Annotated in this window: 53 protein-coding genes and 3 pseudogenes (2 of these 56 only partly in view); 43 read left to right on the forward strand and 13 right to left on the reverse strand. The window is 71.7% G+C overall.

Annotated features, from left to right (window positions below; translation table 11 throughout):
• Window positions 1-1106: the 5' portion of a D-arabinono-1,4-lactone oxidase gene (locus tag ACH4RC_RS00610; protein ID WP_398193282.1), read on the reverse strand. 226 nt of this gene lie to the left of the window's left edge; the window shows 1106 of its 1332 coding nt (coding positions 1-1106); it begins with the start codon at window positions 1104-1106; its stop codon lies off the left edge, out of view.
• Window positions 1054-2310, reverse strand: a complete 1257-nt coding sequence (locus ACH4RC_RS00615) for an MFS transporter (RefSeq protein WP_398193284.1) — start codon at window positions 2308-2310, stop codon at window positions 1054-1056. Before ACH4RC_RS00615 ends, ACH4RC_RS00610 begins: the two co-directional genes overlap by 53 nt.
• A 162-nt stretch (window positions 2311-2472) precedes the next feature.
• Between ACH4RC_RS00615 and ACH4RC_RS00620 the strand changes: the two genes are divergently transcribed.
• Entirely contained in the window at window positions 2473-3612 is a 1140-nt protein-coding gene (locus ACH4RC_RS00620; protein WP_398193285.1) for a ferrochelatase, read from the forward strand.
• A gap of 63 nt (window positions 3613-3675) precedes the next feature.
• Window positions 3676-4473, forward strand: coding sequence for an inositol monophosphatase family protein (locus tag ACH4RC_RS00625; RefSeq protein WP_398195603.1), 798 nt, complete (start codon window positions 3676-3678; stop codon window positions 4471-4473).
• 105 nt (window positions 4474-4578) lie between these two features.
• Here the strand turns inward: ACH4RC_RS00625 and ACH4RC_RS00630 are convergent, their stop codons facing one another.
• On the reverse strand, window positions 4579-4752 hold the full coding sequence (locus ACH4RC_RS00630; RefSeq protein WP_356491039.1) for a hypothetical protein: 174 nt from the start codon (window positions 4750-4752) through the stop codon (window positions 4579-4581).
• 325 nt (window positions 4753-5077) lie between these two features.
• On the opposite strand from ACH4RC_RS00630, the gene ACH4RC_RS00635 reads away from it, so the two are divergent.
• The 4 genes from ACH4RC_RS00635 to ACH4RC_RS00650 all read left to right on the forward strand — a co-directional run bounded on the left by ACH4RC_RS00635 (window position 5078) and on the right by ACH4RC_RS00650 (window position 8713).
• Window positions 5078-5731, forward strand: coding sequence for a response regulator transcription factor (locus ACH4RC_RS00635; protein WP_398193288.1), 654 nt, complete (start codon window positions 5078-5080; stop codon window positions 5729-5731).
• 7 nt (window positions 5732-5738) lie between these two features.
• Window positions 5739-6974, forward strand: a complete 1236-nt coding sequence (locus tag ACH4RC_RS00640) for a sensor histidine kinase (RefSeq protein ID WP_398193291.1) — start codon at window positions 5739-5741, stop codon at window positions 6972-6974.
• Between the two features lie 427 nt (window positions 6975-7401).
• Complete coding sequence (locus tag ACH4RC_RS00645) at window positions 7402-7698, forward strand: DUF4193 domain-containing protein (RefSeq protein WP_018535993.1); 297 nt, start codon at window positions 7402-7404, stop codon at window positions 7696-7698.
• A gap of 13 nt (window positions 7699-7711) precedes the next feature.
• Window positions 7712-8713 (forward strand): hypothetical protein, encoded by a 1002-nt coding sequence (locus ACH4RC_RS00650; RefSeq protein WP_398193294.1) that lies wholly within the window; start codon window positions 7712-7714, stop codon window positions 8711-8713.
• Between the two features lie 22 nt (window positions 8714-8735).
• On the opposite strand, the gene ACH4RC_RS00655 is transcribed toward ACH4RC_RS00650, so the two are convergent.
• On the reverse strand, window positions 8736-9182 hold the full coding sequence (locus tag ACH4RC_RS00655; RefSeq protein ID WP_398193295.1) for a DUF3093 domain-containing protein: 447 nt from the start codon (window positions 9180-9182) through the stop codon (window positions 8736-8738).
• A 58-nt stretch (window positions 9183-9240) separates the two neighbouring features.
• On the opposite strand from ACH4RC_RS00655, the gene ACH4RC_RS00660 reads away from it, so the two are divergent.
• From ACH4RC_RS00660 to ACH4RC_RS00700, 9 genes are all read left to right on the forward strand, one after another.
• Window positions 9241-9825 (forward strand): PaaI family thioesterase, encoded by a 585-nt coding sequence (locus ACH4RC_RS00660; protein ID WP_398193298.1) that lies wholly within the window; start codon window positions 9241-9243, stop codon window positions 9823-9825.
• Entirely contained in the window at window positions 9822-10340 is a 519-nt protein-coding gene (gene dut / locus ACH4RC_RS00665) for a dUTP diphosphatase (protein ID WP_398193301.1), read from the forward strand. Before ACH4RC_RS00660 ends, dut begins: the two co-directional genes overlap by 4 nt.
• A 1-nt stretch (window position 10341) precedes the next feature.
• On the forward strand, window positions 10342-11115 hold the full coding sequence (locus ACH4RC_RS00670) for a DUF3710 domain-containing protein (RefSeq protein ID WP_398193303.1): 774 nt from the start codon (window positions 10342-10344) through the stop codon (window positions 11113-11115).
• Between the two features lie 230 nt (window positions 11116-11345).
• Complete coding sequence (locus ACH4RC_RS00675; RefSeq protein ID WP_398193306.1) at window positions 11346-12563, forward strand: alginate lyase family protein; 1218 nt, start codon at window positions 11346-11348, stop codon at window positions 12561-12563.
• Window positions 12564-12671: 108 nt separating this feature from the next.
• A complete protein-coding gene (locus ACH4RC_RS00680) occupies window positions 12672-13397 on the forward strand; it encodes an ABC transporter ATP-binding protein (RefSeq protein ID WP_398193308.1) in 726 nt (241 codons plus the stop codon).
• 129 nt (window positions 13398-13526) lie between these two features.
• On the forward strand, window positions 13527-16226 hold the full coding sequence (locus ACH4RC_RS00685) for an ATP-binding protein (protein ID WP_398193310.1): 2700 nt from the start codon (window positions 13527-13529) through the stop codon (window positions 16224-16226).
• Complete coding sequence (locus tag ACH4RC_RS00690; RefSeq protein WP_398193313.1) at window positions 16223-16906, forward strand: response regulator; 684 nt, start codon at window positions 16223-16225, stop codon at window positions 16904-16906. Before ACH4RC_RS00685 ends, ACH4RC_RS00690 begins: the two co-directional genes overlap by 4 nt.
• A gap of 83 nt (window positions 16907-16989) precedes the next feature.
• On the forward strand, window positions 16990-17400 hold the full coding sequence (locus ACH4RC_RS00695) for an OB-fold nucleic acid binding domain-containing protein (RefSeq protein ID WP_361076334.1): 411 nt from the start codon (window positions 16990-16992) through the stop codon (window positions 17398-17400).
• A 3-nt stretch (window positions 17401-17403) separates the two neighbouring features.
• Complete coding sequence (locus tag ACH4RC_RS00700; RefSeq protein WP_398193315.1) at window positions 17404-18180, forward strand: DUF3159 domain-containing protein; 777 nt, start codon at window positions 17404-17406, stop codon at window positions 18178-18180.
• A 116-nt stretch (window positions 18181-18296) separates the two neighbouring features.
• Here ACH4RC_RS00700 and ACH4RC_RS00705 read toward each other — a convergent pair whose 3' ends face one another.
• On the reverse strand, window positions 18297-18968 hold the full coding sequence (locus ACH4RC_RS00705) for a TrkA family potassium uptake protein (protein WP_164558793.1): 672 nt from the start codon (window positions 18966-18968) through the stop codon (window positions 18297-18299).
• Window positions 18968-19636 carry a potassium channel family protein gene (locus tag ACH4RC_RS00710; protein WP_394429519.1) on the reverse strand — a complete coding sequence of 223 codons (669 nt, stop codon included), beginning with the start codon at window positions 19634-19636 and terminating at the stop codon, window positions 18968-18970. Before ACH4RC_RS00710 ends, ACH4RC_RS00705 begins: the two co-directional genes overlap by 1 nt.
• A 294-nt stretch (window positions 19637-19930) precedes the next feature.
• Between ACH4RC_RS00710 and ACH4RC_RS00715 the strand changes: the two genes are divergently transcribed.
• Complete coding sequence (locus ACH4RC_RS00715) at window positions 19931-21976, forward strand: APC family permease (RefSeq protein ID WP_398193318.1); 2046 nt, start codon at window positions 19931-19933, stop codon at window positions 21974-21976.
• Window positions 21977-22104: 128 nt separating this feature from the next.
• Window positions 22105-23433, forward strand: a complete 1329-nt coding sequence (locus tag ACH4RC_RS00720; RefSeq protein WP_398193321.1) for a class I SAM-dependent RNA methyltransferase — start codon at window positions 22105-22107, stop codon at window positions 23431-23433.
• Between the two features lie 179 nt (window positions 23434-23612).
• Here ACH4RC_RS00720 and ACH4RC_RS00725 read toward each other — a convergent pair whose 3' ends face one another.
• A complete protein-coding gene (locus ACH4RC_RS00725; protein ID WP_398193323.1) occupies window positions 23613-24362 on the reverse strand; it encodes a TetR/AcrR family transcriptional regulator in 750 nt (249 codons plus the stop codon).
• A gap of 105 nt (window positions 24363-24467) precedes the next feature.
• Between ACH4RC_RS00725 and ACH4RC_RS00730 the strand changes: the two genes are divergently transcribed.
• The 4 genes from ACH4RC_RS00730 to ACH4RC_RS00745 all read left to right on the forward strand — a co-directional run bounded on the left by ACH4RC_RS00730 (window position 24468) and on the right by ACH4RC_RS00745 (window position 28285).
• Window positions 24468-25367 (forward strand): NmrA/HSCARG family protein, encoded by a 900-nt coding sequence (locus ACH4RC_RS00730; RefSeq protein WP_398193326.1) that lies wholly within the window; start codon window positions 24468-24470, stop codon window positions 25365-25367.
• Window positions 25368-25623: 256 nt separating this feature from the next.
• The gene (locus ACH4RC_RS00735) at window positions 25624-26826 is read left to right on the forward strand and encodes an NAD(P)/FAD-dependent oxidoreductase (protein WP_398193329.1); all 1203 of its coding nucleotides are present in this window, start codon (window positions 25624-25626) and stop codon (window positions 26824-26826) included.
• A gap of 33 nt (window positions 26827-26859) precedes the next feature.
• A complete protein-coding gene (locus tag ACH4RC_RS00740) occupies window positions 26860-27759 on the forward strand; it encodes an RNA polymerase sigma-70 factor (RefSeq protein WP_398193330.1) in 900 nt (299 codons plus the stop codon).
• 187 nt (window positions 27760-27946) lie between these two features.
• On the forward strand, window positions 27947-28285 hold the full coding sequence (locus tag ACH4RC_RS00745; protein ID WP_398193332.1) for a hypothetical protein: 339 nt from the start codon (window positions 27947-27949) through the stop codon (window positions 28283-28285).
• A gap of 73 nt (window positions 28286-28358) precedes the next feature.
• Here ACH4RC_RS00745 and ACH4RC_RS00750 read toward each other — a convergent pair.
• From ACH4RC_RS00750 to ACH4RC_RS00760, 3 genes and pseudogenes are all read right to left on the reverse strand, one after another.
• A pseudogene (locus tag ACH4RC_RS00750) lies at window positions 28359-29112 on the reverse strand (transposase family protein).
• Between the two features lie 106 nt (window positions 29113-29218).
• Window positions 29219-29800, reverse strand: a complete 582-nt coding sequence (locus ACH4RC_RS00755; RefSeq protein WP_398193334.1) for a hypothetical protein — start codon at window positions 29798-29800, stop codon at window positions 29219-29221.
• A 320-nt stretch (window positions 29801-30120) separates the two neighbouring features.
• Window positions 30121-30378: a hypothetical protein gene (locus ACH4RC_RS00760; protein WP_398193335.1), complete on the reverse strand. Its 258-nt coding sequence runs from the start codon at window positions 30376-30378 to the stop codon at window positions 30121-30123.
• Here ACH4RC_RS00760 and ACH4RC_RS00765 point away from each other — a divergent pair.
• The 15 genes and pseudogenes from ACH4RC_RS00765 to ACH4RC_RS00835 all read left to right on the forward strand — a co-directional run.
• Window positions 30350-30706, forward strand: a pseudogene (locus tag ACH4RC_RS00765) (DUF5753 domain-containing protein); the annotation flags it as partial. The gene ACH4RC_RS00760 and the pseudogene ACH4RC_RS00765 sit on opposite strands and share 29 nt — an antisense overlap.
• Before the next feature lie 21 nt (window positions 30707-30727).
• Window positions 30728-30904, forward strand: a pseudogene (locus ACH4RC_RS00770) (DUF397 domain-containing protein); the annotation flags it as partial.
• 162 nt (window positions 30905-31066) lie between these two features.
• Window positions 31067-31495: a hypothetical protein gene (locus ACH4RC_RS00775; protein ID WP_398195606.1), complete on the forward strand. Its 429-nt coding sequence runs from the start codon at window positions 31067-31069 to the stop codon at window positions 31493-31495.
• Window positions 31496-31516: 21 nt separating this feature from the next.
• On the forward strand, window positions 31517-33862 hold the full coding sequence (locus tag ACH4RC_RS00780; RefSeq protein ID WP_398193338.1) for a hypothetical protein: 2346 nt from the start codon (window positions 31517-31519) through the stop codon (window positions 33860-33862).
• A 41-nt stretch (window positions 33863-33903) separates the two neighbouring features.
• A complete protein-coding gene (locus tag ACH4RC_RS00785; RefSeq protein WP_398193341.1) occupies window positions 33904-34587 on the forward strand; it encodes a hypothetical protein in 684 nt (227 codons plus the stop codon).
• Window positions 34588-34709: 122 nt separating this feature from the next.
• Window positions 34710-35681, forward strand: a complete 972-nt coding sequence (locus tag ACH4RC_RS00790; RefSeq protein ID WP_398193343.1) for an NAD-dependent epimerase/dehydratase family protein — start codon at window positions 34710-34712, stop codon at window positions 35679-35681.
• 118 nt (window positions 35682-35799) lie between these two features.
• Window positions 35800-37461, forward strand: coding sequence for a carbamoyltransferase (locus ACH4RC_RS00795; RefSeq protein ID WP_398193345.1), 1662 nt, complete (start codon window positions 35800-35802; stop codon window positions 37459-37461).
• Window positions 37461-38549 carry a glycosyltransferase family 2 protein gene (locus ACH4RC_RS00800; RefSeq protein ID WP_398193348.1) on the forward strand — a complete coding sequence of 363 codons (1089 nt, stop codon included), beginning with the start codon at window positions 37461-37463 and terminating at the stop codon, window positions 38547-38549. Before ACH4RC_RS00795 ends, ACH4RC_RS00800 begins: the two co-directional genes overlap by 1 nt.
• Window positions 38546-39208: an HAD-IIIA family hydrolase gene (locus tag ACH4RC_RS00805; RefSeq protein ID WP_398193350.1), complete on the forward strand. Its 663-nt coding sequence runs from the start codon at window positions 38546-38548 to the stop codon at window positions 39206-39208. The genes ACH4RC_RS00800 and ACH4RC_RS00805 overlap by 4 nt, the downstream gene beginning before the upstream one ends.
• Window positions 39205-40251 carry a glycosyltransferase family 9 protein gene (locus ACH4RC_RS00810; RefSeq protein ID WP_398193352.1) on the forward strand — a complete coding sequence of 349 codons (1047 nt, stop codon included), beginning with the start codon at window positions 39205-39207 and terminating at the stop codon, window positions 40249-40251. The genes ACH4RC_RS00805 and ACH4RC_RS00810 overlap by 4 nt, the downstream gene beginning before the upstream one ends.
• Window positions 40248-41213 carry a glycosyltransferase gene (locus ACH4RC_RS00815; protein ID WP_398193354.1) on the forward strand — a complete coding sequence of 322 codons (966 nt, stop codon included), beginning with the start codon at window positions 40248-40250 and terminating at the stop codon, window positions 41211-41213. The genes ACH4RC_RS00810 and ACH4RC_RS00815 overlap by 4 nt, the downstream gene beginning before the upstream one ends.
• A gap of 37 nt (window positions 41214-41250) precedes the next feature.
• Window positions 41251-42540 (forward strand): glycosyltransferase, encoded by a 1290-nt coding sequence (locus ACH4RC_RS00820; RefSeq protein WP_398193356.1) that lies wholly within the window; start codon window positions 41251-41253, stop codon window positions 42538-42540.
• 209 nt (window positions 42541-42749) lie between these two features.
• Entirely contained in the window at window positions 42750-43400 is a 651-nt protein-coding gene (locus ACH4RC_RS00825) for an SIS domain-containing protein (RefSeq protein WP_398193358.1), read from the forward strand.
• Window positions 43397-44791 (forward strand): D-glycero-beta-D-manno-heptose 1-phosphate adenylyltransferase, encoded by a 1395-nt coding sequence (gene rfaE2, locus ACH4RC_RS00830; protein WP_398193361.1) that lies wholly within the window; start codon window positions 43397-43399, stop codon window positions 44789-44791. The genes ACH4RC_RS00825 and rfaE2 overlap by 4 nt, the downstream gene beginning before the upstream one ends.
• Window positions 44788-46023 carry a glycosyltransferase family 9 protein gene (locus ACH4RC_RS00835; protein ID WP_398193364.1) on the forward strand — a complete coding sequence of 412 codons (1236 nt, stop codon included), beginning with the start codon at window positions 44788-44790 and terminating at the stop codon, window positions 46021-46023. The genes rfaE2 and ACH4RC_RS00835 overlap by 4 nt, the downstream gene beginning before the upstream one ends.
• A gap of 16 nt (window positions 46024-46039) precedes the next feature.
• Here the strand turns inward: ACH4RC_RS00835 and ACH4RC_RS00840 are convergent, their stop codons facing one another.
• The gene (locus ACH4RC_RS00840) at window positions 46040-47305 is read right to left on the reverse strand and encodes an MFS transporter (protein WP_398193366.1); all 1266 of its coding nucleotides are present in this window, start codon (window positions 47303-47305) and stop codon (window positions 46040-46042) included.
• A gap of 527 nt (window positions 47306-47832) precedes the next feature.
• Between ACH4RC_RS00840 and ACH4RC_RS00845 the strand changes: the two genes are divergently transcribed.
• The 7 genes from ACH4RC_RS00845 to ACH4RC_RS00875 all read left to right on the forward strand — a co-directional run bounded on the left by ACH4RC_RS00845 (window position 47833) and on the right by ACH4RC_RS00875 (window position 55206).
• Window positions 47833-48579 (forward strand): SDR family oxidoreductase, encoded by a 747-nt coding sequence (locus tag ACH4RC_RS00845; protein WP_398193369.1) that lies wholly within the window; start codon window positions 47833-47835, stop codon window positions 48577-48579.
• An 81-nt stretch (window positions 48580-48660) separates the two neighbouring features.
• Window positions 48661-49848 carry an NAD-dependent epimerase/dehydratase family protein gene (locus ACH4RC_RS00850; RefSeq protein ID WP_398193372.1) on the forward strand — a complete coding sequence of 396 codons (1188 nt, stop codon included), beginning with the start codon at window positions 48661-48663 and terminating at the stop codon, window positions 49846-49848.
• Entirely contained in the window at window positions 49845-50795 is a 951-nt protein-coding gene (locus ACH4RC_RS00855; RefSeq protein WP_398193375.1) for a glycosyltransferase family 9 protein, read from the forward strand. The genes ACH4RC_RS00850 and ACH4RC_RS00855 overlap by 4 nt, the downstream gene beginning before the upstream one ends.
• On the forward strand, window positions 50792-51691 hold the full coding sequence (locus tag ACH4RC_RS00860; protein ID WP_398193377.1) for a glycosyltransferase family 2 protein: 900 nt from the start codon (window positions 50792-50794) through the stop codon (window positions 51689-51691). Before ACH4RC_RS00855 ends, ACH4RC_RS00860 begins: the two co-directional genes overlap by 4 nt.
• Window positions 51688-52599 carry a glycosyltransferase family 2 protein gene (locus tag ACH4RC_RS00865; protein WP_398193379.1) on the forward strand — a complete coding sequence of 304 codons (912 nt, stop codon included), beginning with the start codon at window positions 51688-51690 and terminating at the stop codon, window positions 52597-52599. The genes ACH4RC_RS00860 and ACH4RC_RS00865 overlap by 4 nt, the downstream gene beginning before the upstream one ends.
• A 95-nt stretch (window positions 52600-52694) precedes the next feature.
• Entirely contained in the window at window positions 52695-54353 is a 1659-nt protein-coding gene (locus ACH4RC_RS00870; RefSeq protein WP_398193380.1) for a catalase, read from the forward strand.
• A gap of 142 nt (window positions 54354-54495) precedes the next feature.
• Complete coding sequence (locus tag ACH4RC_RS00875; protein WP_398193383.1) at window positions 54496-55206, forward strand: phosphatase PAP2 family protein; 711 nt, start codon at window positions 54496-54498, stop codon at window positions 55204-55206.
• Between the two features lie 12 nt (window positions 55207-55218).
• On the opposite strand, the gene ACH4RC_RS00880 is transcribed toward ACH4RC_RS00875, so the two are convergent.
• Window positions 55219-56538, reverse strand: a complete 1320-nt coding sequence (locus ACH4RC_RS00880) for a glutamate-1-semialdehyde 2,1-aminomutase (RefSeq protein ID WP_398193385.1) — start codon at window positions 56536-56538, stop codon at window positions 55219-55221.
• Window positions 56539-56545: 7 nt separating this feature from the next.
• On the reverse strand, window positions 56546-56831 hold the end of the coding sequence (gene rfbC, locus ACH4RC_RS00885; protein ID WP_398193388.1) for a dTDP-4-dehydrorhamnose 3,5-epimerase. The gene runs 287 nt beyond the window's last position; only the last 286 of its 573 coding nucleotides appear in the window; its start codon lies beyond the right edge, outside the window; it ends in the stop codon at window positions 56546-56548.

Consider the following 56831-nt stretch of genomic DNA (forward strand, 5'->3'; position numbering starts at 1 on the left):
GCGATGTAGGCGCTCTCGCGGCCGGACGCCGTGGACAGCGCGATGTCGTCGGCGGGGGCGGTGCGGACCTCCACCGGGAAGCTGACGCGCAGGGTCGAGCGGTCCACCATGGACTTCAGCTCGCGCAGCGTCTCCACGAGCGCCTCGCGCGGAACGGCGTACTCCATCTCCACGAAGCGCACGCGGCGCGGAGATGTGAAGACCTTGTAGGGAATGTCGGTGTAGGTCCGCGCGGAGAGCGCCTTGCTGGAGATCTTGGCGATCGTCGGAATCGTGGCGGGCACCGCGCGGCCGAGCGAGTTGACCACCTGGAAGAGGCTGTTGGAGAGCAGCTCGTCCTCGATGAAGCCGTTGATCCGCGAGACGGGGGCCTCGGGCCCGGCGCTGCGGTTGTTGCGCTTGGTGTTGCAGTTGCCGGTGTGCGGGAACCAGTAGAACTCGAAGTGCTCGTTCTCGGCGTGCAGCTCGTCGAAGTCGGCCATGACCCGGTCGAAGGGCATCGGCTCCTCCCGCGCGGTGAGCAGGAAGACCGGCTCCACGGCGAAGGTGATGGCCGTGATGATCCCGAGCGCGCCGAGGCCGATCCGGGCGGCCGCGAAGACCTCCGGGTTCTCCTTCTCGGAGCAGGTGAGCAGCTCCCCGCCCGCCGTCAGCAGTTCGAGCCCTTTGATCTGCGCGGCGATCGACGCGGAGTCGCGGCCCGTGCCGTGGGTGCCGGTGCTGGTGGCGCCGGAGACGGTCTGCTCCATGATGTCGCCCATGTTGGTGAGCGACAGGCCTTCGCGGGCGAGTGCCAGGTTGAGCCGCTTGAGCGGAGTGCCCGCCTCGACCGTGACCGTCATGTTGGCGCGGTCAATGGTGCGGATACCGGTCAACAGTTGAGGGCGTATCAACACCCCGTCGGTGGCCGCGGTCGCCGTGAAGGAGTGACCCGTCCCGACGGCCTTCACCTTTAGACCGTCCCGCGCCGCCCGGCGCACCGCGGCGGACAGTTCCTCCACGGACGCGGGCGTCACCTCCCGTACGGGACGCGCGGTGACGTTCCCCGCCCAGTTACGCCACGCTCCGCCGCTCTTCGAGCCGCTGCTCGTCTGCGCCGTGCTCATCGGTAGTTCCTCCCCGCCGCGGAACCGGCTGCTTCAGCCGGCGGTAGCCGAGGAACGCGACCAGGACCGCGACGGCGCCGGCGATCCCCGGAACCCCGTACCCGGCCTTCGCACCGGCGGCGTCGATCACCCAGCCGCCCGCGGAGGAGCCGAGCGCGACACCGACCGCGAGCCCGGTGCTCACCCATGTCATGCCCTCGGTCAGTTTCGCGCGTGGTACGTGCTGCTCGACGAGGGCCATCGTCGTGATCATCGTCGGCGCGATGGACAGGCCCGCAACGAAGAGCGCCACGGCCAGAAACGCCAGGTTCCCGACCAGTTGGAGGGGGATCATACTCACGGCCATCGCCAAGACTCCCAGCAACCACCTGCGCGCGGGCGCCCCCTCGAAGTGCAGCAGACCGAACACGGCGCCCGCGACACAGGACCCGGCGGCGTACACGGCGAGCACCACGCTGGCCAGGGACTTGTGTCCCTGGTCCTCGGCGAACGCCACCGTCACCACGTTGACAGCGCCGAAGATCGCGCCCGTCGCCATGAACGTGGCCACCAGGACCTGCAGCCCACGCGCGCGGAGCGCCGATCCGCCGCCATGCTGCTCGCGGGGGTGCGGCGTGGGCTCGGTGGCGCGCTGCGCGGTCAGCCAGAAGACGCCCACGGCGAGGAAACAGCCCGCGAGGAGCGGCCCGGCTTCGGGGAACCAGGCCGTGGACAGGCCGATCGAGATGATCGGCCCGAAGATGAAGCAGACTTCGTCGATCACGGACTCGAAGGAGTACGCCGTATGCAGCCGGCGCGGGGTGTTCCCGTACAGGACCGCCCACCGCGCGCGGATCATCGAGCCGACGCTCGGGACGCAGCCGATGAACGCGGCCCACAGGAACAGCGTCCAGTCCGCAGCCTCGTACTTCGCGCACAGCAGCATTCCGGCGACCGCGGCGAGCGAGACCAGCGTGGCCGGGCGGAGCACGGGCCGCTGGCCGTACCGGTCGACCAGGCGCGAGATCTGCGGCCCGATCACTGCGGCGGACAGCGCCACCGTCGCGGACAGGGCGCCCGCGAGGCCGTAGCGCCCGGTCAGCTGCGAGACCATGGTCACGATGCCGATGCCCATCATCGACAGGGGCATCCGGCCCAGGAACCCGGCCAACGAGAAGCTCTTGGTGCCGGGCAGGGCGAATATGGCGCGGTACGGGCTGGGCAACGGAACTCCGGCGGAACGTGACAGGGCAGGACTGGGGCAGGACTGGGCAGGGGCGGGCGTAAGGGGTAAGTCGCTTATGTGGCCGATACAGCTTACGCGTGTCAGGGACCGGACGGCATGGCAGTTTTCCGCCTGTCAGTGGCGGGTGGCAGGATCGAAGACATGCCAGACGCGCTCGCTGCCAGCCTTGATGCCCGCCCCTACGACGCTTTGCTGCTGCTCTCGTTCGGAGGCCCCGAGGGCCCGGACGACGTGGTCCCGTTCCTGGAGAACGTGACGCGTGGCCGAGGCATCCCCAAGGAGCGGCTCAAGGAAGTGGGCCAGCATTACTTCCTGTTCGGCGGGGTCAGCCCGATCAACGACCAGAACCGGGCGCTGCTCGACGCCCTGCGCAAGGACTTCGCCGAGCACGGCCTGGACCTGCCGGTCTACTGGGGCAACAGGAACTGGGCGCCGTACCTGACCGACACCCTGCGCGAGATGGTCACCGACGGCCACCGCCGCATCCTGACTCTCGCGACCAGCGCGTACGCGTCGTACTCGGGGTGCCGCCAGTACCGCGAGAACCTTGCGGAGTCGCTCGCCGCCCTGGAGGCCGAGGGCCTGGAGCTGCCGAAGATCGACAAGCTGCGGCACTACTTCAACCACCCCGGCTTCGTGCGCCCCATGGTCGACGGCGTCCTGAAGTCCCTCGCCGACCTGCCCGACGAGGTCCGCGACGGCGCCCACATCGCGTTCAGCACGCACTCCATCCCGACCGCCGCCGCCGACACCTCCGGGCCGGTCGAGGAGCACGGCGAGGGCGGCGCGTACGTCGAGCAGCACCTGGACGTCGCGCGGCTGATCGCCGACGCCGTGCGCGAGGAGACCGGCGTCGACCACCCCTGGCAGCTCGTCTACCAGTCGCGCTCCGGCGCCCCGCACATCCCGTGGCTCGAGCCCGACATCTGCGACCACCTGGAGGAGCGGCACGGCGCGGGCGTACCGGCCGTCGTCATGGCCCCCATCGGGTTCGTCTCGGACCACATGGAGGTCCTGTACGACCTCGACACCGAGGCCACCGCCAAGGCCGGGGAGCTGGGCCTGCCGGTGCGCCGCTCCGCGACCGTCGGCGCCGACCCGCGCTTCGCCGCCGCCGTACGGGAGCTGATCCTGGAGCGTGCCGCGGCGGAGAGCGGGAAAAACGTCACGCCGTGCGCCCTGGGCGCGCTCGGCGCCAGCCACGATCTGTGCCCCGTGGGCTGCTGCCCGGCCCGCGCCCCCAAGCCCGCCGCCGCGGGCGCCGACAGCCCGTACGCGTAAGGAACCGACGTGACCGACCCCAAGGCCGACGTGACCGACGACCCCAAGGCCGACCCGACCGGCTTGACCGGCCTCAAGGCCGAACTGCTCGACGTCGCCCTGGAGGCGGCCGCCCGCGCCGGGGCCTTCCTGCGGGACGGGCGCCCCGCCGACCTCGGCGTCGCCGCCACCAAGACCAGCGCCGTCGACGTGGTCACCGAGATGGACATCGCCTCCGAGAAGCTGATCACGGACTACCTGGCCGGGCGCCGCCCCGAGGACGGCGTCCTCGGTGAGGAGGGCGCCTCCAAGGAGGGCACCAGCGGCGTCCAGTGGGTGATCGACCCCATCGACGGCACCGTCAACTACCTGTACGGGCGCCCCGACTGGTCCGTCTCCATCGCGGCCCGCAAGGACGGCGAGACCCTGGTCGGCGTCGTCGCGGCGCCCATGCGCCGCGAGACCTACCGCGCCGTCCTGGGGGAGGGGACCTTCGTGAACGACCTGGCCGCCCACGCGCGCGTGGCGCCGCCTTTCGCGCAGGCCCTGGTCGGCACCGGATTCGGCTACCTGGAGACGCGCAGGGCCCATCAGGCCGACGTCGTACGGGAGTTGGTCCCCCGGGTCCGCGACATCAGACGGGGCGGATCGGCCGCGATCGACCTGTGCGACGTGGCCCTGGGCCGCCTGGACGCGTACTACGAGCGCGGCCTCAACCCCTGGGACTACGCGGCGGGCGACCTCATCGCGCGCGAGGCGGGCCTCCTGACCGGCGGCCGCCCCGGCGAGCCCGTCTCACCCGAGCTGACGGTCGCCGCTCCGCCCGGCCTCTTCGAGCAGCTCCAGAGCCTCCTCGAGGAGCTCGGCGCCTGGCACGACTGACACGACCGGCCGCCGACACGACGAAGGGCCCCGGCGCCCGCCTGGATCGATATCAGGCGCCGGGGCCCTTTCCTGTGTCCGTGCGTGAACGTGGAGAAACGGTGGTCAGGCGCTCGCGGCGTGGATCTCCACGCCGTGCTCCGCGGCGAGGCGGTGCAGGTCGTCCAGCTCGCCCTGCTCGACCTCGGCAAGGAAGTCGTCGCCGGTCTCGCGCGCCAGCGTGAGGTCGGACTCGGCCGCCTTTATGCGCTGCAGAAGTCCTGCGGTGAATGCGTCCATGGTTGCGCCCCCTCGTCCTGGGTCGTGGGTCGGTGGCACGGGGGTGTGCCCTGTGGAAGGGGCGATCACGTCCCCAGCCGCCCCGCGGCTGGCAGCTCGTGGCACGCCACATACAAAGCGTGATCGCGGGTGTAAACCCGTCCTCCCCCACGACCCTTCCGGGGAAACCTCGGTGCGCCAGAAAAACCGGCCCCGCTGCTGCGCCTGGTCGCCTTACAGCCGGTTTATGGCCGAAAGGGGCAGGATGGAGGCTCACACCCCAGGAAACAGATCCGCCCGCGCGTGCCCGAACCCGCTCGCGGGCGGCCAGAGGAAGGACAGCGACGTGCGCGTACTCGTCGTCGAGGACGAGCAACTGCTCGCCGATGCGGTGGCCACCGGACTGCGCCGGGAGGCCATGGCCGTCGACGTCGTGTACGACGGTGCGGCCGCCCTTGAGCGCATCGGCGTCAACGACTACGACGTGGTCGTCCTCGACCGCGACCTCCCGCTCGTGCACGGCGACGACGTCGCCCGCAAACTCGTCGAGCTGGGCATGCCCACCCGCATCCTGATGCTCACCGCCTCCGGCGACGTCAGCGACCGCGTGGAGGGCCTGGAGCTGGGCGCCGACGACTACCTGCCCAAGCCCTTCGCCTTCACCGAGCTGACGGCCCGCGTCCGGGCCCTCGGACGCCGTACGAGCGTGCCGCTGCCGCCCGTCCTGGAGCGCGCCGGGATCAAGCTCGACCCGAACCGGCGCGAGGTGTTCCGCGACGGCAAGGAGATCCAGCTGGCCCCCAAGGAGTTCGCCGTCCTGGAAGTACTGCTGCGCAGCGAGGGCGCCGTCGTCTCCGCCGAGCAGCTCCTGGAGAAGGCCTGGGACGAGAACACCGACCCGTTCACCAATGTCGTGCGCGTCACCGTCATGACGCTGCGCCGCAAGCTCGGCGAGCCCGCGGTGATCGTCACGGTGCCCGGCTCCGGCTACCGGATCTGATCCCTCCATGGCCGCCGCACCAGCGCCACCCAGCGCGCCACCGAAACCCACCTGGAAGCCCGGCGCGAAGGTCGAGCCGCCCTTCCCCTGGCTCCGCCCCACGATCCGCATACGGCTCACGCTGCTGTACGGCGGGATGTTCCTCATCGCGGGCATCCTGCTGCTCTCGATCATCTACATGCTCGCGGCGCAGGCGCTCAACGTGGGCAGCGAGCTGCCGTTCAAGATCATCAACCACAACCTCGTCAGCTCCGTCTGCACCTTCCCGTCCGACCCGACGGACAACCAGCTCAACGACGCCCTGAACGACTGCGTCAACCAGCAGCGCCAGCACGCGCTGGACGTCCTGCTGAGCCGCTCCCTGATGGCGCTGCTCGGCCTCGCGATCATCGCGTTCGCCTTCGGGTACGCGATGGCCGGCCGCGTCCTGTCCCCGCTCGGCCGCATCACGCGCACCGCGCGCCGCGTGGCCGGCTCGGACCTGACCCGCCGCATCGAGCTGGACGGCCCGGACGACGAGCTCAAGGAGCTCTCGGACACCTTCGACGAGATGCTCGACCGCCTGGAGCGCGCGTTCACGGCGCAGCAGCGCTTCGTCGGCAACGCCTCGCACGAGCTGCGCACCCCGCTCGCCATCAACCGCACCCTCCTTGAGGTCCACCTCTCGGACCCGGGCGCCCCGGTCGAGCTCCAGCAGCTCGGCAAGACGCTGCTCGCCACGAACGAGCGCAGCGAACAGCTCGTCGAGGGCCTGCTGCTGCTCGCCCGCAGCGACAACCAGATCGTCGAGCGCAAGCCCGTGGACCTCGCCGAGGTCGCCACCCAGGCGATCGATCAGGCCAGGTCCGAGGCGGACGACAAGGGCGTGGAGATCCGCGGCGAGCGCAAGGAGGCGGTCGTCCAGGGCAACGGCGTCCTGCTCGAGCGCATCGCGATGAACCTGGTGCAGAACGCCATCCGGTACAACGTGGCGGAGGACGGCTGGGTCGAGGTCCACACCGATGCCCAGCACGGTCAGGCCGTCCTGCTCGTCACCAATACGGGTCCGGTCGTTCCCGCGTACGAGATCGACAACCTCTTCGAGCCGTTCCGGCGGCTGCGTACCGAGCGCACGGGCAGCGACAAGGGCGTGGGCCTCGGACTGTCCATCGCCCGCTCGGTCGCCCGCGCCCACGGTGGCCGGATCAGCGCGGTTCCCCGCGAGGGAGGTGGCCTCGTGATGCGCGTCACGCTGCCGATCTAGGCCGGTTCGACGTGCGACGGACCGATGGATCTGACATGCTTCCGCCGACGCGCGGCAGGGGTTCGCTTATAGCGGAATTTTCGGGAGTTGCGCCCAGAGGGGTCGTGTGTGATCGATCACAAGGGCGTTATTCCCGCCCTCCACGCTCCGTGATCGCGAAAGCCGCCTGAAAGCCGGAAAATCCGAGTTTTCGGGCAGCTTGATCACGGGAAGTACACGGGGTGGCGCCCGTGCGGAGCTAAATCGGACGGTGTACGGTCCGGTTCGCCACCCAAGCCGATCACTACAAAGCGGTCCGGTTGGGTGTCGATTGAGTAACAGACCTTGATGTGAGGCAAAATCTCCGCCTCAGGTCGGGCACAAGTCCGGCCTCTCATGCGTTACGTGCGCTGAGACACCGCATACACCCAGAGGGGGAGAGCGCGACATGGCAACGGATTACGACACCCCACGCAAGACCGATGACGACCTCAACGAGGACAGCATCGAAGAACTGAAGTCCCGGCGTAACGACAAGTCGGCGTCCAATGTGGACGTGGACGAGTTCGAGGCGGCCGAGGGCCTGGAACTCCCGGGCGCCGACCTCTCGAACGAGGAGCTGGCCGTCCGGGTCCTGCCCAAGCAGCAGGACGAGTTCACCTGCATGAGCTGCTTCCTGGTGCACCACCGCAGCCAGCTCGCGCGGGAGAAGAACGGCCAGCCGATCTGCCGCGACTGCGACTGAGGTGGGGTCGGGCATGAGTGGCTCGACCCCGCCCCGGAAACGCCGCGTCCGGATCAGGCGCTGGAACGCGGCACAAGGCCCGTCGGAGGCCGTGCGTGACGACGACGAGCGAGGCTCTTCCACCGGTGACGACGGTGCGGGCGCCTCGCTCGAAGTGGCTCACGCGCGCGATGCGACGGGTGAGCCGGCGGCGGCCGGCGTCGTGGACCAGCACGACGCCGACGCGGCCGACACCGCCGGACCGGAAGTACGGCTGGCCCGACGCCGGGCGAGCGCCGTGCGCGACGGCGTCCGCAAGACCGGCAGCGTGGCGAGAACAGGAATGGTCAAAGGCGGCAGCGCCGCCAGGACCGGAATGGTCAAGGGCGGCACGGCCGCCAGAGCCGGTCTCGGTTACCTCGCCGACCGGATCATCGACATCGCGCCGCGGGTGCCCGTACGGGACCTCGCGACCCTGCGCAGACACTTCCCCGGCCTCGGGCCCGAGGACCTCGCCGACAAACTGGTCGCCGGAGCGGCGGCCGCCACGTCCACGGTGGGCGCCGGAGTCGGCGCGGCCGCGATGCTGCCCGTACCGCCCGCGATGCCGGCCGAACTGGCCGCGGAGATCACGGGCGTCGCCGCGATCGAGCTGAAGCTGATCGCCGAACTGCACGAGGTCTACGGCGTCCGGCCCAAGGGCGGACTGACGGACCGCAGCGGCGTCTACCTCTCGTCCTGGTCGCAGGAGCGCGGTATCGACATCGCCAAACCCACGACGTTCGACAACGCGCTCGGCGGCCAGATGAAGCGCGAGCTGCGTCAGCAGATCATGAAGCGGATGCTGCGCGATCTGCCGATGCTCATGCCGTTCCTGGTCGGCGCCGTGGTCGGCGGGGCCATGAACCGCCGGGACACCAAGCGCCTCGCGGAGCGGGTGCGCAGGGACCTGCGGCGCTTCCAGGTGCCCTGGGAGGCCCTGCCGGAGCTGCCGCCGCTCGTGACGCCCAAGGACGCCCTGGAGATCGAGGACTGAGCGCCCCCGCGCAGCCTCGGCCTCAGGCGCCCAGAGCCTTTGCCAGGGCTGCAGGCTCGCGCGTCGACAGGTAGACGTACGGCGTCGGGTCCGTCGGATCCGTGATCTCCGCGCGCACCGCCGTGGGGACATAGCTGCGCAGCACCATGAACGCGCGCGGGTCCGCCTTGTACGTCCGCCAGGCGCGGGCCTCCTCGGCGTCCAGGATCTCCACCGCGCCGAGCGCCGACAGCGGGATCTTCGCGTCGCCCGCGACCAGCGAACCGGCCACGACACGGATGCGGACCGAGCCGTACTGGCTGGTGAGGACCGCGGCCACGAGCAGGCCGCCGACGAAGCCGCCGAGCAGCGGGAGCGTGCCGAACGGCAGCAGGGTGAGACCGCAGGCGACACCCACCAGGAAGCTCACCAGCCACCACGAACGGGGTGCGGTGAGGCGTTCTTCATAAGGCGTCGTCGAGAGCTCCATGGAGCCAAGCTTGGCACGATGCGTCAGCACCCAGGGCGCGCGGGTAAGGTCTGCGCCTGTGAGTGGTACTTCAGCAGCTCTGACGCCCCCCGCCGACGCCATAGCGCCAGGGCGGCACCCCGACGCTCCCGCCCCGGGAGAGCTCCTCGGCGCGCACTACGGACACTGTTTCGGCTGCGGCGGCGAACAGCCGCACGGACTGCACCTGGAGGCGCGCGCCGGGGACGGCGTGAGCGTCACCGCCGAGTTCACCGTGCGCGCCGCACACCAGGGCGCCCCCGGCCTCGCGCACGGCGGCATCCTCGCCGCCGCGCTCGACGAGACGCTGGGCTCGCTGAACTGGCTGCTGCGCGTCATCGCCGTGACGGGCCGCCTGGAGACGGACTTCGTGCGTCCCGTGCCCGTGGACACCGTGCTGTTCCTGTCCGCCGAGGTCACCGCGGTCGCCGGGCGCAAGATCTACTCGACCGCCGTCGGCCGGATCGGCGGCCCCGACGGGCCCGTCGCGGTCCGTGCCGACGCCCTCTTCATCGAGGTCAAGGTCGACCACTTCATCGACAACGGCCGCCCGGAGGAGATCCAGGCGGCCATGAGCGACCCGGACCAGGTCCGGCGCGCCCGCGCCTTCGAGGTGAACCCGTGACCCAGCCGTTGGACGTGCTCATCCGGCGCGTCGATGCCGACGTACCGCTGCCCGCGTACGAGCACCCGGGCGACGCGGGCGCGGATCTGCGGACCACCGAGGCGTGCGACCTCGCCCCCGGCGAGCGCGTGGTCCTGCCCACCGGGGTGTCTGTCGCGCTGCCCGAGGGGTACGCGGCCTTCGTGCACCCACGGTCCGGCCTCGCAGCCCGCTGCGGTGTCGCTCTGGTGAATGCCCCAGGGACGGTGGATGCCGGGTACCGTGGGGAGATCAAGGTGATCGTGGTGAATCTCGACCCGCGCGAGAGTGTGCGGTTCGAGCGTTTCGACCGGATTGCCCAACTGGTCGTCCAGCAGGTCGAGAGGGTGCGCTTCCACGAGGTGGCCCAGCTTCCCGACTCCGCTCGGGCCGAGGGGGGCTTCGGGTCCACGGGCGGACACGCCTCCGTGGGCACGGACGGTCAAAAGGGTGGGAATCGATACGCTTCGGTCGTATCCGACCGGGAAGGACAGTGACGTGTTCGGACGTCGCAAGAAGAACAGCTCCGCTGAAGACGCAGTGGACGCGGCGGGCGAGGCCGAGCAGGTCGACGGTGTCGACAGTGCCGACACGGACGCCGAGGGGGAGCCGCAGCGCGTCCGGCTCGAGCCCGAGCCACGCCCCGACGGCCCCTGGGACTCGACCGAGGTCCGCGAGCCCGGCGAGGGCCGGGTCGACCTGGGCGGGCTCTTCGTCCCCGGTGTGGAGGGCATGGAGCTGCGCGTGGAGGTCGCGGGCGACGCGATCGTCGCCGCGACCGTCGTCCTCCAGGACAGCGCGGTGCAGCTGCAGGCCTTCGCCGCCCCCAAGAAAGAGGGCATCTGGGGCGAGGTCCGCGAGGAGATCGCCTCCGGCATCACGCAGCAGGGCGGCGTGATCGACGAGGTCGAGGGTCCGCTCGGCTGGGAGCTGCGGGCCCAGGTGCCGGTGCAGCTGCCGGACGGCACGGGCGGCTTCCAGGTGGTCCGGTTCATCGGTGTGGACGGCCCGCGCTGGTTCCTGCGCGGTGTGATCTCGGGTCAGGGCGCCGTGCAGCCGCAGGCGGCCGGCCTCCTCGAGCAGATCTTCCGGGACACGGTCGTGGTTCGCGGTGACGGTCCGATGGCGCCGCGCGACCCGATCGTCCTGAAGCTCCCCGAGGACGCGCAGATGGTCGCCGAGGGCACCCCCCAGGATGCCGCCGAGGGCTCGCGCTTCTCGGGCGGCATGGGGCAGCTGGCTCGCGGCCCGGAGATCACCGAGGTCCGCTGACAGGTTCCGACTGGCTTCACGCAAAACGGCCGGGGCCGCGCATCCGACAGGGTGCGCGGCCCCGGCCGTTCTCGTGCGCTCGCACGCCACACCGCGTTTCTTTTCTCACCCCTTGACGGAAGTCTGGTCCGTACCTAGGGTCACCGGCCAACGCCGTGGTTCATATCGGCGCCCAACGTTCACATACGAGAACGTCGGCATCGTCCATACGAGAACGGATGGCCCCCACCATGCAGGCTCGTCACACGCGTCACCGCGGAACGCGCCCCGCCCTGCTTGCCACGCTCGTCACCGCCGTCACCGCCCTTGTGGCCGGTGTCGTCACCGGTCCCGGCGCCGACCGCGCCGACGCCGCCCCCGCCACGTTCGCCCACCCCGGAGTCACCGTCTCCAAGGGGCAGCTCGACTTCGCCAAGGCCAAGGTCGACGCCGGGGCACAGCCCTGGAAGAGCGCCTTCGACCAGATGATGGCGAGCAGGTACGCCGATCTGAACCGCACGCCCAAGCCGCGCGCCACCGTCGAGTGCGGCTCGTACTCCAACCCCAACTACGGCTGCACCGACGAGCGCGAGGACGCGATAGCCGCCTATACCGACGCGCTCGCCTGGTACTTCACGCGCGACGAGCGGTACGCGAAGAAGTCGATCGCGCTCATGGACGCCTGGTCCGGGTCGATCAAGGAGCACACCAACAGCAACGCGCCCCTGCAGACCGGCTGGGCCGGTTCCTCCTGGCCCAAGGCCGCGGAGATCATCAAATACACGTACACCGGCGGCTGGGCCAACGAGGGCCGCTTCCGGACCATGCTGCGCGACGTGTACCTGCCCAAGGTCATCAACGGCTCCAACTCCAACGGGAACTGGGAGCTGTCGATGATGGAGGCCGCCGTCGGCATTTCCGTCTTCCTGGAGGACAAGGCGTCGTACGACAAGGCGATGGCGAAGTTCCGGACGCGCACAGCGGCCTACGTCTACCTGGAGTCGGACGGCGCGCTGCCCAAGACCGTGCCGAGCCAGAACCTGGATACCAAAGCGAAGATCGTCAACTATTGGCAAGGTCAGTCAACCTTCATGACCGGGTTGACGCAGGAGACCTGCCGCGACTTCACCCACACCGGATACGGCATCTCCGCCATCTCGCACATCGCCGAGACCAGCCGCATCCAGGGCCAGGACCTGTACGGCACCGACGTGGGCGAGCGGCTGCGGCAGGCGCTCGGCTTCCAGGCCAAGTACGAACTCGGCACGGCGGTCCCGAGTTCGCTGTGCGGCGGCAGCGTCAACCGCGGCCTCGGCCCCGTCACCGAGGTCGGCTACAACGCCCTGCACACCCGCCTCGGCACGGCCATGACCAACACCCAGAAGCTGACCGAGCAGCAGCGGCCGGCCGGCTCCGACAACCTGTTCGTCGCCTGGGAGACCCTGACCCACGCCGAGAACCCGAGCTAGTCCAGAGCCGGCCGGCCTTTCGCGACCGGCTCCGGCCATTGCCCGGCCGGGCGCCGCGTGACCATACTGGCGCCCGGCCGGGAACGTACGTACGGGGGAGCAAGGCGCATGACCGAGAGCACCGAGGCCGGGACCGCCGTCCTCGACCAGGACGGCCGCGGGCCGATGGTCGTCGTACGGGACCTGCACCGCTCCTACGGGAGCGGTGCCGCCGCGGTGCACGCCCTGCGCGGCGTCTCCTTCGAGGTGCCGCGCGGCGAACTCGTCGCCCTCAAGGGCCGCTCCGGGTCCGGCAAGACCACGCTGCTCAACCTCGTGGGCGGCCTCGACGAGCCCGACGGCGGGCGCATCGAGGTCGACGGGCGCAGCCTCGCCGACCTCGGCGAGAGCGGGCTTCTGGAACTGCGCAGGGACCGGATCGGCTTCATCTTCCAGTCCTTCGGGCTCATCCCGATCCTCACCGCCGCCGAGAACGTCGGCGTGCCCATGCGGCTGCGCAAGGCACCGGTGCGCGAGCGCGAGGAGCGCGTCGAGCTGCTGCTCGGCCTCGTCGGCCTCGCGGACCACGCCAAGCAGCGGCCCGGTGAACTCTCCGGCGGCCAGCAGCAGCGCGTCGCCATCGCGCGCGCCCTCGCCAACAAGCCGGCCCTGCTCGTCGCCGACGAACCGACCGGGCAGCTCGACGCAGAGACCGGCCTCGCCGTCATGGAGCTGCTGCGCGCCGTCGTGCGCAGCGAGCACGTCACCGCGCTCGTCGCCACCCACGACACGGCCCTGCTCGACCTCGCCGACCGCGTCCTGGAGCTGAGCGACGGCGAGATCGTCGAGCACTGAAACCGGAGCCGTGCGGCCCGCGCGGCATCAGGGTTGTGTCAAAGACACCCGCTCACCAGGCATCCGTTCCGTTCTGCCGCCGCGCTGACCGTAAGGTCGTGCCGTAGCCAGCAGGAAGACGAAGAGGCCATGGGACGCGGCAAGCTCCGGATCTACCTCGGTTCCGCACCGGGCGTCGGCAAGACGTACGCGATGCTGGCCGAGGCGCACCGCCGTATCGAGCGCGGCACCGACTGCGTGGTGGCGTTCGTCGAGCACCACCGGCGGCCACGGACCGAGGTCATGCTGCACGGCCTCGAACAGGTGGCGCTCAAGGAGATCGAGTACCGCGGCGGCGTCTTCCAGGAGATGGACGTCGACGCGGTCCTCACCCGAGCCCCGGCCGTCGCCCTCGTCGACGAACTGGCGCACACCAATGTGCCGGGCTCGCGCAACGCCAAGCGCTGGCAGGACGTACGTGTACTGCTTGACGCGGGTATTGACGTCGTCTCGACAGTCAACATCCAGCACCTCGAATCACTGGGTGACGTGGTCGAGGCGATCACCGGCGTACGCCAGCGCGAGACCGTCCCCGACGAGATCGTGCGCCGCGCCGACCAGATCGAGCTGGTCGACATGTCGCCGCAGGCGCTGCGCCGCCGCATGGCCCACGGCAACATCTACAAACCCGACAAGGTCGACGCGGCCCTCTCCAACTACTTCCGCCCCGGCAACCTCACCGCCTTGCGCGAGCTCGCCCTGCTGTGGGTCGCCGACCGCGCCGACGAGTACCTCCAGCAGTACCGCGGCGAGCACGACATCCGCTCCACCTGGCAAGCGCGCGAACGCATCGTCGTCGGCCTGACCGGCGGCCCCGAGGGCCGTACGCTGATCAGGCGCGCGGCGCGGCTCGCGGAGAAGGGCGCCGGCGGCGAGGTCCTCGCCGTCTACATCGCCCGCAGCGACGGCCTCACCGCCGCCTCGCCCAAGGAACTGGCCGTCCAGCGCACCCTGGTCGAGGACCTCGGCGGAACCTTCCACCACGTCATCGGCGACGACATCCCCGCGGCGCTCCTGGCGTTCGCCCGCGGCGTCAACGCCACCCAGATCGTCCTCGGCTCCTCCCGCCGCAAGGCCTGGCAGTACATCTTCGGCCCCGGCGTCGGCGCGACCGTCGCCCGCGAGTCCGGGCCCGACCTCGACGTCCACATCGTCACGCACGAGGAGGCCGCCAAGGGGCGCGGCCTGCCCGTCGCGCGCGGCGCCCGCCTGGGCCGCTCCCGCATTATCGGCGGCTGGCTCATCGGCGTCGGCGGCCCGGCGCTGCTCGCCCTGGCGCTCACCCACGTCGACTCCGACCTGGGCCTCGCCAACGACATGCTGCTGTTCCTGTCTTTCACGGTGGCGGCGGCACTGATCGGCGGACTCCTGCCGGCCCTGGCCTCGGCGGCGTTCGGTTCGCTGCTGCTCAACTACTTCTTCACGCCGCCCCTGCATCTGTTCACGGTCGCCGACCCCAAGAACATCGTCGCCATCGTGATCTTCTTCAGTGTCGCCGTCTCGGTCGCCTCGGTCGTCGACCTGGCCGCCCGCCGCACCCACCAGGCCGCCAGGCTGCGCGCCGAGTCCGAGATCCTCTCCTTCCTCGCGGGCAGCGTCCTGCGCGGCGACACCAGCCTGGAGGCGCTGCTCGAACGCGTACGGGAGACGTTCGCCATGGAGTCCGTCGCCCTCCTGGAACGGGAGAGCGACACCGCGCCGTGGACCTGCGCGGGCAGCGCGGGACCGCGCCCCGACGGCCGCCCCGAGGACGCCGACGTGGACGTGCCCGTGGGCGACCACATGGCGCTCGCCCTGTCCGGGCGCGTCCTGCCCGCGGAGGACCGCCGGGTCCTGGCCGCGTTCGCCGCGCAGGCCGCCGTCGTCGTGGACCGGCGCAGGCTCCAGTCAGAGGCCGAGCAGGCCCGCACCCTCGCCGAGGGCAACCGCATCCGCACCGCCCTGCTCGCCGCCGTCAGCCACGACCTGCGTACCCCGCTCGCCGGGATCAAGGCCGCCGTCTCCTCCCTGCGCTCCGAGGACGTCGACTGGTCGCCCGAGGACCAGGCGGAGCTGCTCGAAGGGATCGAGGCGGGCGCCGACCGCCTGGACCACCTCGTCGGCAACCTGCTCGACATGTCCCGCCTCCAGACCGGCACGGTCGCCCCGCTCATGCGCGAGATCGACCTGGACGAGGTGGTGCCGATGGCGCTGGTCGGCGTACCGGACCCGGAGCGCAGTGTTGATCTGGACATCCCGGAGTCCCTGCCCATGGTCAATGTGGACAAGGGGTTGCTGGAGCGGGCCGTCGCCAACATCGTCGAGAACGCCGTCAAGTACAGTCCACCCGATCAACCCGTCCTCGTCTCCGCGAGCACCCTCGGCGAACGGCTCGAACTGCGCGTGGTCGACCGCGGCCCCGGCGTCCCGGACGAGGCCAAGGAGCGCATCTTCGCCCCGTTCCAGCGCTACGGGGACGCCCCGCGCGGCGCGGGCGTCGGGCTCGGGCTCGCCGTGGCACGCGGCTTCGCCGAAGCCATGGGCGGCACGCTCGGCGCGGAGGACACTCCAGGGGGCGGCCTCACCATGGTGCTCACCTTGCGGGCCGCGGGCCGCGCATCCGAATCACAGGATCAGACGTTGACCCGTACAGCAGCACAAGCAGCACAAGCAGCACAAGCAGCACAAGCAGCATCAGCAGCGCCAGCAGCAGACGCAGCGCCGGCGGCATCAGCGGCAGAAGCCGCACCGGCGACACCAGCCGCACCGGCAGCCGACAGCGAAGGACCGCAGAGAGGCAGGCACGCATGACCCGGGTGCTCGTGGTCGACGACGAACCGCAGATCGTTCGCGCCCTCGTCATCAACCTGAAAGCGCGCAAGTACGAGGTGGACGCCGCGTCCGACGGCGCGGGCGCCCTCCAGCTCGCCGCCGCCCGCCACCCCGACGTGGTCGTCCTCGACCTCGGCCTGCCCGACATGGACGGCGTAGAGGTCATCAAGGGGCTGCGCGGCTGGACCCGCGTACCGATCCTGGTGCTCTCCGCACGCCACTCCTCCGACGAGAAGGTCGAGGCGCTCGACGCGGGCGCCGACGACTACGTCACGAAGCCGTTCGGCATGGACGAGCTGCTCGCCAGGTTGCGGGCCGCGGTGCGACGCGCCGAGCCCACCGGCGGCCCGGAGGACGGCGGCATCGTCGAGACGGAGGACTTCACCGTCGACATGGCCGCCAAGAAGGTCCACCGGGACGGCCGTGACGTGCGGCTCACGCCCACCGAGTGGCACCTGCTCGAAGTGCTCGTCCGCAACACCGGCCGTCTGGTCAGCCAGAAGCAACTGCTCCAGGAGGTCTGGGGGCCGTCCTACGGCACGGAGACCAACTACCTGCGGGTGTACATGGCGCAGCTGCGCCGCAAGCTGGAGACCGACCCCTCGCATCCGCGGCACTTCATCACGGAGCCCGGGATGGGGTACCGGTTCGAGAAGTAGGCACCACCCCGTACGTAGGGAGCTCGAAAACCGGGTACACCAGCGAGTACGACCGTGTCAGCGGCCCCGGGTACGCTTCCTGTATGAGTGCTGTTCCTCGTTCCGACAGGGCGTCCGAGAAGCCGGCGGGCCGTTTCCGGCGCATGCTCGACCGACTGTCCACCTCCCAGGAGGATCTGGAGTCGGAGGAGCTGCGCGAGGACTCGGAGACCACGGGCTGCACGCGCATCGGCGACTGCCACGACCGTCAAGTCGTGTCGGTAACTGGTACGTTGCGCACGGTGACCTTGCGGCCACGCGCCGGAGTTCCGGCCCTGGAAGCGGAGTTGTTCGACGGCTCGGCCGCGCTCGACGTGGTCTGGCTCGGGCGACGCTCGATCGTGGGCATCGAACCCGGCCGCAAGCTGATCGCTTCGGGACGGATCTCGATGAGCCGGGGCCGTAGGGTGCTGTTCAACCCGAAGTACGAACTCAGACCGCTCGGACGGGAGTAGCCGGTGACGTCCCTCGACAAGCCGACCGACCGCGAACAAGAAGCCGACCACGGCTCCACCGCCTCCAAGGCGGTGACCGAAGCCGCGCTTTTCGAGGCCTTCGGCGGCGTGCGGGGCATGGTGGAGACGGTCGTTCCCGGCCTCCTCTTCGTGACCATCTTCACGATCAACAAGGACCTGCACATGTCGGCCATCGCGGCTCTCGCGGTGTCCCTTGTCCTGGTCGCGGTCCGCCTCGTCATGAAGGACACCGTCAAGCACGCCTTCAGCGGCGTCTTCGGTGTCGCCTTCGGCGTCGTCTTCGCGATGATGACCGGCAACGCCAAGGACTTCTACCTGCCCGGCATGCTCTACACGCTGGGGCTCGCGCTCGCCTACATCATCACCACGCTGTGCGGAGTCCCTTTGATCGGGCTCATCCTCGGGCCGGTGTTCAAGGAGAACCTGTCCTGGCGTACGCGCAACCCCGGGCGCAAGAAGGCGTACGGGAAGGCCAGTTGGGCCTGGGGGCTCATTCTGCTCGCCAAGTGCGCGGTGCTCTTCCCGTTGTACTGGTGGGGGGACACGACGCAGTTCGGCTGGGTGCTCATCGCGCTGAAGATTCCGCCGTTCCTGCTGGCGGTGTGGCTGACGTGGGTGTTCCTGGCGAAGGCGCCCGCGCCGATCGATGTGTTTGCGGAGATGGAGGCGGCGGAGGCTGCCGAGAAAGCGGAGGCTGCCGAGAAGGCTGAGGCGGCCCGCGCTGAGGGCGGGGCCCCGCGGCATCGCCGTGAAGCCTGAGGCCGTCCGGCGGGTACGGGTGGTTCGTGGCTGGGCGCGCAGTTCCCCGCGTCTCTGAAAGGCAAAAGGATGGCCCGGCGAGCGAAAAGCTCGCCGGGCCATCCTTTTGCCTTTCTTTACGCGTCCTCGCGGCGGACCGACAGGAGGTCCTCCAGCTGTTCCTCGCGGGCCTGGGCCGCTACGAAGAGGAGCTCGTCGCCCGCCTCCAGGGAGTCCTCCTGGCTGGGGGCCAGGACGCGGGTGCCGCGGATGATCGTGACCAGGGACGTGTCCTGGGGCCACTGCACGTCGCCCACGCGCGTGCCGGCCAGGGCCGACTCCGGCGGGAGCGTCAGTTCGACCAGGTTCGCGTCGCCGTGGCTGAAGCGGAGCAGGCGGACCAGGTCGCCGACGCTCACCGCCTCCTCGACCAGGGCCGACATGAGGCGCGGGGTGGAGACGGCGACGTCGACGCCCCACGACTCGTTGAAGAGCCACTCGTTCTTCGGGTTGTTGACGCGGGCGACGACCCGCGGGACCCCGTACTCGGTCTTCGCGAGCAGCGAGACGACGAGGTTGACCTTGTCGTCGCCGGTGGCCGCGATGACCACGTTGCAGCGCTGGAGCGCCGCCTCGTCCAGGGACGTGATCTCGCAGGCGTCGGCCAGCAGCCACTCCGCCTGCGGGACGCGCTCGACCGAGATGGCCGTCGGCGCCTTGTCGACGAGGAGGACCTCGTGACCGTTCTCCAGGAGCTCGCCCGCGATCGAACGGCCGACCGCTCCGGCTCCGGCAATGGCGACCCTCATCAGTGACCGCCTTCCTCGGGGCCTTCGGCGAAGGCCGCCTCGACCTTCTCGACCTCGTCCGTGCGCATCATCACGTGCACGAGGTCGCCCTCCTGCAGCACCGTCTGCGACGTCGGCAGGATCGCCTCGCCGAGGCGGGTGAGAAACGCCACGCGCACGCCCGTCTCCTCCTGGAGGCGGCTGATCTTGTGCCCGACCCAGGAGTCGGAGGCGTGCACCTCGGCGAGCTGCACACCGCCGGTCGGGTCGCGCCACAGCGGCTCCGCGCCGGACGGCAGCAGGCGACGCAGCATCTGGTCGGCGGTCCAGCGGACCGTGGCGACCGTGGGGATGCCCAGGCGCTGGTAGACCTCGGCGCGGCGGGGGTCGTAGATCCGCGCCGCCACGTTCTCGATGCCGAACATCTCGCGGGCCACGCGGGCGGCGATGATGTTCGAGTTGTCACCGCTGGAGACGGCGGCGAAGGCGCCCGCCTCCTCGATGCCCGCCTCGCGCAGGGTGTCCTGGTCGAAGCCGACCCCGGTGACGCGGCGCCCGCCGAACCCGGAGCCCAGACGGCGGAAGGCCGTCGGGTCCTGATCGACGACGGCGACCGTGTGGCCCTGCTGTTCCAGGGTCTGGGCGAGCTGGGACCCCACTCGGCCACAGCCCATGATCACGATATGCACGGACCTACCCCGCACTCCTCATAGGCCTACTGACCTGCGTAAAAACCCTGCTCATGACTCTCTCTCGCGGCTCGGTCCGACCGGTGCGGCTCGATCTCGGGCACGACGCCGGTTTTATTCCCCGCCGCGCGCTCGGGACCACCGTAGCGGCAATGCGCGCGAAGTCCTCCTTCGCGTCGGGGGCTAGATCGTCGGGCCTTTCCGGGCCGGTGGCGTGGCCGACGGGAGGGGGCGTGGTGCCGATTCGGGGTGGTGGGTGGGCGGCCCCCCTTTCGAACGCTTACGATCCTCTGCGTGTCCAAACTGACCGACGTGCCCAAACGGATCTTGATCGGGCGCGCACTGCGCAGTGATCGGCTCGGAGAAACGCTCCTGCCGAAGCGCATCGCTCTCCCCGTCTTCGCTTCCGACCCGCTGTCCTCCGTGGCGTACGCGCCGGGCGAGGTCCTGCTGGTCCTCTCCATCGCGGGCGTGTCGGCCTATCACTTCAGCCCCTGGATCGCCGTCGCGGTCGTCGTGCTGATGTTCACGGTCGTCGCCTCCTACCGGCAGAACGTGCACGCCTACCCGAGCGGCGGCGGCGACTACGAGGTGGCCAACACCAACCTCGGCCCGAAAGCCGGGCTCACAGTCGCCAGCGCCCTGCTCGTCGACTACGTCCTCACCGTGGCCGTCTCCATCGCCTCCGGCATCGAGAACCTCGGCTCGGCGGTCCCCTTCGTGGTCGAGCACAAGGTGCTGTGCGCCTGCGCCGTGATCGTCCTGCTGACCGTGATGAACCTGCGCGGCGTCAAGGAGTCCGGGAAGCTCTTCGCGATCCCGACGTACGTCTTCGTCGCCGGCGTCTTCATCATGATCGCCTGGGGCGCCTTCCGCGGCATCGTCCTCGACGACTCCATGCGGGCGCCCACCGCCGACTACCACATCAAGGCCGAGCACCAGGGGCTCGCGGGCTTCGCGCTCGTCTTCCTGCTCCTGCGCGCCTTCTCCTCCGGCTGTGCGGCGCTCACCGGCGTCGAGGCGATCTCCAACGGCGTACCGGCGTTCCGCAAGCCCAAGTCGAAGAACGCCGCGTCTACGCTCGCCCTCATGGGCGCGCTCGCCGTCACCATGTTCTGCGGCATCATCGGGCTCGCCATGGCCACCAAGGTCCGGATGGCCGAGAACCCGGCGACCGACCTGATCCACAACGGCATCGCGGTCGGCTCCGACTACGTGCAGAACCCGGTGATCTCGCAGGTCGCCGAGGCCGTCTTCGGCAAGGGCAGCTTCCTGTTCGTCATCCTGGCGGCGGCCACGGCCCTGGTCCTCTTCCTCGCCGCCAACACGGCGTACAACGGTTTCCCGCTGCTCGGCTCGATCCTCGCGCAGGACCGCTACCTGCCGCGCCAGCTGCACACCCGCGGCGACCGCCTCGCGTTCTCCAACGGCATCGTGCTGCTCGCGGGCGCGGCCATGCTGCTCGTCGTCATCTACGGCGCCGACTCGACCCGCCTGATCCAGCTCTACATCGTCGGCGTGTTCGTCTCCTTCACGCTCAGCCAGACGGGCATGGTCCGGCACTGGAACCGCCACCTGCGAAGCGAGCGCGACGCCGAAAAGCGCCGCCACATGATCCGCTCCCGCGCGATCAACGCGTTCGGCGCCTTCTTCACCGGCCTCGTCCTCGTCGTCGTCCTGGTCACGAAGTTCACGCACGGAGCCTGGGTCGCGCTGCTCGGCATGTGCATCTTCTACGCGACGATGACCGCGATCCGTAAGCACTACGACCGGGTCGCCGAGGAGATCGCCGCGCCGGAGACGCCCTCCGACGACAGTGTCCGCCCGTCCCGGGTGCACTCCATCGTGCTCGTGTCGAAGATCCACCGCCCGACGCTGCGCGCGCTCGCGTACGCCAAGTTGATGCGTACGGACACCCTTGAGGCATTGAGCGTCAATGTTGATCCGGCCGAGACGAAGGCATTGAGGGACGAGTGGGAGCGTCGAGGTCTTGACGTGCCGCTCAAGGTGCTCGACTCGCCCTACCGCGAGATCACCCGGCCGATCATCGAGTACGTGAAGAGCCTGCGCCGGGAGTCGCCCCGCGACGCCGTCAGCGTGATCATCCCCGAGTACGTGGTCGGCCACTGGTACGAGCACCTGCTCCACAACCAGAGCGCGCTCCGCCTCAAGGGGCGCCTGCTGTTCACTCCGGGGATCATGGTGACGTCCGTCCCCTACCAACTGGAGTCCTCCGAGGCGGCCAAGAAGCGGGCCCGCAGGCGCTCCGAGTGGAACGCGCCGGGCGCGGTGCGCCGTGGGCCGGTGGAGAAGCGGCCCAAGGAGCCGAGCGGCAAGTAGCGGCGCGCCTCGACCGGGCCGTGGTCGGCTCATGGTGAGCGGCCGGGTGACAGCCACGTAGACTGGACGGCTGTTGTCCGGCCGCTTTCATGTGGTCACGTTCCCCCTTACGTACTGGAGCCCCCGCCATGCAGGCAGAACCGAAGCAGTCCCTGGTGGGGGAGGAGTACGAGGTCGAGATCGGGCCCGTCGCGCACGGCGGGCACTGCATCGCCCGCACGGCCGAGGGCCAGGTCCTCTTCGTCCGGCACACGCTGCCCGGCGAGCGGGTCGTGGCCCGGGTGACCTCCGGCGAGGAGGGCGACCGCTTCCTGCGCGCCGACGCCGTACAGGTGCTCGAGGCGTCCAAGGACCGCATCGAGGCGCCGTGCCCGTACGCGGGCCCCGGCCGCTGCGGCGGCTGCGACTGGCAGCACGCGAAGCCGGGCGCGCAGCGCCGCCTGAAGGGCGAGGTCGTCGCCGAGCAGTTGCAGCGGCTCGCGGGCCTCACGCCCGAGGAGGCCGGCTGGGACGGCACGGTGATGCCGGCCGAGGGCGACAAGGTTCCGGCGGGCCAGGTGCCCTCCTGGCGCACGCGCGTCCAGTACGCCGTGACGGAGGACGGGCACGCGGGGCTGCGCCGCCACCGCTCGCACGAGGTCGAGCCCATCGACCACTGCATGATCGCCGCGGAGGGCGTCTCCGAGCTGGGCATCGAGCAGCGGGACTGGTCGGGCATGGAGTCCGTCGACGCGATCGCCGCGACCGGCTCCCAGGACCGCATGGTGATCCTGGAGCCGAAGCCCGGCGCCCGCCTCCCCCTCGTCGAGCTCGACAAGCCCGTCTCCGTCATGCGCGTCGGCGAGAAGGACGGCGGGGTGCACCGCGTGCACGGCCGCGCCTTTGTGCGCGAGCGCGCGGACGACCGTACGTACCGGGTCGGCAGCGGCGGCTTCTGGCAGGTCCACCCGCAGGCGGCCGAGATGCTGATGCGCGCCGTGATGCAGGGACTGCTGCCGCGCAAGGGCGACACCGCGCTCGACCTGTACTGCGGCGTCGGCCTGTTCGCGGGCGCCCTCGCGGACCGCGTCGGCGAGAAGGGCGCGGTGCTCGGCATCGAGTCCGGCAAGCGTGCCGTCGAGGACGCCCGCCACAACCTCGCCGCCTTCGACCGGGTCCGCATCGAGCAGGGCAAGGTCGACGTGGCCCTGCCCCGCACCGGCATCACCGAGGCCGACCTCATCGTCCTGGACCCGCCGCGCGCGGGCGCCGGCAAGAAGACGGTCGCCCACCTCACGACCCTGGGCGCCCGCAAGATCGCGTACGTGGCCTGCGACCCGGCCGCGCTCGCTCGTGACATCGGGTACTTCCGGGAGGGCGGGTACAAGGTGCGGACGCTGCGGGTGTTCGATCTGTTTCCGATGACGCATCATGTGGAGTGCGTGGCGATTCTGGAGCCTGCCGAGAAGGGTGCCTGACCTGCGGTTTTGAGCGTGCGCGTTATGTGCGGCGTGGGCGTCACAGGCGATATCTTGACGCTCATTCGACGCTCGTCCTGGTGGGGTGTCAGATGTGTTGCGTCGCTATCGTGAACCCGCGGCGATCCGGCCGGGGGTGACGTCGAGCCTGGGAACTCGGATTCAGGACCAGCCTTCCGCTAGGAACGTGTTGCTGTGCCGAGGCGGCGGCGATGCGCTCGTTGTCGGCAGGTCGCTCCGCAGTAGTGCGCCGGGCGCCCGGTGGACCGGGTCTCGAGCCGGACCCCGCATTCCTCGCACCGTGATGCTCCGTGAGGCGCGTGGGGAGAGTCACGAAACCCGCGCCCTTCCGTTACGAATGAGGAGGCCCGCAGGCTCTCGAGTGCCAGCCGCACCATGCGGGTGCCGCCGTTCCGGTCGCGGTGCGCGGCCCGTATCGTCGCGCACCCGACGGTGAAGGCCGAGACGTCGTCCATGGTGACGTCGGTGCGGACCCCACCAACCTGCTGTGCGGCGCGGAGCAGTTGGTCAAGTGCCTGGCGGAACCGTCGTGTCGATGCGGCCAGGAGAGGCCGTGGCCAGGTCGTTCGCGTGGTCAGGGCATCGCATGCGTGATTACGCCCGTGGGACGTTTCGACGACCTCCAGGAGGAAGCCGAAGAATGCCGCGGCAGGATCTGAGCGGGCCTCCCACTGCCGAGCGGTCTCCACCAGGTCATCGACCTGTTGGACAAGTACGGCCTCCAGCAGAATCTCCTTACTGGGGAAGTGCCGGTACACGGTGCCGGCGCCGACCCCCGCCTGCCGTGCGATCGCGTCGAGTGAAAGGTCCGGGCCGTGCTCGTCCAACGCCTGCGAAGCGGCGGCGAGTGCCTTCCTGCGGTTACGGCGGGCATCGGCCCGACCGGCGTCCTGGGGAGCTGCGGTCATGTCACGTAATCCCTTGTCCGTGCCGCTGAAATGGATGGAGCATTCCACATCGGCCCCGGGCCCGATCCGACTGGGCCCACCGACCATTCCGAGGCGGAGGACGATATGAGTAGTGACCGTTTGGTCGTCGTGACCGGTGCGACCGGTCGGCAGGGCGGCGCCACCGCACACCGGCTCCTGGCGGCCGGAAGGCCGGTCCGTGCGCTCGTACGGGACACGACGGCACCCGCCGCCAGGTCACTTGAATCCGCAGGAGCCGAGCTCGTGCGTGGCGACTTCGACGACCCTTCGAGTCTTCCTGCTGCGCTGGAGGGAGCAGCGGCACTCTTCGCCGTACCGCCCGTGGCCTTCGGACCGGCCGGTTCCGACGTGGAGCGTGAGTTCACCCGTGGCCGGGCCCTGATCGATGCCGCGGCGTCAGTGGGAGTCGAGCACGTCGTGTTCTCGGGCATCGCGTCCACGCCGGGTCGTCCAGGTGGCTCCGAGGGGAAGAGACGCATCGAGGACTACCTGCGTGAGCGGATCCGGTCGGTGACGGTTCTGCGCCCGGTACGGTTTATGTCGAACTTTCTCGGTTCGACGCCCATCGCTCTCGACGGCATCGCCCAAGGCGTGCACCGACACATTTTCCCGCCGGATGAACCTGTCCAGATCATCGCGGTGGAGGACATCGCCGAGTTCGCGGCGCTGGCTTTCGATCAGCCGGACCGGTTCGCTGGACGGAGTCTGGAGCTGGCCGGGGATGCCCCTACCCCTGTCGAGGCGGTCGTCGCGATCAGCGAGGCCACTGGTGCCGCCATTCGCTACGAGCAGATCACTCACGCCGAGGCGGCGGCACTCAACCCCGAGATCGTTCAGGTCCGGGATCGCTGGGCAGCCGGATCGCGCTGGCATGCAGACATCGAGACCCTGCGCGTCATCCATCCCGGACTGCGGACGCTCGGGGACTGGCTTGCCGAGTCCGGCGCCACCCTGCTGCGGAAGCAGCTCCTCAAAACCGCCTAGAACTTCGGCCATCGGGCTGATCGTCCTCGTTCTGAGTAGTAGCAGACGCGCATCACGGTGCGTGGCTCGGGGCATCCCGCTGCCAGCAGCAGCACTCCGTAGAAGGCCGTGTGCGCGCGGCACTTGTGGGAGCCGTCGAGGAAGGCGCAGTCGGCGGGCCGGCAGAGCACACGCATGGAGATCTGGGTCACACGATGTCACAGGGGGCGTGCAGGCGGTGTCTTGAGCTCGAACCGCTCGAAACGAGGGAGGCATCATGTTTGAGAACACCGACGTCGTGGTGATCGGCGGGGGGTACGCAGGTGTCATGGCGGCCAATCGTCTGACGCAACACGACCATGTGACCGTGACTCTGATCAACCCGCGCCCGACCTTCGTCCACCGGGTCCGCCTGCACCAACTGGTCGGCGGGACCGACGCCGCTGTCGTCGGCTACCCGGAGGTCTTGGCTGCGGGCGTGCGGTTGGTCGTCGACAGCGTGACGCGGATCGATGCGGCGGGGCGCGGTGTGGAGCTGGCGAGCGGTGGTGTGGTCGGTTACGACTACCTGGTCTACGCGGTGGGCAGTGGCAGCGCAGACCCTCAGGTGCGCGGGGCGGCCGAGTTCGCCTACCCGCTCGCGAGCCTGGAGGAGGCGCACGGGCTGCTTCCGGTCCTCGAGGCCGCGTCGGCGTCGGCCGCGGTGACGGTGGTCGGAGCAGGTCCGACGGGCATCGAGACCGCCGCCGAGCTGGCGGATCAGGGCCGCAGCGTGACCCTCGTCTGCGGTGGGGTGCTCGGGCCGTACTTGCACCGGAGGGGTCGACGGTCGGTGGCCGGGCGACTGGCGGCGCTCGGGGTGAAGATCGTGGAAGGAGCCGCCGCGAGGGTGTCGGCGGTGACACGGGATGCGGTGCGGCTTGCCGACGGCCGGGAGCTGCCCAGCGCGGTGACCATCTGGACCGCAGGCTTCGGCGTGCCGGACCTGGCCTCCCGCAGTGCGCTGAGCACTGATGCCCTGGGCCGCCTGCTCACGGACGAGACGCTGACGAGCGTGGATGACGATCGCATCGTCGCGGCCGGTGACTCGGCGGCACCGTCGGGTCTGCCGCTGCGGATGAGCTGCCAGACGGCGATGCCACTGGGCGCGCGGGCCGCCGACACGGTGCTCAGCCGGTTGGCGGGTGAACAGCCCGAGACCCTCAACCAGTCGTTCGGAGCGCAGTGCATCAGCCTGGGCCGGGCCACCGGCATCTTCCAGTTCGGCAACAGGTCCGACGTCGCGGTCTGGTTCCACATCGGCGGTCGGCTCGGCGCGAAGATGAAGGAAGGCGTGTGCAAGGGCATCGTGAAGCACTTGGCTGACGAGGCGCACAAGCCCGGTGGGTACAGCCTTCACCGCATGAAGGGAGGCTCCGGACGCCGGGAGGCATTGGAGGCCATGCGCTCCGAAGTGCCGGTTGCCGAACAGGTTTCCTAGATGCGGGCGGGCCGGTCGGGAGAGGATCAGGTCATGAGTGATGATCACGCCATGGACGGCGCGACCGAGACATTCGTCGCGCACCGTAATCTGCTTTTCACCGTCGCGTACGAGATGCTCGGCTCGGCGGCCGATGCCGAGGACGTCCTGCAGGAGACCTGGTTGCGGTGGGTCGAGGTCGACCTTGAGCAGGTGCGCGACCAGCGTGCGTACCTGGTCCGGATCACGACGCGGCAGGCGCTCAACCGGCTGCGCACCATGTCCCGGCGCAAGGAGTCGTACGTGGGTCCGTGGCTGCCGGAGCCGCTGCTGACCACGCCGGACGTGGCCCAGGACGTCGAACTCGCCGAGAGCGTCTCGATGGCGGTGATGCTGGTCCTGGAAACATTGTCGCCGACCGAGCGAGCCGTTTTCGTGCTGCGGGAGGTCTTCGACGTCGGCTACGACGAGATCGCGGCGGCGGTCGACAAGACCCCGGCAGCTGTGCGTCAGATCGCGCACCGGGCCCGTCGGCACGTCGATGCCCGGCGTCCGCGCAAGGTGGTCTCCCAGAGCGAGACCCGGGCGGCTTTGGAGTCGTTCCTGCAGGCACTGGAGGGCGGAGATCTGCAGGGCCTGCTCGACGTCCTCGCGCCCGAAGTCGTCTACATGGGCGACGGAGGCGGCGTCAAGCACGCTGCGCTGCGGCCGATCGCCGGCGCCGGCAAGGTGGCCCGTCTGTTGGTCGGCGGTCTCGGTAAGAACACGGTCCCGGTCGCCTTCGCCCACACCACGGTCAACGGCAGCCCAGCGCTGACGATCCACCTGGACGGTGAGCTGGACGCCATCATCGCGACCCGCGTAGGGGGCGGCCGCATCACCGGTCTCTACGTCGTCCGCAACCCTGAAAAGCTGTCCCGCATCGCGTCCGAGACCCCGCTCACCCTTCGATGAATGAGCGGTGGCTGATCAGCCATTTGGGGGTCAGGCACCGTTCCTGCGGCCTGGTCGCCTGGAGGCGCCTCGGCACCACACCTTCTGACTGAGTGCCGACCCCTATACGCCAAGGGGGCTCGCAAGCAGCCGAGTTGCGTGCAAGCAGACCGTCGGTCCGTTTTATCTCAATGGAAAGATCGTTCTTATGGAAGCTCTTCGATACGGGTTCCTCGTCTTCCACCTTTTCGGATTCGCCGCTCTCCTGGGCGGAATTTTCTACCAGGTGCGAGGCAAAGACCCGGTGACTGGCAGTTACATGGTGACCAGTGCGGTCGTCCAACTGGTCACAGGCGCCGGGCTGATCTGGACCCGCATATCGCTGGACTTGCCTGTGCCTCACGCCAAGATGGGCGTGAAACTGGCCCTGGACCTCCTCGTCGCGATGACAGCGCTGGTTGGCATGCGCAACAAGAAGACCTGGACCTTCTATGCCGTAGCGACGTTCACGGCGGCCGCAGCGGTCGTGGCCGTGGTATGGAAATAGCCGCAATGCCCTCGTCGCCCCGACCCGCCCGAATACGGCCTTGTACAGCACGCTTACCGAGCCTTTGCCAACCTCACGCTGGCGTGTGGTGAAGGTCAAGAACCGCCTGGACAATCGCGGTGAGGCGGTTGCTGCTGCAGCGGAATTTCCGCAGAAGGCGCCAGCCCTTCAGAGTGGGCCATGGCCTGCTCGCCGAGGCAGCGGATCTTGGCGTGCGTGCTGTTGTGACGACGCTGCCACCGCTTGAGGCGACGGCCTCGGAACGGAACACGGACGGGGTGGCCGACCCCCTGGTACGCCTTGTCCGCCCAGCACTTCAGTTCTGCCGCGGCGAGCGCGTCGATGACCCCATGGGTCCGTGCGGCGGTCAGTCGTGAACGGACCCGTGCAGGGCGGGTGACGCCCACAGCAGCCGTCCGAACGGGTCGGTGAGACCTGGACGTTCATGCCGTGGTGCTTGTGTTTTCCGGAGTAGTACGGGGTGTCGGCGGCGATCCGGTCGGTCGGCAGGAGGGTGCCGTCCAGGATCACGAACGCCTTGGTCCGGATGGTCTTCATCGCCTCGGTCAGGGTCGGGGCGAGGGCGGCCAGGACGTCGATGACCTCGCGTATGTAGCGATAGACGGTCGCGTTGCCGATGCGGAACCCGGCAGCGAGCTGGGCAGAGGTATCGCCGCATCGCAGGTGGGCCAGGGCGAGCAAAGCCTGTCGGTCCGTGGGCAGACGCCGCCAGCGCGTTCCGACCTCCCGCCGCCGGGCATGCAGTTGAGCGCTCAGGTAGCGAAGGGTGCGGTGGACGGATCGATCGACGAGGGGTAGACGAGCACGCGAAGCTCCTGGTGCCTGGTGGGGCGCCCGGTGGATCTTGGTCGTGACACCGCCCACCAGGAGCTTCATCGCGCTGTAGAGACGCCCAACTGACGGACATCCACGTCAGGTTGGAAACGGCACACTGTCGGCGAGCAGGCGCCCGGAGCGGCCCTTGGTAATGGTCGTGAACACCACGGCGTCGTGGTCGAGCCGGTGGATATGTCGTTCGAGAGCCTCCAGGACGTGGGGCGGAAGTGGGACCTCCCGGCGGCTCCTGGAACTCTTGGGGTACTCCTTGATACCGCTCTTGGTATTGACCTCCACCACGAACAGGCGCGAGCGGCGCACGTCGATGCGGTGGCGGTGCAGGGCTGAGAGCTCGCCCCAACGAAGTCCGGTATGGAAGCCGAGCAGGCACATCGTGCGCCAGGCGGGGGAGGGTCCGTCGAGGATGCTCTGCGCCTGGTCGGCCGTGAACCACCGAGGCGGTTTGACCAACAACGTCTCAGCGAAGCCGAGCCGCTCTTCAGCCAGGCCGCAGCGCAAGAGGACCGCAACGCTCTCCTGCACCTCGGCGACGTACTGAGCAGGACGGGGCGACCCGACGAGGCGGCGACGCGTTGGCGAATGGCGGCCGACGCCGGAGACACCACGGCGGCCCTCGCCCTCGCCACGGTCCTCACCAGTCAGGCTGACCGCCCTCACCTTCGCGTCGTGCTGCAAAGAGCGGCGGACGCAGGCGACAGCGACGCAGCCTTGGTGCGCGCAGCCTCGGACCTCGGAGCCTGGGCGAGACATCGGCCGGCAGGGTCCGTCAGCCTGGCGCCCCGACCTGATGCGCTTCGCCGTGACGCTCGTTTGACGCTCCAGCCCTGGCCGCCCGACATTTAGGGGCTAGAAACCCATCCTGACCTGCGCGTTCTTCGACAGCCCCAAATCGCGCGTCTTTCCGATGATGCATCACGTGGAGTGCGTGGCGATTCTGGAGCCTGCCACGAAGCAGCCGCTGTGACGGGCGGCTGCCGTCATCTGGGCTGTCTGCCGCGGGCGTTCGCCACGGCGAGGAGAGCGTTCAGCAGTTCGTCCGGGCTGAGAACGCGGACGCCGTCGGGGGCGGCGTCCCACTCACCGCCGCCGGCGAGCGGGCGGAGCTGGATGTACGGCCCCTCGTGGCCCATGACGCGTCCGACGCGGTCGCGGGCGGTGTCGTGAACGACCTTGCCGGTGGTGATGGCGGCGGGGGCACCGTCGGCGGGGGAGGACGCGCCGCCGTTCCGGACCATCCTGTCGGAGGCGGTGCTGCGGACGCCCTTGCGGGATGCGAGGGAGTGGCAGGGGCAGTTGGAGTACCTCGGGGAAGCTGCGGAGCGTCCCAATGTGACGGTCCATGTGCTGCTGCAGAGGGCAGGGTTGCACGGTCTGGTGAGCGCCGACATGTGGGACCTGTCCCTTCCGGAGGGGCGAACTGTCGCATACACCGAGAATGGATACCGGGGCGAACTCGTCGAGGACGCGGGCCCGGTCGTGCGTTTGCAGAAGACGTACGATCCGGTGCGCGACATGGCGCTCACCCCGGCTGAGTCGCGCAAGCTCATTCTGCGGATGCTGTAGGAAGCAAAGGGCGATCCATCGATGCGATCCATCGATCTGACCGCCGCCTCCTGGCGCAGGAGCGGCTACAGCAAGCAGGACGGTGGGGCATGCGTCGAGGTGTCTGACGACTTCGCCGTTGTCGTCCCGGTGCGAGACAGCAAGCTTTCACACGGTCCGGTCCTCGTGTTCCCCTCCGCTGACTGGTCTTCCTTCGTTTCGGCGCTCAGGAGCGGGCAGTTGGGCGGCTTATCCGGAGGGCGGTCATCGTTGATCGGCGCACAGGCGCGCGTGTACGGTGCCGTCCAGGCTTCGGGATCAACTACCGGTCATCGCACGGGTCGTTGCTGTCCTGAGCAACGGGTGAATACGGGGGCATCCATGACGTTCGAGCAGGAATGGGCCGGACTGCGGGCGGCGGCGGCCGAGCGTAGTGCCATGCGGCTCAACGGGATTCCGGCCGATGGTGGCGGAGGCGGCGGCGGGGGTGACCTCGTGGTCCATCGGGACGACCTTGGCGCCATCGGCAGCGACGCCTATGAGCTGCTGGGGCGGGTGCGGAAGGACGGGGACATCGCCCGTGTCTCCACGTCCGACGCGGCGACGGCGCTGACCAACGGGAACTTCGCGAGCGGTGCGGCCGTGCAGAAGGTGCACGACTTCTGGCAGACCCATCTCAAGACGCTGACGGAGTCCTGCGCGCAGATCTCGAACCACCTCGATTACAGCAAGGCCCAGCACGCGAAGGACGAGGCGAAGGTCGAGGGCGATCTCACGCGGATATCCGTCCTCTCGGAATACATGAAGTAGGGCTCGGGGGAGCGCAACACCATGCTGAAGTACGAGGACATCATCGATGCCCCGGTGGCGAAGCTGAAGGCCGCCGCCGACGACTGGTCGGAGATGGCGGGGAAGCTGGACAAGCTCGCCACCGAGGCCGGCGACGGAATGAAGGCCAAGGCGGACGGAGCGGCCTGGGAAGGCGTCAACGCAGGGGTCACCAAGGCGTTCATCGGTAAGACGGTCAAGGAGTTCGCGGACGCCGCGGCCGAGGCCAAGGGCGTGAAGCTGATCCTGGAGGACGGTTACGCGGCCATCAAGAAGGCCAGGGACGACCTCGTGAACATCCGGGACCACGAGGGGCCCGCCGCCAACATTCGTGTGGACGGCAAGGGCAAGGCCACGGCCCGGCTCCCGTTGTCCGAGCAGCCCGGGGCGCGGCACGACCCCGACTACAGCGACCTCCTGCACCAGGAGCGGAAGAACATCGAGTCGTGGCAGAAGCGGATCGACCAGATCGTCGACGACTGCAACGACACCGATGTCGCCCTCAAGAACAGCCTTGAGGCCAACGTCACCGACCGCAAGGACTTCAGCGCCCCGAAGTACACGAAGCTGGACCAGGAGGAGGCCGCCCGCGCCGCCGCTCTGGCGTCCAAGGGCCGGGACATCTCGCACGCCGAGCTTCAGCAGCTGAATGAGCTGCTGAAGGACAACCACTCGTCGGTGGAGTTCTCGAAGGGGTTCTACGAGAAGCTCGGCCCCGAGAAGTCCCTCGCGTTCTTCGGGCAGCTCTCCACGGACACGTACGAGGGCCTGAAGCTCGATGCCCAGCGCCTCAAGGACGTCCAGGACCTTCAGAAGAACCTCGGCCTCAATCTGGCCACCGCGTCCCACGACAAGGAATTCACCGACAAGTGGGGTCCCGAGCTTCGCAAACTGGGCACGGAGCGTATTCCGCTCGCCAAGAACGATTACGGCGGGCCCTTCGGCTACCAGCTGCTCGGCGGGATCATGCGGTACGGGAACTACGACGCCAAGTTCCTCAACCCGATCGCGGAACACGTGGCGCAGCTGCACGCCAAGGACCCGGGCATGTTCGCCGACAACAAGGTGGTGAACAGTACCTTCAAGAATCCGTTCAACCCTTCCGGGAAGAACGGCGCCGGTTACGACCCGAGCACCGCCATGCTGGAAGCGCTCGGCAACAGCCCGGAAGCGGCGAAGAAGTTCTTCACCGACCCGCCGACCGCGTACAACGAGGACGGCACGGTCAACCACAAGGCCACGGCCGACCTCGGAAAGGACAAGGACGGCGAGGCGATCGACAACTATCTCGACTTCTTCAGCAATGAGAAGTGGGAGTCCTTCGGCGACGTCAACTCGCTCGACCCGAAGGAGGGCAAGGCGTCGCTCGACTACATGCCCGACGCCCTCGGCCACGCCCTGGAGGCGGCGACCCTCGGCTACCCGGCCGGGCACCCGGACGTCGAAGTGAAACGGGACGACGACAACGCCGCGGTCATGCAGCAGGTCATGGAGAAGTACGCGGACGACCCGGGGCTGCTCAAGGAGCACCACGAGGCGATGGCCGACAGCCTGGGCACCATGGGCGCCGGCTACATCGACGACATCAACTGGGCGCTGACCAAGAACGATCCGGAGAGCGTGTTCGCGCCGAAGGACCCCGAAGGGCACCTCAGATTCTCGGACACCCTGGACGGGGACGGGCGAAGCGTCGTCCGCGGCTTCCTGAGCACCATGGGCCAGCATCCGGACGCCTACGCGACGCTGTCGACCGCGGAGCAGGCGTACACCACCAGCGCGCTGGAGAAGACAGTGGGCGCGGACGGGCAGCCCCACGAGGGCCCTGCCAGGGCGACCGTCCGTACGGGGGCCGAGGTGCAGGGCATGCTCGACCAGTCCCGGGCCGACCAGGTGGAGGCGACGAACCTCAAGACCCACGAGGACTACGAGAAGGCGGTCGCCAAGCGGTCGGGCTGGATCGAGTTCGGGGCCACGGCGGGCATCGCGGCGGGCGTCGCCTTCCTGCCCGCGACCGCGGCCGTGGGCACGGCGGCGGTACTCATCCCGCTCGCGACCGACACCGCCAGTGGCGCCGCCGAACAGTTCGTCGGCCAGATGGTCGGGGACGGCGCCGACAACTCGGTGGACGAGCACAAGGAGAAGGTGGAGGACCTCAACCAGACGGAGAGGAAAAAGATCTACTCCGCCGGTGAGCGCATGGCCGAGTCTCCGACGGAGGAGTACTTGGCACGTCATCCTGTGGATGCGAACGACCCTTTCAGGCAGGACCTGCTCGAATCGATGTCGGCCGGCTACGCGCGCGGCAACGACCGGGAGAACCAGCAGGGCAACGACCCGGAGACCGGCTGAGGCCGGTGGACGGTAGAGGACACGTGAGGATGCGGACAGTGATGGGTCGTAGGTCGGTACGCGGGGGGCTCCTCCCCCTGGCCATGTCCGGCGCCTTGTTCCTCGGGACCACGGGGTGTGGAGGCGACGGGGCGGACGATGGGCTTCCCGACGACTACAAGGTCGTCTCGGCGACGCAGCTCTGCGGCGGCCGTGCCGTGACCGCCGAGGCGTCCAAGGCGCTGAAGGTGATCACGGGGTCGTCGCGGTTCGAGGCGTCGGGCGAGAGGAACAGTGTCCAGGAGGCTGCCTTGCGTCTTGCGGAGGCGGCCCCGCTCGCCACCCGCACCGAGGACGTCTGCCTCATCTTCACACCCATGAATACGCGCCACTTCGAGCTCGGGATCACCTGGCAAGTGGCGGACGACGCCCCGTCGGGCCCCTCGGCACCCGAGTTCACCGAGCTGAAGATGGGCGAGCTGGCCGTGACGGCGCCGAACAAGTCGTACGTCTTCTTCGCGTGCAAGAGCGACAAGCTGCTCGGCCCGTCGAGCGCGGTCCACATCGTCATTGGCGTACGGCCCGGCGGTATGCCCACGGAGCCCGAGGGTGACGACGGCGAGCTCAAAGCCCTGAAAGACGCCTACGCCACCGTCGCCCACTCCTTCTCCCTCGCCATGGCCAAGGAGCTGGGCTGTGCGGACAACGGCGGGCTCCCCGCGCGGCCCGTGCTTCTTCCCGCGTAGCTCCCGCGTAGCCCTCACTCTCCGTCACTCACTCCAATGCACCGCGTCGCCGGGCCCCCGGCCCCCGCCTGGCAGACGCTGGGCGAGCGACACGCCGTCGCGGTGTACCGGAGGAGATCAGCATGGTCGCGGAACGGATACCGAACTGGGAGCACGCCGTCGTCACCGGCGGCGGGGGCTTCGTGGGCTCGCACCTGTGCACCGCGTTGCTGGCCGCGGGGACGGCGGTGACCTGCGTCGACGACTTCAGTACGGGGCGGCCGGAGAATGTCGCGCCGCTGGTCGGGCAGCCCGGGTTCACGCTCGTGCGGGAGAACGTCGCGGAGGGGATCACCGTCGGGCGGGACCCCGATCTGGTGCTGCACTTCGCCTCTCCCGCGTCCCCCGCCGACTATCTCCGGCTGCCGCTGCACACCCTGGAGACCGGCAGCCTCGGCACCCGCAACGCGCTGCGGCTCGCGCACCGCAGCGGCGCCCGGTTCCTGCTCGCCTCGACCTCCGAGGTCTACGGCGACCCGGAGCAGAACCCGCAGGACGAGCGGTACTGGGGACACGTGAACCCCGTCGGGCCCCGGAGCGTCTACGACGAGGCCAAGCGGTTCGGGGAGGCGTACACCACCGCTCACGCCGAGTCCGAGGGCACCGACACCGGCATCGTCCGGCTGTTCAACACTTATGGGCCCCGGATGCGCGGCCATGACGGGCGGGCCGTGCCCACCTTCATCCGGCAGGCGCTCGCGGGGGAGCCGCTCACCGTCACGGGCGACGGGCGCCAGACCCGTTCGCTGTGCTACGTCGACGACACCGTGTCCGGCATTCTCGCCGCGGCCGCCCACGGCATGCGCGGGCCCGTCAACATCGGCAACCCCTCCGAGCTCACCATGCTCGAACTGGCGCGCCTGGTCATTGAGTTGACCGGGTCGTCGTCCGACATCCGGTTCATCGACCGGCCCACCGACGACCCCGCCGTCCGCTGCCCCGACATCACCCTGGCCGTCGGCAAGCTCGGCTGGCAGCCGGAGGTCGGCGCCGAAGAGGGGCTCCGGCGCACCATCGACTGGTTCCGCGCCACCGAGAGCAGCCCCACCCGCTGACCACTGCCGCAGCGGCGATGACGCCCCTGACCCCGCGCGTCGTCCTCCCTGTGAGGCTTCCCGCCTCCTGCGACGACGTGTCCCGTAAGTACTGCCGAGAGAACTACGGACACACCCCATGCGCATCCTCGGAATCAACGCACTGTTCCACGACCCCGCCGCCGCCCTCGTCATCGACGGGCACACCGTCGCCGCCGCGGAGGAGGAGCGGTTCTCGCGGCGCAAGCACGGCAAGCGGCCGCTGCCGTTCTCCGCCTGGGAACTGCCCGAGAAGGCCGCCGCCTGGTGTCTGAGCCGGGCCGGACTGCGCCCCGAGGACCTGGACGCCGTCGCCTACTCCTACGATCCGCAGCTTGCCCGGCCCGCCGACGCCATGGGGCTCGACGACCCCTGGGACCATCTCCGGCAGACCTACGCCCGTGAGGCGCCGAACTTCCTCAAAGCGGCGCTGCCCGGACTCGACCCCGGCATCGTCCGCTTCGTACCGCACCACATGGCGCACGCCGCCTCCAGCGCCTTCGCCGCGCCCGACGCCGAGGACTCCTCCGTCCTCGTGCTCGACGGCCGGGGCGAGCGCGCCTCGCACCTCGCCGCGCGCCGCGTCCGCGACAAGCTGGAGCCGCTGTACGCGCAGGACCTCCCGCACTCCCTCGGACTCGTCTACGAGGAGCTGACCGAGCACCTCGGATTCCTGCGCTCCTCCGACGAGTTCAAGGTGATGGCGCTCGCCTCCCACGGCACCCCGCGCATGCTGGACGAGCTGCGCCGCCACGTGTATCCCACGGGCGACGGCGGGTTCCGGGCCAGCGCGGTGCCGTGGCACGAGCTGTGCCCGCCGCGCGGCGCGGACGAGCCGTGGACCCAGGACCACGCGGACGTGGCCGCGAGCGCCCAGGCCGTCCTGGAGGAGACGCTGCTCGACCTGGCGCGGTGGCTGCACGGCAAGACGCACCACAGCGTGCTGACGCTCGCCGGGGGCGTCGCGCTGAACTGCGTCGCCAACTCGCGGATCGCCCGTGAGGGCCCGTTCTCCCGCGTGTGGGTGCAGCCCGCCGCGGGGGACGCGGGGACCGCCCTCGGCGGCGCGTTGCTCCTGAGCGCGGAGGAAGGGCCGCAGCCGGAGCCCATGACCGGCGCCGACCTCGGCCGGGACTGGTCCGACGCCGAACTCGGCGCCTGGCTCAAGACGGCCGCCGTCTCCTTCGAGCGGCCGCCGGACATCGCCGAGACCGTCGCCCGGGCCCTCGCGGACAACCGGATCGTCGCCTGGTTCCAGGGCCGCTCCGAGTACGGGCCGCGGGCGCTCGGACACCGTTCGCTCATGGCCCACCCCGGCCACGCGGGCAACCTGGAACGGCTCAACGACGTGAAGGGGCGCGAGCAGTTCAGGCCCGTCGCGCCCATGGTGCTCGCCGAGCGGGCCGCCGCGATCTTCGACGGGCCGCTGCCGAGCCCGTACATGCTCTTCGTGCACGACGTGGCGGAGCCCTGGCGGGAACGGATCCCGGCCGTCGTCCATGTCGACGGCACGGCGCGGATCCAGACCGTCGACCGGGAGCACGAGCCCCTCGTGGCCCGCATGCTGGAGCGGTTCGAGCGGCTCACCGGGCTGCCGGTCGTGGTGAACACGAGCCTGAACACGGCAGGTCGGCCCATGGTCGACGATCCGCGTGACGCGCTGGAGTGCTTCGGGTCCTCGCCGGTCGACCTCCTTGCCATCGGCCCGTACGCGATCCGCCGCCAGGACCTCTTCGCGGGCGCCGAGGCGGAGGCGCTGTGATGGGCGGGTACGACGCCGACGACGGCCTGAGCGCGTACGCGGTCGTGATCCCCACACTCGGGCGGCCCAGCCTCGCGGCCACCCTGCGCGCTCTCGCCGAGGCCGCCGGGCCGAAGCCGGACCGCGTCGTCCTCGTCGACGACCGGCGGCATCCGCAGGCCGCCACGCCGTTTCCGGTCGAGGTTCCCGAGCCGTTGCGCGCCCTGACCACCGTGGTCAGCGGCGGTGGGCGCGGGCCCGCCGCCGCGCGCAACACCGGGTGGCGGGCGGCCGGGGAGCTGCCCTGGATCGTCTTCCTCGACGACGACGTGGTGCCGGGGCCCACCTGGTGCGACGACCTCGCGCTCGACCTCGCCGCCGCGACCTCCGGCGAAGGCGCGGTCACCGCCCGCATCGACGTACCGCTCCCCACCGACCGGCGGCCCACGGACTGGGAGCGCAACACGGCGGGGCTCGCCACCGCCCGCTGGATCACCGCCGACATGGCGTACCGCCGCGCGGCCCTCGCGGACGTCGGAGGGTTCGACGAACGGTTCCGGCGCGCGTTCCGGGAGGACGCGGATCTGGCGCTGCGGGTGCTCGGCGCCGGCTGGACCGTCGCCGAGGGGACCCGCTCCACCACGCACCCGGTGCGGCCCGCGAGCCGCTGGATCTCCGTGCGGCTCCAGGCGGGCAACGCCGACGACGTACTCATGACGCGGCTGCACGGCCGCGACTGGTGGGGCCGCGCCGAGGCGCCGCGCGGACGGCTGCCCCGCCATGCGGCGCTGACGGCGGCGGCCACCGGGGCTCTGCTGTGCGCGGCGGCCCGCAGGCCTGTCGCCGCCGCGGCCTGTGCCGCGCTGTGGCTGGCGGGCACCGCCGAGTTCGCCCTGGCCCGGATCGTGCCGGGCCCCCGGGACCGCGGCGAAGTGACGGCCATGGCCGTGACCAGCGTGCTCATCCCGCCCGCTGCCACCTGGCACTGGCTGCGCGGCCGGCTGCTGCACCGCGATGCGACGCCGATGACCCGGTACGGGCCGGGGCCCGGGGCCGAGGCCGCGTCAGGCGGGCTGCCGGTACCCGACGAGGAACGGGTGCGACCGTGAACACAGACCCGCTCAGCCCCGGACCCTGGCTGTTCGAGGACGCGGCCGCCTCACGACCCGCCGTGCCCGCCGGTCCCTCCGCCCTTTCCGTGTCTTCCTCCGCCGTCCTCTTCGACCGGGACGGGACGCTCGTCGAGGACGTCCCCTACAACGGGGACCCGGCGCGGGTACGCCTCATGCCCACCGCGCGCGCCGCCGTCGACGCGGTCCGGGCGGCCGGTGTCCCCGCCGGCGTCGTGAGCAACCAGTCGGGCGTCGCGCGCGGGCTGCTGACGCGAGGTCAGGTGGGCGCGGTGCGGCGGCGCGTGGACGAACTCCTCGGCGCGTTCGCCGTCTGGGCCGTGTGCCCGCACGGTCCGGACGACGGCTGCGCCTGCCGCAAACCACGCCCCGGCCTGGTCCTCGCCGCGTGCGAGCGGCTCGGCGTCCCGCCCGGCCGCGCCGTCGTCATCGGCGACATCGGCGCGGACATGGCGGCGGCCCGCGCGGCGGGCGCCACCGGCGTCCTGGTCCCCACGGCTGTCACCCGCGCCGAGGAGACCGACGCGGCCGGGGCCGTGGCACCGGACCTGCTGAGCGCGGTCCGGCTCGCGCTGAGCCCCGCGGCTCCGGTGGGCTCCGGGGCCCCGGCCGAGGCCGAGGGGGAGGACCGACGATGACGCATCCCCGTACCCTCGTCGTCCGCCTGGACAGCGCCGGTGACGTGCTGCTCGCCGGGCCCGCCGTGCGCGCCGTCGCCGCCGGGTCCTCGTACACCGCCCTGCTGTGCGGGCCGCAAGGGGCCGACGCGGGGCGCATGCTGCCCGGCGTCGACGACGTCATCGTGCACGACGCCCCCTGGGTCGGGCTCGAACCGGCGCCGGTCTCGCGGACCTCGACGCGGAAGGTCGTCGACGCCGTCGCGGCGGGGCGGTTCGACCGGGCGCTCGTCCTCGTCTCCTTCCACCAGAGCCCGCTGCCCGTCGCCCTGCTGCTCAAGCTCGCCGGGGTCGGCTGGACCGGGGCCGACTGCGAGGACTACCCCGGCGCCCTCCTCGACCTGCGCCATCACCGCAGGGCCCACCGGCACGAGGCGACGGCCGCGCTCGACCTCGCCCGCGCCGCCGGATACGCGCTCCCCGACGGGGACGACGGCGCGCTGCGGATCTCGGAGCCCCCCGACACCACCGCGCTCACCGGGCCCGGCCCGTACGTCGTGCTGCATCCGGGCGCCGCCGTCCCCGCCCGCGCCTGGAGCCCCGGGCGGGCCGCCCGCGCCGCCGCCGCGCTCGCCGCGCGGGGGCACCGGGTCGTGGTCACCGGCGGTCCCGGGGAGCGGGAGCTGACCGCGAAGGTCGCCGGGCGCCACGCCCTCGACCTCGGCGGCGCCACCGATCTGCGGCACCTGGCGGGCGTGCTCGCCGGGGCGCGGGTCGCGGTGGTCGGCAACACCGGGCCCGGTCATCTCGCCGCCGCCGTCGGCACACCCGTCGCGTGTCTCTTCGCGCCGGTGGTGCCCGCCGAGCGCTGGGGCCCGTACGGCGTCCCGCACGTGCTGCTCGGCGACCAGCGCGCGCCGTGCGCGGACAGCCGGGCGCGCCACTGCCCCCTGCCGGGCCACCCCTGCCTCGACGGGGTCGGTGACGCGGAAGTGCTGAAGGCCGTGGCGGCGCTCGCCGACGGCGTCCCCTCCCGGACAACCGAACGAGGAGCGACCGTATGAACATCCTGTTGTGGCACGTCCACGGGTCCTGGGCGACCGCGTTCGTCCAAGGTCCGCACACCTACCTCGTTCCTGTGACACCGGGCCGCGGTCCGGACGGGCTCGGGCGGGCCGAGACGTTCTCCTGGCCCGCCTCGGTGCGCGAGGTCACGCCCGGGGAGCTGCGGGACGCGGAGGTGGACCTGGTCCTGCTCCAGCGGCCGCACGAGCTCGAACTGGCGGAGCGCTGGCTCGGCGGCCGTCGCCCCGGACGGGACGTGCCCGCCGTGTACCTGGAGCACAACGCGCCCGACGGCGACGTGCCGGACACCCGGCACCCGTACGCCGACCGCGACGACCTGACCCTGGTCCACGTCACCCACTTCAACCGGCTGTTCTGGGAGTGCGGCACCACCCGTACGGAGGTGATCGAGCACGGCATCGTCGACCCCGGGCACCTGTACACCGGGCGGATCGCCCGCGCCGCGGTCGTCGTCAACGAACCGGTGCGGCGCGGCCGTCACACCGGTACGGATCTGCTGCCCGCGCTGAGCGAGGCGGCCCCTCTCGACGTCTTCGGCATGCGGACGGAAGGGCTCGCCGCGCACCTGGGCCTGGCCGGGGAGCGGTGCCGCTCCGCCGACCTGCCGCAGAGCGAGCTGCACGCGGCGCTCGCCGAGCGCCGCCTCTACCTGCATCCGGTGCGCTGGACCTCGCTCGGCCTCTCGCTCCTCGAAGCGATGCACCTGGGCATGCCGGTCGTGGCGCTCGCCACCACGGAGGCGGTGGAGGCGGTTGTGCCCGGCACGGGCACGCTGTCCACCCGCCCCGAGGTCCTTGCCCGCGCCGCCCGCCGCTACCTGGCGGAGCCGGAGGCGGCGGCCGAGGACGGTGCCCGCGCCCGGCAGGCCGCCCTCGAGCGGTACGGACTCAAGCGCTTCCTCGCCGACTGGGAGCGCGTGATGGCGGAGGTGTGCTCATGACCCCGTTCCCCGGTCCCCTCGATACGGAGGTGCGCTCATGACCCCGTTCCCCGGCCCCTTCCCCTTCGACGGCGGTACGTTCGGCGCGGCGCCGGTCGCGACCGGGGCGCTGTCCGTCGCGCTCGTCTCGGAGCACGCGAGCCCGCTCGCCGCGCTCGGCGGCGTCGACGCCGGTGGCCAGAACGTGCACGTCGCCGCCCTCGCGGGCGCGCTCGCCGACCGCGGGCACCGGGTCACCGTCTACACCCGCCGCGACGCGCGCGACCTCCCCGAGGAGACGTCGCTGCGTGCCGGGGTGCGGGTCCACCACGTGCCCGCCGGGCCGCCCGAGCGGATACCCAAGGACGAACTGCTCCCGCACATGGACGAGTTCGGCCGCTACCTGACCCGGGCCTGGCGCGACCGGCCCCCCGACGTCGTCCACTCCCACTTCTGGATGTCCGGGCTCGCCGCACTGCGGGCGACCCGCGGGCTCGGTCTCCCGCTGCTGCACACGTACCACGCGCTCGGCACGGTCAAGCGGCGCCACCAGCGGCTCGCCGACCCCAGCCCGCCCCAGCGGGTCGCCCTGGAGACGGAGGTCGGGCTCGGCTGCGAACGCATCATCGCCACCTGCCGCGACGAGGTCGCCGAACTCGGCCGCATGGGCATCCCGGCGAGCAAGGTCGGCGTCGTGCCCTGCGGGGTCGACACCGAACTGTTCACGCCGCGCGGGCCGGTCGCCGCGCGCGGTGCGCACCACCACCAACTGCTCCAGCTGGGGCGGCTCGTGCCGCGCAAGGGCGCGGCGGTGTCCGTCGCCGCGCTCGCGCAGCTCCCCGAGACGGAGCTGGTGGTCGTCGGCGGGCCCCCCGTCGAGCTGCTCGGCCACGACCCGGAGGTCCGCCGGCTGCGCGCCCTCGCCCGCCGTACGGGCGTCGCCGACCGGGTCCGCTTCACGGGCGGCGTGCCCAGCGCCGACGTGCCGTCGCTGCTGCGCGCGGCCGACGTGGTGGTGTGCCCCGGCGACTACGAACCCTTCGGCATCGTGCCGCTGGAGGCGATGGCCTGCGGCAGGCCGGTCGTCGCCAGCGCGGTCGGCGGCCAGCTCGACACGGTCGCCGACCCCGCGACCGGCCGCCTCGTCCCGCCCCGCGACCCGCAGGCGCTCGCACGCGCCGTCGCCGAACTCCTCGCCGACCCGGTGACACGCGAGGCGAGCGGTGCGGCCGGCCGCCGCAGGACCCTGCGCCGCTTCGGCTGGGACCGGGTGGCCGCCGCGACCGAGGCGGCGTACTGCGACGTCCTCGACGCGCTGCCGGTGGTCACCCGGGTGGGCGCGGTGTGAGGCCGTGCGCCGACCACCCGGGACCGCCCACGCCTGCGTCCCCGGCCGGCCGGCCCCCGGAACCCCGAACCTCTGGGCTCCGGGGCCCCGAACCCGGGGTCCTGGAGTGCCCCGCCTCCCCGGCCCCGTCCGACCTCATCGACCCCCCTCGCCCCCGAAGGAGGTGCGGGACCGCCGACGCCCCCGCGGTGCGGCGCGCCCGACCCGATATGAGTGAATCTTCCGCATTCGACGCCGCCCATACCCACTGCCGGTCGCTGGAGCAGGCGCTCGGCCGGTTGCGCCGGGAGAGTCTCGGGCGGATCGCGGAGTGGGGCGGGCGGCTCGCCGCCGCGCTGCCCGCGGGCAGCCGGCTGCTCGCCGCCGGCAACGGGGGCAGCGCCGCGCAGGCGCAGCACCTGACCGCCGAGCTGGTGGGCCGCTACCGCCACGAGCGGCCCGCGTACTCGGCGATCTCCCTGCACGCGGAGACCTCCGCGATGACCGCGATCGGCAACGACTACGGCTTCGACCACGTCTTCGCCCGGCAGGTCACCGCGCACGGCAGGCCCGGCGACATCCTGATGCTGCTCTCCACCTCGGGCCGCAGCGCCAACCTGATCACCGCGGCCGTGGCGGGCCGGGCCGCCGGGCTGCGCGTCTGGGCGCTCACCGGGCCAGGACCCAACCCCCTCGGCGAGGCCGCCGACGAGGCCCTCCACATCGACGGTGACACCACGGCCACCGTGCAGGAGACCCACCTCGTCGCCGTGCATCTGTTGTGCGAGGCGTTCGACGCGGCGCTCACGGGTCCCGTCGCGGCCACGGTCGGCCGGGCCGCGCCGCGCGTGGTCCCCGTCGTCCCCGGGGCCCTGTCGTGACCGGCCCGAAGCCCCTCGTCGTCGTCGGGGACGTACTCCTCGACGAGGACATCGAGGGCGTCGCCACCCGACTGGCCCCGGACGCCCCGGCGCCCGTCGTCGACGTCACCGCGGACCGCTGCCACCCCGGCGGCGCGGGCCTCGCCGCCGCGCTCGCGGCCCGCGGCGGACGCGAAGTGGTCCTGGTCACCGCGCTCGGCGACGATGTCGCCAGCGAAGCCGTACGCCGTGAACTGGCGGGCCGCGTACGGCTGGTGGAGCTGCCGCTCGACGGGACCCTGCCCGTGAAGACCCGTGTCCTCGCCGCCGGGCGGCCCCTGGTGCGGATCGACCGGGGCGGCGGCACCCCGGGCGAGCCCGACGCCGCCGTGCGCGACGCGCTCGACCGGGCCCACGCCGTCCTCGTCGCCGACTACGGCCGCGGCACGGCGAGCGCCGTACGGGACCACCTCGCCGCGGTCGCCGCCCGCACCCCGCTCGTCTGGGACCCGCACCCCAGGGGCGACGCCCCCGTGCCCGGCGCGCGGCTCGTCACCCCGAACGCGGCGGAGAGCCGCGCCCTGTGCCCCGGGGGCGACGAGACCCTCGGCGCGTACGCCGCGCGCGGCACCGAACTCGCCGCCCGCTGGCGGGCCGCCGGTGTCGCGGTGACCCTCGGCGAGCGCGGTGTGCTCCTGACCCGCCCCGGCTCCGGTACGCCGATGCTCGTACCGCCGCCCTACCGCGCGTCCGGCGACCCCTGCGGCGCCGGGGACTGCTTCGCCGCCACGACGGCCGCCGCCCTCGCGGACGGCGCGCTGCCCGAGGAGGCGCTGCAACGGGCCGTCGCCGAGGCCGCCGCGTTCGTGTCGGCGGGCGGCGCGGGCAACCCCGGGCTGTGGCGCACGGCCTCCGCGCCCCGCGCCGAGGAGGCCCCGGTCACCGACGCGTTCGCCCTCGCCGAACGGGTGCGGGCGCGCGGCGGCACCGTCGTGGCCACCGGCGGCTGCTTCGACCTTCTGCACGCGGGCCACGTCGGCCTCCTGGAGAGCGCCCGGCGCATCGGCGACTGCCTGATCGTGTGCCTCAACTCCGACGCCTCACTGGCCCGCCGCAAGGGCCCGGGACGCCCCCTCAACAAGGAGGCGGACCGCGTCCGTGTCCTCGAGGCGCTGGGCAGCGTCGACGCCGTCGCCGTGTTCGCGGAGGACACCCCGCAGAAGCTGCTCGCGCGGCTGCGGCCGGACGTGTGGGTGAAGGGCGGCGACTACTCGGTCCAGGACCTGCCCGAGGCGCGTACGCTGCGCGCGTGGGGCGGGCAGGCGGTCGTCCTGCCGTACCTCGTCGGCCGCTCCACGACCCAACTGGCCCGCCGCGCGGCGGCCACGGTGCCGCCGGGGGCGGCGTCGTGAGAGGTGGCCGCGCCGCGATCGCCGCACGCCCGCGCCGCGGGACGACGGCGCACGCCCCCGCCCCGGACGAGGAGACGGCGATGCCGCACGCCGCCGCCGTCCGCGGCACGAGCGTGCCGCGGGCCGAAGGACAGGGGCCCGCGGGGCCGCTCGGCGGGCGACCCGCGCACCGTTCGGCAAGGGCCGCCGCCGACGCGCTCGGCACCCCGTACGAAGAGCCCGCGGCCTCCCCGCCCCCGGACCGGCCCCGCATCCTCGTGCTCCGCGCTCTCGGCCTCGGGGATCTGCTGACCGTCGTACCGGCGCTGCGCGCCCTGCGGCGGCGGTGGCCGGGGCACGAGATCGTTCTGGCCGGCCCCGCGCGGCTGTCCGAGCCCGCCGCCGCGACGGGGCTCGTGGACCGGCTGCTGCCCACCTCGGCCGCCGGTCGCGCGGTCCCCGCGGAGCTGGCGTGGAGCGGGCCGCCGCCCGACGTCGCCGTGGACCTGCACGGCAACGGGCCGCCCAGCCACCTCCTGCTCCAGCGGCTGCGGCCACGGCGCCTTTTCGCGTACGCCCATCCCGGCACACCCGGCATCGAGGGGCCCGTCTGGCGGGACGACGAGCACGAGCGGGAGCGGTGGTGCCGCCTGGTGTCCTGGTACGGAGTCGACGCGGACCCGGCGGATCTGCTGATCCCGTCGCCCGCGATGCCGTCCCCGGCGCCCGGCGCGGTGCTCGTGCATCCCGGCGCCGACGCCGCCGCCCGCCGCTGGCCGCCGGACCGGTTCGCCGCCGTGGCCGCCGCGCTGCGGGGCGACGGGCACGAGATCGTCGTGACGGCGGGCGCGGGGGAGGAGGCGCTCGCGCGGACCGTCGCGGCGGAGGCCGGGCTGCCGGAGAGCGCCGTGTCCGGCGGTGCGGCGGACGTGCCGTTCGGCCGGCTGACCGCGCTCGTGGTGCGGGCCCGCTGCGTGATCGTCGGCGACACCGGCCTCGCCCACCTCGCGACGGCGCTCGGCACGCCCTCGGTGGTCCTGTTCGGCCCCGTCGCGCCGCGCCTGTGGGGCCCGCCGCCGGACCCGCGCCACCGCGTCCTGTGGCACCCCGGCCCCGACGACGCGCCCCGGCCCGGCGACGCCCACGGCGACCGCCCGGACGCACGCCTGCTGCGCATCACGCCCCGGGAGGTCGTCGACGCCGTACGGGACCTCCCCGAGCGCGAGCGGCGATCGCTGACAAGGGCCCCGTGAGACCCCCGTAGAACCCCTACGCGGCCGTGCCGAGCGCGGGCTGCACCGCCACCTCGTGCTCCTCCGCGCGCAGGGCGGCCGGCGCGGTGACCCGGCGCTTGCGCAGCAGGTGGCCCGCCGTGACCGAGACCGCGATGATCAGGCCGCCGGAGACCAGGGCGCCGCGGGCACCGGCCACCTCCATGAGCAGCCCGAGCGCGGGCGGCCCCGCGAGGCCCCAGCCCGTGCTGATGCTGCCCCACACGCCGAGGACGCGGCCCCGCATGTGCGCGGGCGGGTCGGTCTGCAGGACGGTCGTGCCCGCGGTGTCCGAGACGGTCTCCACGACCGCCATCGGCAGGACGAGGACGAGCAGGACGGCGAACGACGGGGAGAAGCCCGCGATCGCCTGGAGCAGTCCGCCCGCGGCGGCCAGCGTGCCCACGAGCCGCACCGAGGGGCGCCGCAGCCGCGCGCCGAGGACCGCGCCCAGGATGCCGCCGACGGCGAGGACGGTGGAGACCGTGCCGAACGATCCGGCGCCCCCGGCGAGCGGGCCCGTGACCAGCACGGCCAGGGTCAGGCTGTAGTTCCGGCCGAAGATCGCGCTGATGCCGGTGACGCCCGCGAGGGCCACGAGACGGGGCCGCCGCAGGAAGAACATCAGGCCCTGGCGCACGGTCATGTCCTGGCCGGGGGCCGGTTCGGCTCCGGCTGCGTCAGGGGTGCGCGCGGACACGGCGGCGCGCACCGCCCCGTACGCCGGTCGCAGGAACGGGATCACGGAGGCGACGAAGAGGAACGACACCCCGTTGGCGGCGTACGCGGCGGCCGTGCCGAGGAACCCGACCGTGACTCCGCCGAGCGCCGCACCGGCGAGCCGGCCCGCGCTGTGGACGAGCGAGCCCACCCCGATGGCGGAGGGCACGTCGTCCGGCGGCACGAGGTCGTTGCCGAGCAGGGCGCACGCGGGCCCGTCGACCGTGGCGATGACGCCGGTGACGGCGGCGAGCACCATCAGCAGGGTCAGATCCAGCCGCCCGGTCGCCACGAGCGCGGCCGTCGTGAAGGCGATCACGCCGAGCAGGGCCTGGCTGACGGCGGCGGTGAGCTTGCGGGGCAGCCGGTCGACGGCCGCGCCGCCCGCCACGCTCATCAGCAGCGCGGGCGCCGCCTGCACCGACATGGACAGGCCGGTCGCGGCGGCGGACCCGGTGATCTGCAGGACCAGCAGGTTCTGCACGGTCAGCTGCATCCACGTACCGGCGTTGGAGACGAAGTTCGCCACCGACCACCAGCGCATGCTGCGGTACTTCAGGGACCGCCACGGGGAGGTGGCCGACGGGTCAGACAGAGCGGACAGGGGGCGCGAGAAGCGCGGGAAAGGAGAAAAAGACACAGGAGCACTCGGGAGACGAGGGGACGAGTCCGCGAGGACTCAGGTGAGGGATCGTGCGCCGTGCGGATCGGGGGTACATCACGTGCGGCTCGTCATTGCGCGGCGGCGGATGCTCCGGAGTACGGCGACGACCATCGTGGCAGACGCTTCGGCAGCGTCTCCGGACGGCTCGGACGCGAGCGGCCCGGACCGCCCCCAACTGCCTCTTCCTTACGTCCACTTGAAGCTTCTGGTGTGCTTGCTCACACGCTTCGGCGGCGGTTCTCTCCGCGCCCTCCGGCCCCGTATTCCGTGAACGTCGCCACAGGCGCCGACCGCCTTCCGCCGGTTCGCGTCCGACATGCCGTGCGGCCCGCCCGGCGTCACAGTGGGAACAGGAGCGGTCACGGATGGTGTGCCGCATTGAACGGCGCGACGAAAGGCACACAGCCATGGGCGACGCAGCGCGGGTCGACCTCCGCGGCAGACAGGCCCTCGTGACCGGCGCGGCCCGGGGTCTGGGTGCCTCGATCGCCCGGAGACTGGCCGGGGCGGGAGCGGCCGTCCTCGTCGCCGATGTCCGCAAGGACCTGGCGCAGGAGCTCTGCGACGAGCTGAGCGGGCAGGGCCACGACGCCCGGTTCGTGGAGATGGACGTACGGGACCCCGCGGCGGTGGCCGCCGTCTTCGCGGAGCTGGAGAAGGACGGCCGGGCCGTCGACATCCTCGTCAACAACGCCGCCGTGGACGTCTCCAAGCCGATCGAGCACCTGACGGCCGACGAGGTGACGCGGGTCATCGGGACCAACCTGCTCGGGCCCATGTACCTGTGCCTGGAGACCTACCGGCGCATGATCGCCCGGGGCGGCGGCCACATCGTGAACATCCTGTCCACCGCGGCGAACCGGACCTGGACCGAGGCGGGCCCGTACGCGGCGGGCAAGTCGGGCCTGCGCGCCTTCACCCACACGCTGTTCCAGGAGGCGCAGCGCGACTGCGTGGGGATCGGGGTGACCGGCATCATCGCGGGCGGCATGGAGACCCCGTTCATCCTGGAGCGCTTCCCGGACGCCGATGTGAGCATGTTGCAGAAGCCCGACATCGTCGCCGACACCGTCCTCTACGCGCTGTCGGTCCCGGCGGGCAGCGTGGTGGGCGAGCTGGTCGTCGTACCGCGCAGGGAACCGTCCTGGCCCTGAGAACCGCCTGTTCTCGGGCCGGTCCCGCCGGTCCCGCCGGTCCCGCCGGTCCCGCCGGTCGCTCGGAAGGAAGGTCGTGCCATGACGACGCCGCCATTGTTCTCCCTGGCGCCGGTCGCCCCGCCGCCGTGGGGCAGGGCCCTGGTGACGGCGGGCACCGGTTTCCTCGGCTCGCACCTGTGCGAGCGGCTGCTCGACGCGGGCGTCGAGGTCGACTGCGTGGACCGGGCGGACCGGGCGGACCGGGCGGACCGGGCGGACCGGGCGGACCGGGTGGACCGCGTGCCCGACCCGGCGGATGACATCGCGCACCTGGCGGACAGCCCCGGCTTCCGCTTCCTGGAGCGCGACCTCGTGCGCCCCGGCTGCCCCGGCTCCCTCCCCGGGCCCTACGACCTCGTCCTGCACCTCACGTGCCGCACCCTGGGGGCGTCCGACAGCGATGCCGCCAGCGATGCCGCCCGGACGCGCAACGCCCTCGCCACGGCCGAGCGGGACGGTGCGCGCTTCCTTCTCGTCTCCACGTGCGCGCAGCACGCGTCGGAGCGGCTCTCCGAGGAGCTGACCACCGCGCACGCCGCCGCGCACGAGGCCGACGCGGGCATCGTGCGCGCTTTCCCCGCCTACGGGCCGCGCATGGGCCCGGACGACGGCGGCGGGCTGATCCCCGCCCTGATCCGGCAGGCCCTGGACGGCGGACCCGTGACCGTCCCCGGCGACGGCCGCGCGATCCCCTCGCTCTGCTACGTCGACGACCTCGTCGACGGCGTGCTCCTGGTCGCCGCCAGCCGGTCCGTGCGCCCGGTCGACATCGGCGGCGACCCCGGGGCGAGCGTCGAGCGGATCGCCCGCCAGGTGATCGAGCTGACCGGCTCCCATGCCCGCCTGGAGTTCGGCGGCGCACCCGCCGACACCGCCGAGCCACCACCGCCCGAGACGGGCTTCGCACACGAGCTGTACGGCTGGACACCCCGGGTCACCTGGGAGGACGGCCTGAAGCGCACCATCGCGTACTGCCTCGACCGACGTGACCGACGCAATCGGCTCGACGCACGCGACTGGCCCGGCGGCCTCGACCGACTGGAAGATCCTGGCGGGCCTCACCGGCGCGAAGGGCGCGACGACCGCGATGGGCTCGGCGGGCTCGACCGGCCGGACCGGTCTGGCGGCGCGGCGCGGCTCGACCTGCCCGGCGGCCCCGACCGGCCCGGTGGTCCTGGCCGTCCCGGCCAAGCCAACCGGTCCGACCGGAGGGGAAGCGTGTCGTGAAGGCGCTTGTCGTGTGCCTCGACGGTATGAGCGGGGTTCTTCTGTCCGGTCCCGCTGTTCGCGCGGTCGCTGCCGGGGCCGAGCACGTGACGCTGTTGTGCTCCCCGCGCGGGGAGGCCGCCGCCGCGCTGCTGCCCGGCGTCGACGAGGTGCTCGTCTGGGACGCGCCCTGGGAGGGGGCCCGGCCGCCGACGGTCGACGAGGCCGACGTCGACGGGCTGCTGCGCCGGCTGCGGGAAGCGGCGTACGACGTCGCGCTCGTCGTGCCCACCTCCGCGCGCGGCCCCCTGCCCATCGCGCTCCTGCTGAGGATGGCCCATGTGCACCGCATCGGGGCCGAGGGCGTCGACCACCCCGCCACCCTCGTAGACGTCAGCCATCCGCGGCTGCCGGGCCGGCACGACGCCGAGGCGGGGCTCGACCTCGCCGCCGCCCTGGGGTTCGCCCCGAGGGCCGGGGACGACGGCCGGCCGCGGATCCTCCCCGCCCCCGACACGAGCGGCCTCACCGGCAACGGCCCCTACGTCGTGCTGCACCCGGGCGCCGGAGCGCCGGAGCGGCGCTGGGGCGCCGGGCGCGCGGCCGAGACGGTGGCGCTGCTCGCCGACGCGGGGCACCGGGTCGTCGTCACCGGCGGCCCCGACGAGAGCGGGCTGTGCCGTGAGGTGAGCGGCGGCACGGCCGTCGATCTCGGGGGCCGTACCGGCCTGCGGACGCTGGCCGGGGTGGTGCGCGCGGCCGATGTCGTCGTCGCGGGCGACACCGGCCCCGCCCACCTCGCCGCCGCGACCGGCACCCCGGTCGTCTCCGTACGCTCCCCGGCCGTATCGGCGGAGCGCCGGGACCCCTACGGCGTACCGGCCGCCCTCCTCGGCGGTCCGGGCGGGGCCACGCCACAAGACGTGCTGCGCGCGGTGCGGAGCCTCATGAGACAAGGCGTGGCATGAGCGCGTCCGCCCCGCCGCGCACCACCGTCGCGGTGATCACCCGCAACCGCCGCGACAGCCTCGTACGCGCCCTCGACGAACTCGCGGCGCTGCCCGAGCGGCCGCCCGTCATCGTCGTCGACAACGGCTCCACCGACGCCACGGCCGAGGCGGTCCGCGCCCACCACGGCGGCGCCCGCGTGGTGGTGGCCGGGCACAACACCGGAGCCCTCGGCCGCAACCTCGCCGTCCGCCACGCCACCACCCCGTACGTGGCCTTCAGCGACGACGACTCCTGGTGGGCGCCGGGCGCCCTGGACAGCGCAGCCGACCTCTTCGACGCGCATCCGCGCCTCGGCCTGCTGGCCGCCCGCACCCTCGTCGGCCCCGACCGGGCGGAGGACCCGCTGAACCACGTGCTCGCCGACTCGCCGCTGCCGCCCGCCGCCGATCTGCCCGGCCGCCCCGTCCTCGGGTTCCTCGCGTGCGCGGCGATCGCGAGGCGCCGGGCCTTCCTCGACGCGGGCGGCTACCACCGGGTGCTGTTCTTCGGCGGCGAGGAGACCCTGCTCGCCTACGACCTCGCGGCCCGCGGCTGGGGCGTGACCTACGACCCGTCGGTGACGGCCCACCACCACCCCGACCCGGGCGCCCGCCTCGGCCGCTCCACCGTGCAGCGGCGCAACGCCCTGCTCACCGCCTGGCTCCGGCGGCCCCTGTCGGTGGCCCTGCGCTCCACCGCGCAGCTCGCCGGGGCGGCCGCGCGCGGCGAACGGGACGCCGCGACCGCGCTGAAGGGCGTCCTCGCCCGGCTCCCCGCCGCGCTGCGGGACCGCGACCCGCTGCCCGCCCGGGTCGAGCACGCGGCCCGGCTCCTCGACCGGCCCGCGCCGGGCGCACCGGGGCGGCGGCGATGACCGGCGCGGCCCGGCCCGATCCCCGTACGGCTGTCGTCGTGATCACCCAGGACCGGCGCCCGGAGCTGCTCCGCACCCTGCGCGTCCTGCGGAACCTCCCCGAACGGCCGCACGTGGTCGTCACCGACAACGGGTCGCGCGACGGCACGGCGGAGGCGGTCGCCCGGCTCTTCCCCGAGGTGGAACTCCTGCGCCCGGGGCGGAATCTGGGGGCCGCCGGGCGCAACCTCGCCGTCAGCCGGGTGCGCACGCCCTACGTGGCGTTCTGTGACGACGACACCTGGTGGGACCCCGGCTCGCTGCGCCGCGCCGCCGACCTGCTCGACGCGCATCCGGCCCTGGCGGCCGTCACGGCCCGGATCGTCGTCGAGCCGTCGGGGGAGGAGGACCCGGTGGTCGCGGAGTTGCGCGACTCGCCCCTGACCGGGCCCGACTGGCTGCCGGGGCCCGCGCTCGGCTCGTTCCTCGCCGCCGCCACGGTGATCCGCGTCGACGCCTTCCTGGCGGGGGGCGGCTTCCACCCGGGCCTGTTCCTCGGCGGCGAGGAGGAGCTGCTCGCCACCGACCTCCTCACCCGGGGCCTGTGGCTGGCCTACGTGCCCGAGCTGACGATCCATCACGCGGCGTCACCCGCCCGCGACAGCACCGGGCGGCGCGTCCTCGGCATCCGCAACACCCTGTGGTTCACCTGGCTGCGCCGTCCCTGGCCCGCCGCCCTGCGCCGGACGGCGCACCTGTTGCGCACCGTGCCCCGCGACACGGCGTCCGCGCGGGCCTTCGCCGAGGCGTTCGCCGGGCTGCCCTGGGTACTCAGGCAGCGCGCACCCGTCCCGGCGCACATCGAGGCGCGGCTCGTCGCCCTCGAGGAGGCGCGCCGCCATTCGACGGCCCGTCGCTACGTCGGCTGACCGGTGCGTGCGCGGCCTGTTTGCCCCAGCAAAAATGGGCATAGCTAAATGAACTGAATCAAACCGAACGTAATGGTTCGAAGGAGACGGCGAACGTGACGGACGTAGCGAGCAAGGGTCCTGGCCCGGACGACGACCGGGAGACGCTCACCAACCGGCAGGGCCACCCGGTCCACGACAACCAGAACCAGCGCACCGTCGGCGCCCGCGGCCCCGCGACGCTGGAGAACTACCAGTTCCTGGAGAAGATCAGCCACTTCGACCGCGAGCGCGTCCCCGAGCGCGTCGTGCACGCCCGCGGCGTGACCGCGTACGGGTACTTCGAGTCGTACGGCACCCTCGGCGACGAGCCGATCAGCCGCTTCACCCGCGCCAAGCTGTTCCAGGAGCGCGGCAAGCGCACCGACGTCGCCGTCCGCTTCTCCACCGTCATCGGCGGCCGCGACTCCTCCGAAGCCGCCCGCGACCCCCGCGGCTTCGCCGTGAAGTTCTACACCGAGGACGGCAACTGGGACCTCGTCGGCAACAACCTGGCCGTCTTCTTCATCCGGGACGCCATCAAGTTCCCCGACGTCATCCACGCCCTCAAGCCGGACCCCGTCACCCATGAGCAGCAGCCGCGCCGCATCTTCGACTTCATGTCGCAGACCCCCGAGTCCATGCACATGTTGATCAATCTGTTCAGCCCGCGCGGCATCCCCGCCGACTACCGCCACATGCAGGGCTTCGGCGTCAACACGTACAAGTGGGTCAACGACAGCGGCGAGAGCCTCCTCGTGAAGTACCACTGGCTCCCCAAGCAGGGCGTCCGCTCCATGACCGAGGAGGACGCGGCCAACGTCCAGGCCGACGGGCTCGGCCACGCCACCAAGGACCTGTACGAGTCGGTCGCCCGCGGCGAGTACCCCGAGTGGGAGCTGGTCGTCCAGGTCATGGAGGACCACGACCACCCCGAGCTCGACTTCGACCCGCTCGACGACACCAAGGTCTGGCCGGAGCAGGAGTTCCCGCCGAAGGCCGTCGGCCGGATGGTCCTGGACCGGATGCCGGAGAACTACTTCGCCGAGAACGAGCAGATCTCCTTCGGCACCGGCGTCCTCGTCGACGGGCTCGACTTCTCCGACGACAAGATGCTGGTGGGCCGCACCTTCTCCTACAGCGACACCCAGCGCTACCGGGTCGGCGCCAACTACCTCCAGCTCCCCGTCAACCAGGCCAAGAGCGCCGGGGTGCGCACCAACCAGCGCGACGGCCAGATGGCCTACCACGTCGACGGAGGCGGCGGGAACCCGCTCGTCAACTACGAGCCGTCCATCACCGGCGGCCTGCGCGAGGCGCAGTACCCCATCCCCGACGAGGTCGGCCCCGAGATCACCGGCAGGCTCACCCGCAAACGCATCCCGCGCACCAACGACTACCTCCAGGCCGGGCAGCGCTACTGCCTCATGGAGGAGTGGGAGCGCGACGACCTCGTCAAGAACTTCACCGACCTGCTGTCCCAGTGCGACCGGGCCGTGCAGGAGCGGATGGTCTGGCACTTCCTGCTCGTCGAGAACGAACTCGGCCTCAAGGTCGGCGACGGCCTCGGCATCGGCCCGAAGGACGTCGCGAGCCTTCAGCCGCTCGCCGGTCAGGACCTGACCGACGACGACCGCGCGCGCCTCGCCCGCCTCGGCGAGAACCCGCCGCGCGACGTCAGCGGACTGACGATGACGCACTGCGTCCCCGACGAACGGCACGTCGTCACCCGGTGACCGGCCCCCGGACCGCTCGCGTCGGCGGCGGCCCGGTCCCGGGCGTTTCGGGAACGGGCCGCGTCGGCGCGCGGCAACAGGCATGCTTGTAGGGCGAATCGGAGTGGGGCGGAGCAGGGCTCGCAGGGGGAGGCACTGATTCATGGCTGGTCCGGTGGCCGGACGAAGTGACGGTTTTTCGACCCACCGGCCGGAGCCCGCAGTGCTGCCGCCGAGGCCGTGCGCGTGGCTCGGCCTGGTCGCCGTGTGCGCGGCGCTCGTGGTCGTCGTGCTCGGCGTCCTGTACGCGGGTCACAGCGGACCCGGCGCCGTGGACCGGTGGTTCGTCGCTCCGACGGACGACAGCGTGAAGCCGCCGTGGCGGGCCGTCGCCCTCGTCGTCGACTTCCTGGCGGAGCCCGCGGGCTCCGCCCTCGTGATGGCGGCCGTCGTGGCGGGCCTCCTGTGGCTCAGGCGTCCGCGCGCCGCCGTGTCCGCCGTCGTCGCGGCCGGCCTCACCGTGGTCGTCGCCACGCTGGTCAAGTCCCTGGTGGGGCGCACCATCCACGGCCCGGACAACCTGTCCTACCCGAGCGGGCACACCGCCTTCCTCACGGCGGTCGCGCTCGTGGTGACCCTGACCCTGGTGCGCCGCACGGCGCTCGCCCTGCTCGTGGCGCTGGCCGCCGGGTCCGTCATGGGCTGGGCGCAGGTCGCCCTGAGCGCGCACTACCCGACCGACGTCCTCGCCGGATGGTGCACCGCGCTGGCGGTGGCCCCGGTGGCGGCGTGGGGTGTGGACCGGGTGGCCGACCGGGTGGCCACCCGGCGGGCGGGCCGGCCGGCCGACACCGGTGAGCCCGCCCGCCGCTAGCGGGCGTTCAGCTCACACCCGCCGCCGGAACACCGGCTTCACCGGGCGCCCGCCCGTCCACGCCGACGGATCCTCCGCGTCCAGCGCCTTGCGGTACACCGCGCACGCCTGGGCCACGACCTCCACCGTGCGGTCGATGTCGGCGTCGTCGAGAGCGCTGCTGACGACGAACGACGGGGCCAGGACACCGCCCGCCAGGAGCTGGCGCAGGAACAGCGTGCGGTACGGCTGCGACGGCCGCCCGGCCTCGTCGAGGGTGGCGAAGACCAGGTTGCTGGCGCGGCCCCGCACCAGTACGTGGTCGGCGACGCCCATGCTGGCCGCGGCCGACCGCACACCCGCCGCCAACCGCTCGCCCAGCGCGTGCAGCCGGGCCGTGATGCCCTCCTCGACGTACGTCGTGAGGACGGCCATCGCCGCCGCCAGGGAGTGCGTCTCCCCGCCGTGCGTCGTCGAAAGGAGGAAGACGCGGTCGTCCGCGTGGCGCAGCCCGCCCCGTTCCATCAGCTCGCGGCGGCCCGCGAGCGCGGAGACCGCGAAGCCGTTGCCCAGCGCCTTGCCGAAGGTGGAGAGGTCGGGCGTGACGCCGTACAGACCTTGCGCGCCCGCCTCCGACCAGCGCAGACCCGTGATCATCTCGTCGAAGACCAGGACGCAGCCGTGCCGGTCGGCGAGTTCGCGCAGGCCCGCCAGGTAGCCGGGCGGCGGCTCGGCATGGCCGGCCGGTTCCAGGATCAGGCAGGCGATCTCGCCCTCGTACCGGGTGAGGAGCTCCTCGGTGGCGGGCAGGTCCCCGTAGGGGAAGCTCACCGTCAGCTCACCGGTCTGCGGCGGGATCCCCGCGGACATGGGCGTCGTCGTGATGAACCAGTCGTCCGTGGAGAAGAACGGGTGGTCGCCGCAGATCGCCACCCGGGGGCGGCCGGTGACGGCGCGCGCCAGGCGGACGGCGGCGGTCGTGACGTCCGAGCCGTTCTTCGCGAACTTGACCATCTCCGCGCTCGGCACGGTCGCCAGGAACCGCTCCGCCGCCTCGACCTCCAGGATCGAGGGGCGGACGAAGTTGCCGCCCCGGTCCACCTCGCGGCGTACGGCCTCGGTGACGCGCGGGTGCGCGTGGCCGAGGCTGACCGAGCGCAGCCCCGACCCGTACTCGATGTAGCGGTTGCCGTCGACGTCCCACACGTGGGCCCCGCGGCCGTGGCTGATGACGGGGGCCAGGTGTTCGGGGTACTGGTCGTCGCCCTTGGCGTAGGTGTGCGCGCCGCCGGGGATCAGGGTGTGCAGGCGCTCGTTGGCCCGCCGGGACTCGGGGAGTTCGAACTCGTCCACGCCGGCCTCAGCTCTCCGCGTTCGCAATGTCGTTCTCCAGGTGCTTCAGGGTCTGCGCCAGGCTCGGTGCCCGCCGGTCCCGCTCCGAGACCAGGGCGGGCGGGAGCGGCCACGGGATCGCCAGGTCCGGGTCGTCGAAGGCGATCGTCACGTCCTCGGCCGGGTCGTGCGCGCGGTCGATCCGGTACGAGGTGTCGGCGGTCTCGGTGAGCGCCTGGAAGCCGTGCGCGCACCCCGCCGGGATGTAGAGGGTCTGCTGGGTCTCGCCGGACAGTTCGAAGGTGGCCCGGCCC

This window comes from Streptomyces sp. NPDC016845, from assembly GCF_044332585.1.
Taxonomy (GTDB): Bacteria; Actinomycetota; Actinomycetes; order Streptomycetales; family Streptomycetaceae; genus Streptomyces.

Coding starts and splice junctions, on each gene's coding strand:
- ACH4RC_RS00675 (WP_398193306.1), top strand. CDS start 11,346: ATGCAGGCTCGTCACACGCGTCACCGCGGAACGCGCCCCGCCCTGCTT.
- ACH4RC_RS00795 (WP_398193345.1), top strand. CDS start 35,800: ATGCGCATCCTCGGAATCAACGCACTGTTCCACGACCCCGCCGCCGCC.
- ACH4RC_RS00735 (WP_398193329.1), top strand. CDS start 25,624: ATGTTTGAGAACACCGACGTCGTGGTGATCGGCGGGGGGTACGCAGGT.
- ACH4RC_RS00690 (WP_398193313.1), top strand. CDS start 16,223: ATGACCCGGGTGCTCGTGGTCGACGACGAACCGCAGATCGTTCGCGCC.
- ACH4RC_RS00825 (WP_398193358.1), top strand. CDS start 42,750: ATGAGTGAATCTTCCGCATTCGACGCCGCCCATACCCACTGCCGGTCG.
- ACH4RC_RS00655 (WP_398193295.1), bottom strand. CDS start 9,182: ATGGAGCTCTCGACGACGCCTTATGAAGAACGCCTCACCGCACCCCGT.
- ACH4RC_RS00720 (WP_398193321.1), top strand. CDS start 22,105: ATGCAGGCAGAACCGAAGCAGTCCCTGGTGGGGGAGGAGTACGAGGTC.
- ACH4RC_RS00760 (WP_398193335.1), bottom strand. CDS start 30,378: ATGGTCCGGAACGGCGGCGCGTCCTCCCCCGCCGACGGTGCCCCCGCC.
- ACH4RC_RS00705 (WP_164558793.1), bottom strand. CDS start 18,968: ATGAGGGTCGCCATTGCCGGAGCCGGAGCGGTCGGCCGTTCGATCGCG.
- ACH4RC_RS00685 (WP_398193310.1), top strand. CDS start 13,527: ATGGGACGCGGCAAGCTCCGGATCTACCTCGGTTCCGCACCGGGCGTC.
- ACH4RC_RS00640 (WP_398193291.1), top strand. CDS start 5,739: ATGGCCGCCGCACCAGCGCCACCCAGCGCGCCACCGAAACCCACCTGG.
- ACH4RC_RS00790 (WP_398193343.1), top strand. CDS start 34,710: ATGGTCGCGGAACGGATACCGAACTGGGAGCACGCCGTCGTCACCGGC.
- ACH4RC_RS00785 (WP_398193341.1), top strand. CDS start 33,904: ATGGGTCGTAGGTCGGTACGCGGGGGGCTCCTCCCCCTGGCCATGTCC.
- ACH4RC_RS00695 (WP_361076334.1), top strand. CDS start 16,990: ATGAGTGCTGTTCCTCGTTCCGACAGGGCGTCCGAGAAGCCGGCGGGC.
- ACH4RC_RS00800 (WP_398193348.1), top strand. CDS start 37,461: ATGGGCGGGTACGACGCCGACGACGGCCTGAGCGCGTACGCGGTCGTG.
- ACH4RC_RS00730 (WP_398193326.1), top strand. CDS start 24,468: ATGAGTAGTGACCGTTTGGTCGTCGTGACCGGTGCGACCGGTCGGCAG.
- ACH4RC_RS00630 (WP_356491039.1), bottom strand. CDS start 4,752: ATGGACGCATTCACCGCAGGACTTCTGCAGCGCATAAAGGCGGCCGAG.
- ACH4RC_RS00860 (WP_398193377.1), top strand. CDS start 50,792: ATGAGCGCGTCCGCCCCGCCGCGCACCACCGTCGCGGTGATCACCCGC.
- ACH4RC_RS00775 (WP_398195606.1), top strand. CDS start 31,067: ATGACGTTCGAGCAGGAATGGGCCGGACTGCGGGCGGCGGCGGCCGAG.
- ACH4RC_RS00840 (WP_398193366.1), bottom strand. CDS start 47,305: ATGCGCTGGTGGTCGGTGGCGAACTTCGTCTCCAACGCCGGTACGTGG.
- ACH4RC_RS00645 (WP_018535993.1), top strand. CDS start 7,402: ATGGCAACGGATTACGACACCCCACGCAAGACCGATGACGACCTCAAC.
- ACH4RC_RS00815 (WP_398193354.1), top strand. CDS start 40,248: ATGAACATCCTGTTGTGGCACGTCCACGGGTCCTGGGCGACCGCGTTC.
- ACH4RC_RS00875 (WP_398193383.1), top strand. CDS start 54,496: ATGGCTGGTCCGGTGGCCGGACGAAGTGACGGTTTTTCGACCCACCGG.
- ACH4RC_RS00650 (WP_398193294.1), top strand. CDS start 7,712: ATGAGTGGCTCGACCCCGCCCCGGAAACGCCGCGTCCGGATCAGGCGC.
- ACH4RC_RS00745 (WP_398193332.1), top strand. CDS start 27,947: ATGGAAGCTCTTCGATACGGGTTCCTCGTCTTCCACCTTTTCGGATTC.
- ACH4RC_RS00740 (WP_398193330.1), top strand. CDS start 26,860: ATGAGTGATGATCACGCCATGGACGGCGCGACCGAGACATTCGTCGCG.
- ACH4RC_RS00620 (WP_398193285.1), top strand. CDS start 2,473: ATGCCAGACGCGCTCGCTGCCAGCCTTGATGCCCGCCCCTACGACGCT.
- ACH4RC_RS00865 (WP_398193379.1), top strand. CDS start 51,688: ATGACCGGCGCGGCCCGGCCCGATCCCCGTACGGCTGTCGTCGTGATC.
- ACH4RC_RS00820 (WP_398193356.1), top strand. CDS start 41,251: ATGACCCCGTTCCCCGGCCCCTTCCCCTTCGACGGCGGTACGTTCGGC.
- ACH4RC_RS00850 (WP_398193372.1), top strand. CDS start 48,661: ATGACGACGCCGCCATTGTTCTCCCTGGCGCCGGTCGCCCCGCCGCCG.
- ACH4RC_RS00810 (WP_398193352.1), top strand. CDS start 39,205: ATGACGCATCCCCGTACCCTCGTCGTCCGCCTGGACAGCGCCGGTGAC.
- ACH4RC_RS00725 (WP_398193323.1), bottom strand. CDS start 24,362: ATGACCGCAGCTCCCCAGGACGCCGGTCGGGCCGATGCCCGCCGTAAC.
- ACH4RC_RS00845 (WP_398193369.1), top strand. CDS start 47,833: ATGGGCGACGCAGCGCGGGTCGACCTCCGCGGCAGACAGGCCCTCGTG.
- ACH4RC_RS00680 (WP_398193308.1), top strand. CDS start 12,672: ATGACCGAGAGCACCGAGGCCGGGACCGCCGTCCTCGACCAGGACGGC.
- ACH4RC_RS00780 (WP_398193338.1), top strand. CDS start 31,517: ATGCTGAAGTACGAGGACATCATCGATGCCCCGGTGGCGAAGCTGAAG.